Raw genomic sequence first — 57,214 nt, forward strand, 5'->3', positions numbered from 1 at the left:
GAAATATTTACAGATTCACCGATTGGTTTAGGTACTGATTTTTACTTTCCTTTTTTAGGATCTAAAGCCACAGCTTGGACAGTGGATGAAGACGAAGGTTATGAAAGTGCAGCATCTATGCGTTTTGATGTGCCTAATGCTAATGACCCAGATGGTAATTTTGCTGGAGCCATTTTTAGAGTAGACGGAGCTGGTAGAAATCTTACAGAATTTGATGCGCTTACGTTTTGGGCTAGGGCTTCTCAAGGAGTTACTATTGGCGAAATAGGATTTGGACAAGATTTTTTCGAGAATAAGTACCAAGTAACTAGAACTAACATAACTCTTGGAACGACTTGGACTAAATATATAATTCCTATTCCTGACCCTTCTAAATTAACAGAAGAACGTGGACTTTTATGGTATTCGGCAGGTTCGCAAGATACAGGAGGTTTTGCTTACACGTTTTGGTTAGACGAAGTAAAATTCGAAAAATTAGGAACAATAGCACAATCTAGACCGGCTATTTTAAACGGTGAAGATATCGAGCAAAGCGGTTTTCTAGGTATTCCTATTCAATTAACGGGTCTTACTCAAACATTTAGCGCCCCTTTTGGTGGGAATGTTACAGTTTTAACAACACCATCTTATTATGATTTTCAATCCTCTGATACTAGTGTAGCTACTGTAAATGAATTAGGAGTTGTGTCTGTTTCAAATGTAGGGAGAACTACTATTTCTGCTGGCATAAGTAATGTTGAAGCTTCAGGATCACTTACTATTGATGTTGCTGGAGGGTTCGATTTTGCACCAACACCTCCTGCTCGAGATATAAGTAACGTAATCTCTGTTTTTAGCGATGCGTATAATGATGTTCCTGTAGATTACTATAATGGATTCTTTGCACCATTTCAAACTACCCAAGGAGGGTCACCACCTTTAGATGTGGCTGGAGATGGTATTATTAACTATACAGATTTAAACTTTGTAGCTATTGGAACTTTTTTAGATGTTCCTCCTGTTAATGTTACAAATATGACACATCTTCACATAGATATAAAACCAAATGAAGCCATAGATTCTGGAGATTTTATTAATATTCAATTACTTAATGCTGTAGGTACAGCTAGTGAAGCTTCAGGAACTATTTCTTTCGATTCAAGTAATTTCGTTCAGGATGAATGGACAAGTTTAGATATCCCAATTGCAGATTTTGCACTTGGAGATGTGTCTCAAATGGGATTAATTTTCTTCATTACAGATGCAACCATTTCAGATATTTTCGTTGACAATGTATACTATTACAGGCAATAAAATTTTAAAAGAAAATGATGAAGAACAATTTAAAAAATAAGACTAAAATGAGAGTAACAAAATATTTATTGTTTCCTACTTTATTGGTAATTACTATGCTAATGATTAATAGTTGCGAAACCGACGAAACACAAACCGTTACAACGCTTACAAATCTTGTAATGGCTGATGAATTTGATACAGAAGGAGCACCAGATTCTTCTTTATGGACTTATGATATTGGTAGAGGCCCCAATGGAGATGGTTGGGGAAACCAAGAATTACAATTTTATACTGATAATTCAGAAAATGTAAGAATTGAAAATGGGTTTTTATTAATTACAGCTAAAGAAGAAACCATAGATGGTGCTTTGTATACATCTGCAAGATTAAAAACACAAGGTATATTCGAACAACAGTATGGTCGTTTTGAAGCGCGAATAAGGATGCCATACGGTAAAGGTTTGTGGCCTGCATTTTGGCTTTTAGGCAACGACTGTGATGTAAATGAATGGCCATTATGTGGTGAAATTGATATTATGGAATATTTAGGTGATCGGCCAACAACTATTTTTGGTAGTGTTCATGGACCAGGTTATTCTGCTGGTCAATCAGAAGGTAAGCCATATAGTTTAACAAATGGTAGGTTCGATACTGGGTTTCATGTTTTTGGTATAGAATGGGGTCCAAACTACATTAATTACTACGTAGATGGAGACTTATACAATCAAATTACCCCTGATGATGTTGAAGGAGAATGGGTTTTTGATCATCCTTTTTATATTATTATAAATATGGCTGTAGGTGGTCTTCTTCCAGGATCTCCAGATGAAGACACCGAGTTTCCACAAACTATGGTTGTAGACTATGTGCGTGTATATCAATAAAAGCAAAAATTAACTAAGAAGAAATTATGAAAAAATTCATTAAAATAAATAAAATAATATGGTTGTTTATTATAACACCCTTATTTTTTACGTGTGAAGATGACGACGATGCTGCTACAGAAAAAGCCGTAGCAGGTTTTGTACATACTATAAACCAAGATAATGGAATGGTTACTTTTTTAAACCTTTCAGAAAATGCTAATAGTTATAGTTGGGATTTTGGAGATGGAACGTCTTCCACTTTAATAAACCCAGTAAAAACATACGAAAATGGAACTTACACTATTGTACTAGAATCTAGTAATGCTTCTGGATCATCAGATACATTTCAGGATGAAATCACTATTTTAATTCCAGAAATAATTTCTGTTCCTATTACTTTTGATGGTGAAAATACAAATTATGATGCCGCGACATTTGGTGGTACATCGTTTGCTATTGTTGAGAATCCAGATCCTTCTGGATCAAACACCGACGTTAATAATGTTGGGGCAATAACCAATAATGGAGCAGCCTTTGAAGGTATAGCTTTTGAACTTGGAGCACCAATTGATTTATCATCAGAGAAAACTATTAAAATGGATTTCTGGTCAGATCAGGCACTAAACATTCTGTTAAAACTCGAGATTTCTGAAAGTGAATTTACTGAAGTTACAGTAAGTCATGGTGGAACAGGCTGGGAAGAATTGTCATTTAATTTTTTAGTTTCTGGTACATATCCAAAACTCGTAATTTTTGTTGACGGTCCAGGTACAGCAACAGGAACATTTTACTTTGACAATGTAGTTCAAGAAGAAACGCCTATACCACCGTGTGTGGATGAAACTGCTCAATCTTTAAGTGCGGCAGACTTTAATTTAACCTTTTTAGCTGAAGATTCGACATCTTCAATTTTAGATGACGGCTCCGTTTTAACAAGAATATCAAATCCTGATACTGATAATGATGTTAATGAGTCCTGTTTTGTGGGACAAGTTGTTAGAGATCCAGATTCACAATTTGCTAACAATCAAATAGAGTTTAATACTAAGCTTGATTTTAATGCGAACGCAGGGTTTAAATTAAAAGTATGGTCTTCAACAATAGGTACAAATGTTTTGCTAAAAATAGAAGATAAAGCGCTGGGTAATGCAGGACCATTTGCAGAAGTAGCAGCTGTAACCACAGTTGAAAATGCATGGGAAGAGTTAACTTTTGATTTTGATAGTGCAGAAAGCGACAAATTTGATAGAATTGTATTGTTCTTCGAGTTAGCACAGAATGTATCTGGAACCTATTTTATCGACGACTTTATGCTTTATGAGCGTGTTGGTGAACCATGTACTCCAGATGCTACACAATCACTAAGTTCTGCAAACTTTAATCTAACTTTTCAAGCAGATCCAAGTGCAAGTATTACTCCAGACGGTGGTGTTTTAACTGTTATAGATAACCCGGATTTTGATAATGATGTAAATAAATCATGTAAAGTAGGAGAGATAGTAAGAGATGCTAGTTTGGCATTTGCAAATACTCAAATTGAATTAGATACCAAATTGGACTTTAATAGTAATTCTGGATTTAAATTAAAAGTATGGTCTCCAACAGCGAATACTAATGTTGTAGTTAAGCTTGAAGATAAGGCACTTGGCAATTCTGGTCCATCTGTAGAAGTACCAGTAACTACCGGAGCAGCAAGTACTTGGCAAGAATTAACGTTTGACTTTGCACCAGAAGACAGTGATAAGTTTGATAGGATAGTTTTATTTTTTGAATTAGGTCAAAATGTTGCTGAAACTTACTTTATAGATGACTTTGCAATTTATGGCAGTGGATCTGGTGGTGGCGGAGGTTCTACTGGGTGTTCAGGTGATGCAGTTGCTGCAACTACTTTACCAGTAACTTTTGAAAGCTGTGAATCGTTTATTTCTGGATTTTCTAGTATTGGAGATGGTGGTGTAACTCCTAGTTTAGCCATGAACCCATCTGCATCAGGAATTAATGTTTCAGATAACGTTCTAAGAGTTGTAAGATCAAGTGGTATTAACCGTTGGGGAGGTGTTCAAAATTCTTTTCCTGCTGGAACAATAGATATCACTACAAAGGTATTTAAGATAAAAGTATATTCAAATTTAAATGATGTGACTTACAGATTTGAATTAGCACTTGACCCTCAAACCAATCCTGTAACCGGTAATCCTGCTCCTGTTTTCAGACAGGTTTCTGGAGGTGCGAATACATGGACAGAGATAGAGTTTACATTTATAAATTTACCTGCATCACCTTCAACTTATAACCAATTAGTTATAAAGCCAGATAACCCTGAAGGTTCAGATAATCAAACAACATCAGAAGAACAAATATTTTATTTTGACGATTTACGTCTAGAATAAAAATTTACGATTAGTAACATTCAAAAAGGCTAGCGCAGAGCTATTCAACTAGCTAGCCTTTTTTTCTAAAGCAAAATGAGTACAACATTTCTTAAAGACCGACCTAAAGTTTCAAACCAAATGAATACTGTAAAAGGAGAATTAGTAAATTTTGAAAACGAATCTTTCTACAAGATTTCGAATAGTGATAAAATGCGTCCATTTTTTATGAGCATTGTTAGTGATTCAAATCACTGGATGTTTATATCAAGTAATGGAGGTTTAACTGCAGGACGAAAAAATGCAGAATCCTCTTTGTTTCCCTATTATACAGATGATAAGATAACAGAGTCTGCCGATGTTACTGGAAGTAAAACCATATTTCAAGTTCATAGAAATGGCGAAGTCCTAATTTGGGAGCCTTTTTCTATTCGTCAAATGGGAGTTTATAATATTTCAAGAAATTTATACAAAAACAGCTATGGTAATAAAGTTATTTTTGAAGAAGTAAATAATGATTTAGGATTAACTTTTAGGTATCAATGGAATTCAAGTAATCAGTTTGGTTTCGTAAAAAAATCTACTATTATTAACAATTCTGATGCTAAAATCGGTCTTACTTTTGTAGATGGTCTTCAAAATATTTTACCAGCCGGTGTGACTTCAGATTTGCAAAATAGCAGAAGTAACTTAGTTGATGCATACAAGAAAAGTGAGTTACTTGCTGGAACAAGCGTAGGTATTTATGCTTTAAGTGCATTTATTGTTGACAAGGCTGAACCTAGTGAGGCTTTAAAATCTAACATAGTTTGGTCTGCAGGAATAGACAACCCTTTGTATTTATTATCATCACAACAATTGGATGATTTTAGAAGTAAAAATGCATTGAAGCAAGAGGTTGATGTTAAGGCTGAAAAAGGAGCCTATTTTATTTCTTCAGATTTAAGTTTAGAGCCAAATCAAATTGAAAATTGGATGTTTGCTGCCAATGTAAATCAATCTATTACTGGAGTTATTGAAGTTGCTGAGGTTATAAAAAATGAAAAAAATATAGTTGGTCTTGTAAATAAGAATATTGAAAAAGGCACTAAAAGATTAATTAAACTAACGGCCTCATCAGATGGATTACAACTTACTAATGACAATTTAATAAATACAAGGCATTTTTCTAACACCCTTTTCAATATCATGAGAGGTGGTATTTTTGATGATGGTTACAATATAGAAAAAGATGATTTTTTAAAATACCTATCAAAAGCTAATAAAGAGTTTTTCAGTAAAAAGGAAAGTCAGTTACAAAGCTTACCAGAATTGTTTTCTCTTAACTATTTAAAAAATCTTGCAGAACAAGATGTTGATGATGTTTTTAAACGCCTTTGTTTTGAGTATTTACCTTTAAAATTTAGTAGAAGGCATGGAGATCCAAGTAGACCTTGGAACAAGTTTTCAATTAATACCAGAAGTGAAATAGATGGGTCTAAAATTTTGGATTACGAAGGAAATTGGCGTGATATTTTCCAAAACTGGGAAGCTTTAGCAATTTCTTATCCAGAGTTTATAGAAAGTATGATTCATAAATTCTTAAACGCAACAACATTTGATGGTTATAACCCTTACAGAGTTACCAAAGATGGTTTCGATTGGGAAACTATAGAGGAAGACGATCCATGGTCATATATTGGATATTGGGGAGACCACCAAATTATATATCTCTTAAAGTTTTTAGAGTTTATTGAAGACCATTATCCATCTAAATTAGAAAAAAGATTTAACGAAAATATATTTGTTTATGCTAATGTTCCTTATAAAATAAAGAGTTACGAGGATACCTTAGTAAATCCAAAAGACACTATAGATTTCGATCATGATTTAGATCACAAAATAAGTGAGACTAAAGAAAAATTAGGAGCCGATGGCGCTTTATTAAGAGATAAAAATGATGCTATTTATAAAGTTAATTTAATCGAAAAATTATTAGCAACGGTACTAGCAAAAGTATCAAACTTTATCCCTGAAGCAGGTATTTGGTTAAATACACAACGCCCAGAATGGAATGATGCAAATAATGCTTTAGTAGGTAACGGCGTATCCATGGTAACATTATGCTACTTAAATCGCTTTTTAAATTTCTTTGAAAAAGTAGTTGCCAAATCTGAGACAGAAACAGTTCAAATTTCTGAAGAACTAACTGTGTTTTTTAATGAAGTAATTACAACACTTAAAAATAATGAGCACATTCTATCAGACAAAGTATCTGATAAAGACCGAAAAACAGTATTAGACGGACTAGGATTAGCGGGAAGCAAATACAGAATAACTATTTATGAAAACGGGTTTACAAGTGATAAATCTGAGGTTAATAAATCTATGCTTTTAGATTTTATAAAAACTACAAAAGCATATTTACAACATACCATTGAAGCAAATAAGCGTAAAGATAATATGTATCATGCTTACAATTTAATGACTGTTGAAAACGATGAAGAAGTTTCTGTTTCTTACTTATCTGAAATGCTTGAGGGGCAAGTAGCGGCCTTAAGTTCAGGGTATTTATCGCCTCAAGAAGCATTGTCATTACTTGACGGACTTAAAGAAAGTGCTTTATTTAGAGATGATCAGTACAGCTATATTCTTTATCCAGATAAAGAGTTACCAAGATTTGACAAAAAGAATAATATTCCTTCTGAAAAGGTTGAAAAATCAGAATTATTAAAGCAATTAGTAAAAGAAGGAAACGTTCAAATTATTGAAAAAGATGTTTTAGGAAATTATCATTTTAATGGTAGTTTTAACAATGCAGATAGTTTAAAAGAAGCCTTAAATAGCTTACCGGAAAATAATTACAAAGCATTAGTAGAAAATGACACTCAATACTTATTGGATGTTTTTGAAAGTATTTTTGATCATAAATCTTTTACAGGTCGTTCAGGAACATTCTTCGGGTATGAAGGTTTAGGATCTATTTATTGGCACATGGTGTCTAAATTGTTACTAGCGGTTCAAGAAAACTGTTTATTAGCAATAAATAGCAACGAAAGTGAAGTCGTTATTGGTAAACTTTTAGAGCATTATTACGAAATAAATGCAGGTATAGGTGTGCATAAATCTCCAGAATTATATGGAGCTTTCCCAACAGACCCTTATTCGCATACTCCTGCTACCAAAGGAGCACAACAACCAGGTATGACGGGTCAAGTTAAAGAAGATGCCATAAGTAGGTTTGGTGAATTAGGAGTTTATGTAAAAGAGGGAGCCATAGTTTTTAACCCACGTTTATTAAAATCTGACGAATTTTTAAGTACACCAAGTACGTTTAAATTTATAAATAGTAATACTGAAGAACAAGAAATTAAATTGGAGGAAAATTCATTGGCTTACACGTATTGCCAAGTTCCAGTTGTTTATAAAATATCAGATAAAGATAGTTTAGAGGTTGTTTTTAATGATGGAAAACAAACTCAATCTGAGAGTTTAGAAATAGACAAGGAAACATCAAAAACAATTTTTGAGAGAAACGGAGAAGTAGCCCAAATTAATGTCTTATTAAAAAGATAGATTGTTTAAAAAAAGATTAAAATTTGAATAAGGTAAAAGATATAACAGCAGCAGAAATATTAGGAAATCCAGATTATTTGGCGATTTCTTATGGAGGATACAGGCAAAAGTCTAGAGATATTCAGCCTACAATACCAGAATTAAAGGAGGACATGAAAATTTTAGCCGCCATGGGAGTTAAAATTTTAAGAACCTATAATGTACAACTCCAGCAAGCGCCAAATATATTAAAGGCTATAAGTGAGTTAAAAAAGGAAGATCCTAATTTTGAAATGTACGTTATGCTAGGCGCCTGGATTGATTGCCATAATGCATGGACAGGTTTAGAACCAAACCATGAAGTAGAAAGCAAATACAATGAGGCTGAGATTGAAAGAGCAGTTGTTCTAGCAAAAAAACATCCAGATATTGTAAAAATAATTGCAGTTGGTAATGAAGCTATGGTACGCTGGGCAACCAGTTATTTTGTACGTCCAAATGTCATCTTAAAATGGGTAAACCACTTACAAGAATTAAAAACATCTGGAGAGCTTTCAAAAGATTTATGGATTACTAGTTCTGATGATTTCTCTTCTTGGGGAGGAGATCGTAACTACCATAATGAAGATTTAAATAACTTGATTAGGGCTGTAGATTATATTTCAATGCATACCTACCCTATGCATAACTCGCATTATAATCCAGCTTTTTGGATGGTTCCGGAAGAAGAAGCAAATCTTTCTGATTTAGAAAAAATTGAAACCGCAATGCAACGTGCGTTATTATTTTGTCAAAATCAATTTGATAGTGTGGCCAATTACATGAGAAGCTTGGGTATAAACAAACCAGTTCATATTGGCGAAACAGGATGGGCAACTATATCAAATGAGCATTATGGTGCTGATGGCTCTAAAGCTGCAGATGAATATAAATCTGGAAGATACTACCAACTTGTTAGAGAGTGGACGAATAAAGAAAGAATCTCCTGTTTCTATTTTGAAGCGTTTGATGAGCAATGGAAAGATGCAGCTAATGCATTGGGATCTGAAAATCATTTCGGATTAATCAACCTCAAAGGAGAAGCAAAATATGCACTTTGGGATTTAGTTGATAAAGGTGCTTTTAAAGGTTTAACAAGAGATGGGAACTCAATATCTAAAACCTACAATGGTAAAGAACAAGAGTTGCTATCAGAGGTTCATGTACCACCTGAGAAAATAGGAATTTTATAAAGTATTAGTTATGAGAAATTATTTATCAGTCATAAGAAATGCTACACTACTTTTATTAATCGTTTGTGTTTGTTCTTGTGGAAAAGTTAAAAAGGAAAATGTGAAAGAAGTTTCAGCTCAAGATATTTTAGGTAATCCAGATTATTTAGCAATGTCTTACGGTGGTTACAGATATGCAGACCATAATATTGAACCAACTTTAGAAGAGCTTAGAGAGGATATGAAAATTTTATCGGCAATGGGCGTAAAAATTATACGCACCTATAAATTGCTTAAACCTCAAGCAGCTAACTTGGTAAAAGTCATCAGCGATATAAAAAAAGAGGATCCTGATTTTGAAATGTATGTGATGTTAGGTGCATGGGTTGATTGCAAAAATTCGTTTGGTTCTGGTGACGGAGAACCAGATCACAACGTAGAGAACGAAGAAAATCCTGCTGAGATAGATAGAGCTGTTGCATTAGCAAACAAGTATCCAGATATTATAAAAGTAATTGCTGTTGGTAATGAAGCTATGGTTAAATGGGCAGCAAGCTATTATGTAGAACCTTGGATAATTTTAAAATGGGTAAACCATTTACAAGATTTAAAGAAAGAAGGGAAATTACCCAAAGATTTATGGGTAACAAGCTCAGATAATTTCGCCTCTTGGGGAGGTGGTGGAGAAGAATACCACGTTGAAGATTTAAACAACTTAATTAAAGCAGTCGATTTTCTTTCTGTACATACCTACCCTATGCATGACACACATTATCAGCCAGAATTTTGGTTAGATCAAAAAGGGTTTGAAGGAAAAACAGACATGGAAAAAATTGAAATTTCTATGGTGAGAGCAAAAGAATATGCTATAATGCAATCTGGAAATGTAAAAAAATATATGGAAAGCCTTGGCGTAAATAAACCAATTCATATTGGTGAAACTGGTTGGGCAAGTTTTTCTTCTGGGCATTATGGTACTTCGGGATCAAAAGCATGCGATGAGTATAAGGAAGCACTCTATTACAAACACATGAGAGATTGGACTAATGAAGCAGGCATGTCATGTTTTTATTTTGAAGGATTTGATGAACCATGGAAAGGTGGTGATAATTCTGGAAATTCAGAAAAACATTTTGGATTATTAACTGTTGATGGAAAAGCAAAATATGCACTCTGGGAAGAAGTAGATAAAGGAACCTTTGATGGGTTAACAAGAAACGGCAATCCAATTACTAAAACATATGAAGGTAATAAAGAAGCAATGATGGAGGATGTTGAGGTACCTCCCACTTCAGAAGAGTGGCATGCGAGTCAACAGTAGAAAAATCGATGCACATGAAAACATTAAAAAACATAATATTTTTAATAGCAACCTTAATCATGATAAGTTGTAATAATGTAGATAAAACATTAGTAGTTGATGTTTTTGAAACTTCAGCTGCAGGAAATAAGCTTACTAAAATTACTGAATTTCAAAATTCAGGAGAGAAAGTATCAATCAAGCTAAATCCTGAACAAACATTCCAAACCATAACTGGTTTTGGTGGTGCATTTACAGAATCATCTGCTTTCTTGCTAAATAAGATGAGTAAAGAAAATCGAAAAAAGATTATTGATGCTTATTTCAGTAAAGAAGGTGCGCACTACTCTTTAACTAGATCGCACATGAATTCATGTGACTTCTCGTTAAGTAATTACTCTTACACACCAGTTGAGGGCGATAAAGAATTAGAACATTTTACAATTGAGGAAGATAAAGACGATTTGATTCCGTTTATAAAAGATGCTATGGCAGCCTCTACAGATGGGTTTAAAATTTTTGGATCACCATGGACCGCAGCACCTTGGATGAAAGATAATAACAATTGGGTAGGAGGTAAACTATTACCTGAATATTATGATACTTGGGCTTTGTTTTTCTCAAAATATGTAGATGCCTATAAAGCAGAAGGAATTGACATTTGGGGTTTTACCGTGGAAAACGAGCCTTTAGGTAATGGCAATAACTGGGAAAGCATGCACTATACGCCAGATGAAATGACCAACTTTGTTATGAATCATTTGGGACCAAAACTTGAAGCTGATGGCAAAGGTGATTTAAAGATTTTAGGTTACGACCAAAATAGAGAGCACTTAAAAGAATGGGTAGATTCTCAATACAAAAATGAAGAAACATCTAAATATTTTGATGGAACCGCCATTCATTGGTATGCAAGTACGTTTGAGGTATTTCCAGAAGAGCTACAATATGCACATAACAAATCACCAAACAAACTATTAATACAATCTGAAGCATGTGTAGATGCTGAAGTACCAGTCTGGAAAGATGATGCTTGGTATTGGAAAAAAGAAGCTACAGATTGGGGCTTTGAATGGGCACCAGAAAAAGATAGACATTTACACCCTAAGTATTCGCCAGTTAACCGTTACGCAAGAGATATTATTGGATGTTTGAACAATTGGGTAGACGGATGGGTAGATTGGAATATGGTATTAGACACTAAAGGAGGGCCAAACTGGTTCAAAAACTGGTGTATTGCACCGGTAATAGTTGATCCAGATAATGATGAAGTATATTTCACTCCATTGTATCAAACCATGGCTCATTTTAGCAAATATATCAGACCAGACGCTAAAGTTATTGGGTTAGATAACTCTGATGAAAAGTTAATGGCAACTGCGGCACAGAACCCTGATGGTTCTATTGCTATTGTTCTCTTTAATGAATTTGAAAACCCAAAAACTATAAGCCTATCGTTAAACGAAAAGAATATAGAATTTTCAATAGATGCGCAAGCTATTCAAACTATTGTAATTCCTAAATTATAAACCAACTAACCGACTAACTAAAAAATTAAGATTATGCCAAATGTAAAAACAGCCCCAACAAATAGAGTTCCACTTGGTCAAAAAGCAGCTTTTGGAGCTGGCCATTTGGTTCTAAATTTACTTCCTGGAGCATTAGGAGTATTCATGTTTTTCTTACTAACAGCCTTTGGGATGGATCCCGTTCAAGCAGGCTTATTAGGAGGCTTACCTCGTTTCTTTGATGCTATTACAGATCCAGTTATGGGCTTTATATCAGATAATACAAGCTCAAAATACGGGCGTAGGAGGCCTTATATTTTTATAGGTGCTATCCTAAGTGCGGTATTTTTTGTGCTTTTGTGGCAGATGGACGAAAACAACTCATCTACATTCAATTTTTGGTATTTCTTAATCATGTCTATGGTATTCTTAATTGGTAATACCATGTTTGCTACACCACTGGTAGGACTTGGTTTTGAAATGACTACAGATTATAATGAGCGTACTAGATTAATGGCCTTTTCCCAAACGGTGGGTCTATTGGCTTGGGTAATAGTGCCTTGGTTTTGGCCTCTAATACCAAATGCCGATTTTTTTAGTAGTCAGGCAGAAGGAGTAAGACAAATGGCTATATACGTTGGTATTGGCTGTTTATTATTGGGTGTTTTACCAGCTATATTTTGTAGAGGAATAGATGCTTCTCATATGGGAAACAGAAAAAAATTAACTTTCAAAACTGTTTTTAGTAATTTAAAAGATTTGATAAGTAGTATAAAAGAAGCAGTAAAGAACAAACCTTTCATGAAATTGTGTGGAGCTACATTCTTAGTATTTAATGGATATCAAATCGTAGCTTCTTTCAGTTTTTTCATTATTGTATTTTTCCTTTTCAATGGAGATTATGGTGCAACGGGGACTTGGCCAGCATGGTTTGGTTCAATAGGAGCATTAGTATCAGCATTCTTGGTAATACCAATTGTTTCGGCTATGGCTAATAAATGGGGAAAGAAAAATGCTTTTATCATTTCTACAGCTATCTCTATTGTTGGGTATATAATAAAATGGTGGACATTCACTCCCGACAATGTATTATTAATGTTTGTTCCAGTTCCTTTAATGTCATTTGGATTAGGAAGTTTGTTTACTTTGATGATGAGTATGACTGCTGATGTTTGTGATTTAGATGAACTAGTTAATGGAATGCCAAGGAAAGAAGGAACTTTTGGTGCATTATACTGGTGGGTTGTAAAATTAGGTCAAGGTATTGCTTTGGTAGCAAGTGGTTTAGTTTTAAAGCTAATTGGCTTTAAAGGTGATGCTGCTACGCAAACTGCCGAGACATTAATTAACTTAAGAATTGCAGATATTGTGGTGCCTGTGGTAACTGCAGCTTTAGCAATTTGGATTATGTGGAAATACAGTCTTTCTGAAGATAGAGCAAAAGATATTAAAGCGCAATTAGAAGAAAGAAGAGGTGTGTTGTAACAATATTATATTGTTAAGTAAATTTTGTAACTAAAAAAATAAAAAGATGTCAACCAAAATAATAATATTAATAATAGGAATTTTATTTATCCTAATTGCTCTACTGGCAAGTAAAAAAACTAGTTCTAATAAACTTGGAATACCTTTAGGAATTCTGGGAGTTTTGATGGTAATTTATGGAAGTTATTCATCAGATTTTGTAAACTATAACACCCAAATTGAACAAGTTTCAACAGGAAATAAGTTGAAGATTACTGGGCCAGTTAATGCTGTAAAAGTAGTGTCTCCAATCGATAAAGATTCTGTTGATTGCAGGATTTTAACAATGGGTGTTTACCCAGAGTCCAACGACAAAGATATTTGGGTTCTAATTCGTCCTACAGACGACCGTTATTATCCTCAATCTGATCATACTAACACCTCTTACAAAAGGGAAGGTGAATGGCAAGTAGTTACGCGTTTTGGAGGAGATAAAGGTGAAGCTTATGATTTGATTATTTATGAAGCAGATGCTTCAGCTTCAGCATTTTTTAGTGCTACCATTGAGAAATGGAAAGAAGAAGACAATTACCCTGGGTTAAAACTTGAAGAGATTCCAATTGGAGCAAAAGAAGCAGATAGAATAAAAATATACACCAGAGAAAACTGTAGAGGCGTGTTTTAATACACTTAATTTTCCGGAGTAAATTAAAAAAATTAGAGATTATAATAGAATTAAACAAATAAATTAAAAACAAAAATGTCTTATAGAGAAGAATCATACTACAGATCAAAGTATAACCAAATAGCTACTAAAGGAATTAACCTTTCAGATTATTCGATAGAAGAATTAAAAGCATTGTGGAATAAAACCATACAAGATGGGTTTCATGGTATTTGCTTTAGCATGTATAAAGACGGTCAATCGCCTGGAGACGACATAAGTATGGAACAGGTAGAACAACGTGTAGAAATATTAAAGCCTCATGTTGGAGCTATCCGATCGTTTTCATGTATTGAAGGCAATGAATTTGTACCAATAGCTGCAAAAAAACATGGACTTAAAACATTGGTTGGTGCATGGTTAAGTGATGATAAAGAAGATAACGAAAGAGAGATAGAAGGCTTAATAAAACTTGCTAAAGATGGTAATGTAGATGTTGCTGCTGTTGGTAATGAAGTATTATATAGGAACGATTTAACCTTGGATGAGTTGGTTGGTTACATTAATAGAGTTAAAGAAGCATTATCTGGTCTAGATATTCCTGTAGGATATGTAGATGCATATTACGAATTTTCAAGACACCCTATTTTAGTTGAAAGCACAGATGTTGTTTTAGCAAACTTATACCCCTACTGGGAAGGTTGTCCAATAGAATATGCTTTGGGTCATATGCAGGCTATGTTTGGCTCTGTAGTAGATGCAGCTCAAGGAAAACCTATTATTATTACTGAAACCGGATGGCCAAGTCAAGGCGGAGGTCTTGATGGTGCTATTGCTTCAGACGAAGCCGCCATGAAGTATTTTATAGATACTGTTAGATGGACTAAGGAGAATGAAATTCCTTTATTTTATTTTTCATCGTTTGATGAGTCATGGAAAACAGGAGATGAAGGAGACGTTGGTGCCTACTGGGGGCTTTGGGATAAGCATGAAAACTTAAAGTTTTAAAATTTAACATAAGAAGCCTGAGTTAAACCAACATGAATTAATGTCAATTATAAAAACCGCATCAAGAGATAAAGTTCCTTTGGGACAAAAAGTAGCTTTTGGGTTTGGTATGTTAGCCAACCAGATGTTTCCCGCTATACTAGGGATTTTTATGGTGGTATTAGTACAAGACCTTGGGTTTTCAGGATGGATGTGGTCGCTTATATATTTTTTTCCGAGAATATTTGATGCTATTACAGACCCTATAATGGGCTATATTTCAGATAACACAAAGTCAAAATGGGGACGTAGGAGACAATATGTTTTTCTAGGTGCAATAATGATGGGAGTATCCTATATATTCATGTGGCAACTTTTTAGGGAGAATACTTTACAGTTTAATTTCTGGTATTTTTTCTTATGGTCCATCGTTTTTTATTTGGGACTTACACTTTTTAGCGTACCATATGTAGCTATGGGTTATGAGATGAGCGATGATTTTCATGAGCGTACCAATATTATGGCTGTGGCTCAATGGATTGGGCAATGGGCTTGGGTAATAGCACCATTATTTTGGATAATTATGTACGACCCAGAGTGGTTTCCTTCTGCAGATGTAGCGGTTAGGCAATTGGCAGTTTGGGTAGCTATCCCTTGTGCTATATGCGCTATGGTTCCTGCAATATTCATTAAGAGTAAATCGACAGTAAATGAGGATTATGAACCTTTGAATTGGGCAAGTGTAGGCAATAGTTTAAAAAACATATTTTTCAGTTTTATTGAAGCATTCAAAATTAAGGAGTTTAGAAAATTATGCGCTGCTACGTTTTTAGTCTTTAATGCGTTTAATACAGTTGCAGCACTTACCTTTTTTGTTATTGTTTTTAAATTGTTTAATGGAGACGCAGCTGCTAGTGGTATTTGGGTATCCTTATTTGGGTGTTTGGGCGCTTTAGGCACAACATTTATAGTTATACCTTTGGTAACTTGGATGTCTAAGGTAATGGGAAAGAAAAATGCATTTTTATTATCACAAGGTATTTCAGTTATTGGATACATTATGCTTTGGTTTTTATTTGTTCCAGGTAAACCATGGATGTACATTATAGCACTACCATTTTTTTCCTTCGGAATAGGTAGCTTATTTACTATAATGATGTCAATGACTGCAGATGTAATAGATTTAGATGAATTAAAATCAGGAAAGCGTAGAGAAGGTATATTTGGTGCTATTTACTGGTGGATGGTAAAAGTGGGTTTTGCAATTGCAGGGGGGCTAAGCGGCGTTATTATTACTATAGTTGGCTTTAATCCAGATATTGCAACAACAGGCCAACAAGCTTCTGTAGATGGGCTGCATGCTTTCTTCTGTTTTTTTCCAATGGCAGGGACACTAATTGCAATGTATATAATGCGTAATTATGACGTTACCGAAAAACGAGCTAACGAAATTAGAATAGAATTAGAAAAAAGAAGAGGCGAGAATCATAACAAAGAAGTTATATAATATGTCGTATAGAGCAGATAAAATAATGTCTTTGTCAGGAGGAAATCTTGATAATAAAACAACAAAAGGATTACAAAATTACTTTAAAAGAGTTTTGAAAATGGGTATGCATGGTATTTGTTTTAGTCCCTATGAAGAGAAACAAGAACCTGGGCAACAAATTACAGAAAAGCAAATTCGAAGAAGAATGAAAATTATAAAGCCATATACAAAATGGATTCGTTCTTTTTCATGTACGGATGGTAATGAACATATACCCAGAATTGCCAAAGAGTATGGTATTAAAACTTTAGTAGGTGCTTGGTTAGGAAATGATGCTGAAATTAATAAAAAAGAAATTTCTGGACTTATAAAATTAGCAAACGAAGGTTATGTCGATATCGCAGCTGTAGGCAACGAGGTAATGTATAGACAAGATTTAACAGAAGACGAATTGTTAGTTTTTATGTACCAAGTAAAACAAGCAATTCCAGACACACCTGTTGGTTACGTTGATGCTTATTATGAGTTTTCACATAGGCCAAAAATTACAGAAGCATGTGATGTTATTTTAGCAAATTGCTACCCATATTGGGAAGGCTGTAGTTTAGAGTATTCTTTAATATACATGAAGGATATGTATAACCAAGCTAAGAATGCAGGAAACGGTAAAAAAGTAATTATTACAGAAACAGGATGGCCATCTTTTGGACAAGGACTTCAAGGCGCTAAACCATCCCAAATAAATGCCTTAAAGTATTTTATTAATTCTCAAGTATGGTCTGAAAAGGAAAATATCGACATGTTTTACTTTTCTTCTTTTGATGAATCATGGAAAGTAGGAGCAGAAGGAGATGTAGGTGCATATTGGGGTGTTTGGGATAAAGAAGAAAAGCTTAAACTATAAAATAAAAATGATATAGATTTTTTAAATTAGCATGTAAGATGTAAATCTTTTACGTGCTAATTTAGTTTCAAACACTAACGTTTTTTTTAAAAATCAATATAAAAACTTATAATACCAATCAAAATGAAGATAAGTCCCATTTACTATATTATCACATTAGCATTAATTATATCAGTTACGGCTTGCCAAAAGCCAACACGAAATCTTTACCCTGAAAACTTAGAAGGAGGGTTTGAATTGTTACCATCTGAAGTAACAGGTGTTGATTTCTCAAATAATATTACTGAGTCTAAATCATTCAATCACTATTATTACAGTCAAATATATGTAGGTTCTGGTGTTGCTATTGGAGACATTAATAATGATGGAATGCCTGATATATTTTTTGGTGGTAATCAAGTGTCAGATAGGCTTTATTTGAATAAAGGGGATTTTAAATTTGAAGATATAACAAAAAAATCCAAAGTTGCTGTAAATTCTGGATGGACATGGGGAGTAACTATGGCTGATGTTAATGCTGATGGATATCTTGATATTTATGTTAGTCGTAATGGAAATTCATTAGATATTAAAGATAGAAGAAATCAGTTATACATAAACAACCAAGATTTAACATTTACAGAATCAGCAATAGCCTATGGGTTAGCAGACGTTGGTTTTTCTACGCAAGCTATATTTTTTGATATGGATAATGATGGTGATTTGGATATGTACCAAGTAAATCAAATACCTGATAGAAAACTATTCTTGATTAATGAAATTCCAAAAAATGTTGAAACTTACAAACATTTTGTTGATAGATTATACCGAAATGAAAATGGCAGATTTAAGGATGTATCAAAAGAATCAGGTATCTCAAGAGATTTTAGTTATGGGTTAAGTGTTAATGCTACAGATTTTAATAATGATGGCTGGATAGATTTATACATTTCTAATGATTATGCAGAGCCAGATTTCATGTATTATAATAATGGTGACGGAACATTCAGAAATGTAATAAATGAAGAATTGAAGCACATTACACAATTGAGTATGGGTTCAGATGCTGGTGATGTTAACAATGATGGTTTAATAGATTTGATTACTACAGATATGACACCAGAAGACCATTATCGATCTAAAACAAACATGGCTTCTATGAGTACTGAGGCATTTAATACTATGGTTGAAGCTGGTGCTCATCATCAATATATGGCCAATGCACTTCAAATAAACACTGGTCTAGGAAGTTTTTCTGATGTTGCAAATATTGCGGGTATTTCATATACTGATTGGAGTTGGGCCAGTCTTCTAGTTGATTTAGATAATGATAGTTGGAAAGATGTAATAATCTCAAATGGCATAAAAAAAGATGTAGATAACAATGATTACTTGTCTGTTATAAAAGGTGTAGATGCAAAAACAATTACTGCAGATGAGTTGTTTGAGATAAGTAAGAATGCGCCATCTGAACCGATTCCAAACTACGTTTTTAGAAATAAAGGAGGTTTTGAGTTTGAAAAAGTTACTAAAGACTGGAATTTTGATACACCTAGTTTTTCTAGTGGAATGGCATATGGAGATTTAGATAATGATGGCGATTTAGATATTGTAACTAACAATATGGATCAGTCTGCATTCATTTATAAAAATAAGGCTACTGGTAATTTTTTAAAAATTAAACTAGAAGGTTCAAATAATAATAAATTTGGCTATGGTGCAAAAGCACTAATTCGTTATAATGGTAAACTACAAAAAGCAGAAAATATTACAACACGTGGTTTTATTTCCTCTGTAGAACCTGGTTTATTTTTTGGTCTAGGTAAAGATACTCAAGTTGATGAAGTAGAAGTTACTTGGCCAGATGGAAAGATTAGCCTTTTTAAAAATATAGGAGCTAATAGAACAATAACTGCTCAATATTCAAAAGCAATACAAAAAGTAAATAAGGAAGTAAAGCCTAAGGCTTTACTTACAAAAATTAGTTTGAATAAAATAGGCGTTAATTATTCACATAAAGAAAATGAGTTTGACGACTTTATCGAAGAAATTTTATTGCCACATAAGCTATCTACTAATGGGCCTTTTTCCAGTATTGCTGATGTTAATGATGATGGGTTACAAGATTTTTTCATTGGTGGAGCTGCAGAACAAGCAGGTATTTTATACTTACAAAAACCTGGAGGAAATTTCGAAGAAGCTGCTCAACAGCCATGGGATGCTGATAAGTTATCTGAAGATTTAGAAGCCTTATTTTTAGATATAGATGGAGATGGAGATCAGGATTTGTATGTAACAAGTGGAGGCAATGAGTTTAAAAAAGGGAATCCTCTGTTAAATGATAGGTTATATATTAACGATGGTAATGGCTTGTTTTCAAAAAAAAATAACGGATTACCTAAAATATATGAAAGTACACAATGTGTTAAACCTTCTGATATAGATGGTGACGGAGATTTAGATTTGTTTGTGGGAACACGTCTTATTTCTGGAAAATATCCATTTCCAGCAACAAGTTATTTCTTAATAAATGAAGGAGGTCTTTTTAAGAGAGCTAAAAATGAAATTGCACCCCAACTTGAAAGCATGGGTATGGTTACTGATGCTGTTTTTACTGATATTGATAATGATAATGATGATGATATTATTATTGTTGGAGAATGGATGAACATTACTGTTCTTGAAAACAATAAAGGTGTATTTCAAGATGTTTCTGAAGAGTACGGACTTAAAAATACTAGAGGTTTGTGGTGGTCAATAACATCGAGTGATTTAGATAATGATGGAGATGATGATTATATTATAGGAAACCTAGGGAGAAATAATAAATTTAAAGCAACCAAAGAACATCCCTTTAAGGTGTATGCTAACGATTTTGATAACAATGGAACTAATGATGTGGTTTTAGCAAAGTATTATAAAGATGATTATGTTCCAGTTAGAGGTAGAGAATGTACGAGTCAACAAATGCCCTATGTAGCAGAAAAATTTAAGGATTATCATAGTTTTGCTTCGTCAAAATTATTAGATATACTTCCTGAGGAAGAAGTAAAAAACGCAGTAATATATGAAATCACAAATTTTGAGAGTATTCTTTTAATTAATGAAAATGGTAAACTAAAATTACAAAAGTTGCCTATTGAAGCTCAAGTTAGCCCAATAAAAGACGCTTTAGTAGATGATATTAATTCAGATGGCTTCAAAGATATTATTATAGTTGGTAATCATTTTGGAGTAGAAGTAGAAACTGTGAGGTATGATGCTGGTTTTGGTCTTATTATGTTAGGCGACGGAAAAAATAATTTTAAACCATTATCTGCTATAAATAGTGGTCTCCATTTGCCTAGCGATAGTCGCTCTATAAAATCTGTTAAAATAAATAATGAAGATATGTTTATAATAACTAATAATAACGCTTCTCCAGTAGTATATAAAAGGCCATAAGCTTTAATAAGTAAAAAATAGGTAAATCAGCTACTGTACAAAGCCTTATTTTGCCACTACATTACCACAACATCCTCTTTAAGGGACACTTATAGTACTTTAGATTTGATATAATTTCTGAACCGTAAACCAGTTTAAAGGTATTTATCTTCGATGTACTGTTGTTATTTTGAGATTATCTCATAAAATCACTCTAATTATTGATGTGTATGTTTTTTGTTGAGGTCTTCTGTAAGTATTTCACAAAAATTAATAGGTATATTTATGAATAGTGAAATCTAGTGCAAGCAATTAGCCCTATATTTCTCTTATACAACTAATTTAAATATACATTTTATGAAAAAAATTACTTTTTTATTTATCCTTCTGGCTGTGTCATTTGGATATTCACAAACAGATGTTCTAGAAAATTTTGATGGAACAGCGCCTACGGTTACTTGGTTTGATGACAATGGCGGAGCAACTGCAAGTATAAGTAGTACTCAAGCAAATTCTGGTGCAAACTCGGTTGAACTAATTACAGCTGCTGGTGGAGATCCTTGGCAAGGAGCAAAACTTTTGTTACAAGACAATAAGATAGACATGAGAGATGCCACAACTGGTGTTGGTACGAACAAAACAGTTACATTTAGTTTATTCTCTAACAGCCCTAGACGTTTTTTAGTAAAACTGGCTGATGGTGATTTAGGATCGACTACAGCTCAAGAGTCTAAAACTGCGATTTCTCATACAGGAAGTGGTTGGGAGTCTGTTACAGCTGATTTTACTATCGGTGCAGACTTAGGTCAACCAGGTTACAACCCTCCAAATGACCAGTTTTCCAGTATTGTTTTTTTCCCGTTGTTTAATTTAGACACCGCTGTTGATGGTTGGTGTGCTGGATGTGGTGATAACTCAGCACTAGCCACAACAACATACATAGATGATGTTACTTCATTTGCTGGAGATGCAATAGGAACTGTTCCAGAATCTTGTAGTGACGGAATAATGAATCAAGATGAGACAGGTGTAGATTGTGGAGGTGTTTGTTCGGCATGCCCTACACCACCAGCTACAGCGGCACCAACTCCTCCTGCAAGAGCTGCAGGTGATGTTTTGTCAATATATAGTGATGCTTATACTGATATAACTATTGATGATTTTGATTTTGGTTTATGTGGTGGTACTCCTGGTCTAGCCGTTAACGAAGTAATGATTTCAGGTAATTTAACACAAAACTATCTAGGTATAGGCTGCCAAGGCATAGACATTCAAAATAATAGAATTGATGCATCAACATTTACTAATCTTCACTTTGATTTTTATACAGACGAAACAAATTTAGTTGGGAAGGTTTTTAATATAAAATTAGTTGATTGGGCAGGTAATCCTACAGAAGCTAGCTCTACAGGTTTAGAGGTTAATTTTAATGATGGTACTAGTCCGGCTATAATGACAGGCACTTGGGTTTCGGTAGATGTTGACATAACCGCAATAGGAGGACTGGTTGCAGGAAATCTAACAAGAAGCGATATTGCTCAAATCCACATTACGTCTAATTTAGCTAATGCTTGGTATGATAATCTTTATTTATACAAAGGAAGTCCTTTGAGTACGGATGATTTTGCTAAAAATTCATTCAAAACATACCCTAACCCAACACAAGATAATTGGACAATTGAGACGTCTCAAGGAACGAGAATATCTTCAATTACAGTGTTTGATATATTAGGAAAAAGTGTAATGTCTATAGAACCAAAAGATGACAGAGTTGTTATTGATGGTTCTGAATTAAGAACTGGTTTATACTTTGCTAAAGTTGAAACTGCTGAAGGAACTAGCAGTATCAAATTAGTTAAGAAATAAAACTTAGACTGTTTAATAATGTATTAAACAACTCTGTTGTTAAGTCAAATAAAAAGGTTAAGCATTTTGTTTAACCTTTTTTATTTTAAGTATTAAAGTACTGTTTTATTCTATAAATGCTAAACAAGCTAAAACAACTTCTTCAAGTTTTTTAGGTAATTCATTACTATTCCATGGATGTTTTGCATTAAAAACATGGTCTGCTTCTTTAATTATTACAAGATCACTTTTAGTATTCCATTTATTAAGATTGTTAGCTTCATCTATAAAAACGCTAGTGTCATTATCTCCGTGAATTATTAAATGTGGAATCTCTAAATGTGATACGGCTCGTTTAATAGTTAATCGTTGTTCATTATTTACAAAATCCTCATAAAACTGATAGTAGTGTGGCATTTGTTGTTTCGTACGCCCATTTAAAACATACTTAACACCATCTTTTTTCCATTTTTCTAAATCACCTGTAGTTGACGTTCTTTTACCAAAGCTACTTACTCCAGCCAAAGTAATTACTTTGTTAATTCTATTGTCTTCCTCAGATTTAATAGAAACAATACCGCCTGCTCTACTGTGCCCTATCAAAACTATATTATTAAAATTAATAGTAGATTCAAAATCATTATTTTCAAAAACCCAATTAATAACTGATTCTAAATCGTCTAATTCTTTGGTGTAATTGTTATTTCCAAAAGCCTCTAAATCTGGAAAATCTATAGGTTGAGTTATAGTGCCCCCATTATGTGAAAAATTAAATTTCACAAAGCAAATGTTATTTTTTGCAAAAGTATTGGCCATTAAATTCCAAGCTCCCCAGTCTTTAAAACCTTTATATCCATGACAAAATATAATAAGCGGTTGATTTTTATTTTCAGGATTAAAACTAACATCAATTAAGATGGGCTTTTCATGTTTACCATCAATTATATAGCCTTTTTTTATAATCATTTATACTTCTTTTTCTGTAAATGGAATATTTATATTACAAATTTCAAGAATTAACGTTTTTAATTCTTTAGCGAAATCATTAAGTGTTTCTTGAGTTATATAAGAGTCTTTTTTTGCACCTTTTCCAGATTTGTCCTTCTTAGAAAATTTTAAAAATCCTTCATTTAAATTTTTAAAGGAAATTATTCCAGCTTCAACAGGAAATACGATTTTTTTTGAGAGCATCATCATATAGGCATATGTTAGCACCTGAAAGCTTTTACTATACTTAGTATAATCGCTTGTAATATCTTCCCAAAGGGTTATCTCAACTTTATTTTGCTCTACTCTACCAGTTTTGTAATCTATAATACGGGTTGATCCGTTAAATTCATCAACCCTATCTACTTTACCTGTAAGCTTTACTGGAAAATCTAGTTCAGGAATATCCATTAAAACTGTTTCGTTTGCTTCAATTGCTATTATTTTTATTTTATTTCCTGCTTTCAAAGCTTTTAGTTCTAAATCTAAAAAATTAGATACATAGCGTTTAGCAATCTCAAAAATAATTAGATTTTTACCTTTAGCCATATCCCCTTCTTTGTATTCTTTTTTAAAATGGTATAAAACTTTGGAATCAATTAGAGATTTAAATTTTTTAATATCCTCTAGAATTAAAAATTTGCCAACATGGGCTTTATATAAATCTTCCAAAGTATTATGTACTACTGTACCCAAGGTATTTGCAGCAACAGTTTCTTCAACATCATTATGTTCTTTTATTTTTAAAACTTTTTGATAATAAAAATCAATCGGATTTCTAATATAGTTGGTAAGTGATGATGGCGAAAACCCTTTTTCTGCTAGATCAATTATGCTTACTAATAAGTCATCTGTTTTTTCAATAATATTTTCTGAAGGATAAATTACAGGTACTTCAGGAGCAATTATTTGATGATTTATATTATGATTATTTTCTAATTCTAATTGTGTTATAAATCTACTTTTTTCACCGCCAGTTAAAACATCTGCTTCTGTGTTATATAATATGTATATATGCTTAGCGCGTTGTAAAAGCCGGTAAAAGTGATAAGTGTAAACCGCATCTTTTTCTTTATAAGTAGGTAGTTTGTTTTCTAATTTTACATCAAAAGGAATAAATGAATTATTACTTTTTCCTGATGGTAAAATACCTTCATTTACAGATGAAATAATTACGGTTTCGAAGTCTAAAACCCGAGATTCTAACATACCCATAACCTGTAACCCTTTAAGTGGTTCTCCTTGAAAATCTAAAGTTTCGGTACTTAATAATTCTTTATAGACACCAAACAAGGTTGAAACATCCTTAATGTGTCCATAATCTGAATTTAAACGTTTTAATGCGTTGAATAATTCATTAAATCGGTATAGATACTCTAATGATAATAAGTTAGAGTCTTTATTTTTATCAAGGTTTTTTTTAATGTAAATTATTAAGTTAGAACAATTTTTTAAAGCATCCTCAATAGATTTGTTCCAATCTGAGAATAACAAATTAATTATTTCATTCGATTTATCAGCCAGTCGTTTTAGTCGTTCAATATTCAAATAAACTAAGTTATTAGAATCTATCGTCTCAACTATTTTTGAAGCATAATCTACTCCGTTGATTATAAAAAGTGGGCGTATGAACTGATGCGATATAATATTGATAACATCTTTAAAATAGAAGGATGAAGTTGATGTTTTATGAATATGGAAAAGCGAGTCAAATAAGGACGCTAAAGGAATTGATTTTAGAGGAAACCCCATAGTTATATTTAAATCTTCTATGGATGATGGTAGTGAGTTTAGCACTGGAATAAGTAAGTTTTCGTCTCCCAAAATAACTGCTGTATTTTCAAGAGATTCTTTTTTAGTTTTAATAGTTTTTAAAAGCGAACCTATATATTTTGCTTGACCAATATTTTTTGGAATCCCAAAAATTGAGATGTTTTTTTCTTTCGAATAATTATCAGTTACCCAATTAAATTCGTTTTGGTCATAGTAATTCCAATTATTTTTATGCTGTCTAGTAAATAAGGCAGCATCATGTTTAGAGTTATTGATAAAAACGGAATCTATATCCCAATAGGTCTTAGCTAGATTATTTTCAAGCAGACTTTGTATAATAATTTCCTCGGCGGTATTAAGCGCATTAAAACCTAAAAAAACGTGTTGTTTCTTTTTATTACTTTGAATATAATAGTCTAAATTTTCTGCTGCTTTTCTATAAATCAAACCTTGATAACCGATGTTTTTATTTACAAGTGTCTTTGTAAAATGGTTATAATAGCTATGTAGTTTTTTCCAAAAGGATAAATAGTTTTTTACAAACTCTGTTTGATTTTTTTCTACTGACCAGTGATTTAATTCTTGTATATCACTTAAATAATTAAAGATACTTTCTTGAGGAATAAGATACCTGTCTATTTCATTAAAATCCTGAAGTAGTACTTGTGCCCATTTAGAAAAGACTTCAAAGGAATCTCGGTTCTCTTTTTTTGTTTGCTCAGTATATGTATCATAAAAATGAAAAAGTAACTCTTTATTAGTTACTGATTTAAGTTTAGAAAGATCTTCAACAAATTCTTCAATACTAATTATAACAGGAGAAAAAACTGTTTGTTTTATTACCTCAGGTATTTGACGTTTTAAAAATAAGCCAGCTCTTTTACTAGGAAGTATAAAGGTTAATTCTGAAAAATTAACATTGTTACTTTTTAAATCTTTTAAAACATCAAAAATGAAAGTTGTCATATTATAAAAATAAAAAACGCTTCGGTTATCCGAAGCGTTTTTAGTAAACTTATTTATTTAAAATTACGTTAGCTTATTTTGCTAAGTTAATTTCTACACGTCTGTTGTTAGCTCTACCTGCTCTAGTTTTGTTAGAATCAATTGGTTTAGATTCTCCATAACCAAGTGCAGATAATCTGAATGCATCAATACCATTATTGATTAAGTACTCTTTAACAGAGTTAGCTCTAGAATCAGATAATCTTTGGTTTAATTTCTCACTACCTACGCTATCAGTATGACCCTCTACAGTAAATTTAGCTGTTGGGTATTCTTTAAGGATACCAATGATATCACCTAAAACTTCTTCAGATTGAGCTTTTATAGTTGATTTACCAGTATCAAATAAGATAGTTTTAGCATACTCGTTAAGTGTTTTCTGAATTTCTTCCGTAACTTCTGGACATCCGTTGTTGGCAACAGTTCCTTTAACATCAGGACATTTATCATCTTTATCTAAAACACCATCACCATCAGTATCTGGCCAAGGACAACCTTTGTTTGCAGCAGGACCAGCAGTGTTAACACAAGCATCATCAGCATCAGTTACACCATCGCCATCAGCATCAGGACAACCAGCTAAAGCTTTTAAACCAGCAACTGTAGGACAGTTGTCATCTTTATCAGCAACACCGTCACCATCAGAATCAGGACAACCATTCATTTCAGCTAAACCAGCTTCATTAGGACAATCATCTTTGCTATCTTCAATACCATCACCATCAGAATCAGGACAACCATTGAATGCAGCTAAACCAGCAACATCTGGACAAGCATCATCTTTGTCATATATACCATCACCATCAGTATCTGTTCCTCCAAATTTAATAGAGATACCAGCAGTGTGTTGGAAATGTGTTTGTAAATAATCTTCGAAAGCATGTTTATATGCTGATTGTAATGTAAATCCAATATTATCACTAAACCAGATATTAAGACCTAATGTACCGTTTAAAGTTCCAGCCCCTACTTCGTCAACCCAAGTGTATCCACCACCAATGCCTAAGTAAGGATCAATAGTTTTTCCTGGTAAGAAGTTATATTTAACGGTACCATCTATACCATAGTAAGATAAGTCACCAACTGAGATCGCATCTCCATTTGCATCTTCTCCCCAATTTTCAATTTTGTTCAACGAACCAGCTAAACCGAAAGAAAACCCGTCTCCAACGTATTTAGAAACTGAAATAGTTGATAAAGAAGGCAGTACATTCCAATTGTCAACATCAACAAATTTACTAAAAATGGTTTCGCTAAAAGGAGCACCATCTCCAGAAGGATAGGCATCAACTGCGTTAATACCAAGTGTAATTTGCCATGGGTTGTTTTCGTCTTGTGCATTTACGTTGCTATAACCAAGTACAAGCAACATAGCGAACAATAATCTGCTAAGATTTTTCATATTCAAAAGTTTAATTTTTAAGTGTTAATTGTAAACAAAAGTAAGTTGTTAAAATTTATTAACAAAGACAAATATATAAAAAAAATGAAGATACATGCGTTTCATCGGTTGTTCAGAACGATTTTAGATAATATTTAGGCTTTTACCTACCCTAATAAAGGCTGCAATTGCTTTATCTAAATGTTTTTTTGTGTGAGCAGCAGATAGTTGCACTCGTATTCTAGCTTTTTCTTTGGGTACCACTGGGAAAAAGAAACCAATAACATATATGCCTTCTTTTAGTAGCATGTTTGCCATGGTCTGAGAAAGTTTTGCATCATACAGCATAACAGGAACAATTGCAGAATCGCCATCAACAATATCAAAACCTGCAGTTTTCATACCTTTTTTAAAATAATTTGTATTCCATTCTAAAGTATCACGAAGTTCTGTATTATTTGAAAGCATTTCAAAGACTTTAATGGATGCACCAACAATGGATGGCGCTAACGAGTTTGAAAATAAATAAGGTCTAGAACGTTGACGGAGTATTTCTATAATCTCTTTTTTACCAGTAGTGTAACCACCCATAGCGCCGCCTAAGGCTTTGCCAAGTGTACCAGTTATTATATCAATTCTATTTAAAACGTTTTTTTCTTCAAGTGTACCACGACCAGTTTTTCCAATAAATCCAGCGGCATGACATTCATCAATCATTACCAAAGCATCATATTTATCTGCTAAATCACAAATTTCATCAAGAGGGGCAACTAAGCCATCCATAGAAAATACACCATCAGTAACAATAATTTTAAATCTTGCACCATTGGCGTTGGCTTCTATAAGTTGCTTTTCTAAGTCTGCCATATCATTGTTTTGATAACGATATCTTGCAGCTTTACATAAACGAACACCATCTATAATTGAGGCATGATTCAATGAATCTGAAATTATAGCATCTTCTTTTCCCAACAAAGGTTCAAAAACACCACCGTTAGCGTCAAAAGCAGCAGCATATAGTATGGTGTCTTCTGTTTGGTAGAAATCTGCGATTTTTTCTTCAAGGGTTTTGTGAATATCTTGGGTGCCACAAATAAATCGAACAGAGCTCATGCCAAAACCATGCGTGTCCATGATATCTTTTGCTGCTTGTACAACTTCTGGATGAGATGATAGCCCCAGATAGTTATTTGCGCAAAAATTCAAAACAGTTTCTCCTGTATTTAAAGTGATTTCTGCACCTTGAGCAGAAGTAATAATACGTTCCTCTTTATAAAGTCCATTGTTTTTTATGTCTTGAAGCTCTTCTTGAAGATGATTTTTCAGTTTTCCGTACATTTTATTGCGTTTTGTGCAAATTTAAATATCTTTTACTAAAATATCATCATTTATATAGATAAGTAGTTTCTTTTTCACAGGAATATTCATGTCCTCTAAAACATCTTGATAAAGTTGTAATTGTTGTTTATGCTCTTTGTCTTCCAATCCGGTTTTGTAATCAATAATTACTGCTTCTTTTTGGGAGCTTATATTTACTCTATCAGGCCTTAAAAACACACCGTTTTTACTAATAATATCGTGTTCATTATAAATGGTATCATTTGAATTGTAATAACCTTCAAGTTTTGAATGGTTTACAATTTGAAGTATAATTGATTTTAATTCAGTAGCTTGTTCTTGTGTGATTATAGAATTTCTAATAAAGTTTTCAATAACACCATCTACGTCAGATTTTGTATAAATTTCAGACATAATATTATGTATTAGATTTCCCTTTTCTATAGCGTCTTTTTGATTTGTATCCCAAAGAAATCCAGATTTTGTAACGACCTTGATATTATGTTCTTCTTTTGAAGTTGAAATAAATTGATGTTGAGTAACGGTTTCTTTTAATGGTATTTTAGATTGTATTGTTCTTTTTGAACTACCAAAACTGTACTTTAATTCTGTATTATTCCAAAGGCCTAAGTACTGTAAATAACTAATTAATAAACCAGAATATTTTTTGGAATTTACTTCCCCTTTTGCAGAAACATCTTTTTTAGAAAGAATATACAATTGTTCGACTGCACGTGTTAACGCCACATACAATAAGTTAATACTATCTAATTCTAACTCAGATTGGTGTTTGTTAAAAATGTTCAAACCTTCATCTCCAAAATATTCAAAATCTTTATTGTAGTTTAAAAGGGTATGGGAAAAGTTATTATATTTTTCAGAGTTTAATTCAAACCATTCTTTAGGCTCTATGTCTTCGTAAATATTTAAATCGGCATAAGGGAATATAACCACTGGAAACTCTAAGCCTTTAGATTTATGAATGGTCATGATTTGAATAGCATTTTGACCTTTAGGAGAAACAATACTCAAGCTTTCTTTTTTCTTTTCAAAGTATTCTAAAAAACCAGAAATATCTGAGCCCTTTTTTTGTGAAAAATCTAAAGCAATATCTAAATAGAATTGAATATAAGCGTTTGAATTTTCAACCAAATTGAAGCTTCTTACAATAGTTTCAGCTAAATCGTAAAGTGGAAGTTGGAGTAAATTTTCGCTTTTTATATAAATATTATAAGCTTCAAAACTTTTAAATAAATCGGGTAAGGATAAATCTAAATGTGCGCTAAAAAAAGCATGTTTATTATCAATTTTAAAAAGGGTGGTTAAAAAATTTAACACCAAAATTTTTATTTCGCTATTTTTTGGCTGTATTAAAAGCGCCAAAACATTATTTATAAATGCAACTTCTGAAGCATTATAAATTAATAAAGTCTCAGAAGATATAATAGGTATTCTGTGTTGACTTAAGTAGTTTGCAACCGCAATACCCTCTTTTTTCTTGCGCACTAAAACACATATATCCTCTAAGTGGTAACCTTTCTCTAAACAAATATTAATTGTGGTTAAAACCTGTTCTGAAAACAGCTCATCTCTATCATCATCTTTTTCTACATCTAAAAAAGACAATTCTACGTAACCCGAGTCGTTTTTTGTAATATTTTGAGTAGAGTTTTCATAAAGTGTTTTATAGTCTTCTTTATCAAAAACTTGATTTGCCAAAAATTTAAAAAAGCCATTATTAAAGTTTACAATTTCTTTAAAACTCCTATAATTTGATGGAAGGTTTTTAATATGCTGTAATATAAAAGGGAAAGGTTGATTTGTTTTGTTGAAGAGGTTTATAAATTGTTCTGCCTTTCCACCACGCCAACGATAAATGGCTTGTTTAGCGTCGCCAACTAACATGGCGCTTCCTGTTTCGGTTGAGAGCGAATTGCCTAGTAATGGAATTAAATTTCCCCATTGCATAACAGAGGTGTCTTGAAATTCATCAATAAAATAATGATTAAATTTTTCTCCAATACGCTCGTAAATAAAAGGTGTTGGTTGCGCAGCAATTTCTTTACTAATAATGGAATTAAACTCTGAAATTAGCATTTTATTTTGCTCTTCTTTTAAAGTGTTTAATTCTTTATTAATGGCGTTTAAAACCGAAAGTGGTGTTACATTATTATAAAAAGCGTTTAAAAATTTAAGATGAAAAACAAATTGCTTTGTGTTTTTAAATGCTTTAATTAATTGTGGTTGAATTTGATTAATTATTGAAGCCACATCATTGGAAACTTTTTTTGGGTAAAGCGAATTATTTTCTAATAAATCAGCTTGCCAAATCAAATCGAATTTAATATCAAACTTTTTATTTGCAAGATTTTGAAAGTGTTTTGGCAACGAACTTCTTGAAAAATCGTTGAATTCTAAACCGGCTTCTTCAATTAATGTTAAAATACTCTGCGCTTCTTCTATAATTTGTTTTTCAAATGAAATAATCTCGCTTTTCAAATGGTTTTTAAGTACTTTAAAATCGTCTAATGTTTTATCTTTTAATTTTTCAATAAAAGGAATGTCATTTTCTTTAACTAATAATTTTGCAATCTTATTAAAGTCAAAAGCAACGTCCCAACTTTTATCATCATCTGCCTTTTCAATAGCAAAATCTACTAAAACTTTTGTAAGTTCTTTATCAGTTCCCGCTTTATTAATTAAACTATCTACTGCTTCATTTAAAAGAGAATCTTGGTCAAGTTCTACCTCAAAATTTAAAGGCAATTTTAAATCGTGAGCAAATGTTCGTATTAATTTGTGTGTAAAACCATCAATAGTTGAAATATCAAAAGCAGCATAATTATGCACAATGGTGTTTAATAAATTTTTAGCTTTTTTATGTAGTGTTTCTGGTTCAATATCAAGGTCATTACAAATAGCCTTAAACATACTGCTTGGGTTTTCTATAGCAGCAGGTTCAGAAAACTCTTTTAGTGTATCAATAATTCTATCTTTCATTTCAGCAACCGCTTTATTTGTAAAGGTTATGGCTAAAATGTTTTTAAAAAGGTATTGATTATTAGATTTAAATAGAATTTTCAAATATTCTTTTACAAGCGTAAAGGTTTTTCCGCTTCCTGCAGAGGCATCGTAAATTGTAAAAGCATGAGTTTTCTGCATTGGTAAAATTTGCATACAAGATAAAAACTATCAATGGTTTCATAACAATTTATTATTTTTTATTGCCCTGTTTTATGCGTAAATTTGAAAGAAATTAAATATTAATAAATTAAAACAAAATAATTATGGCTTTCGAATTACCGAAATTAGGATACGCTTATGACGCCTTAGAACCTCATATAGATGCTCGCACAATGGAAATACACCATTCTAAGCATCATGCCGGATACACAAGTAAATTAAATGCTGCTATTGAAGGTACAGATTTAGATGGAAAATCTATTGAAGATATTTTAACAGGTTTAGACATGAATAATGGTGCTGTTAGAAACAATGGTGGTGGATTTTTTAATCATTCATTGTTTTGGGATGTTATGAATCCTGAGGATAAAGGATATTTATCTGGAGAATTAAAAGATGCTATTGAAGCAGCATACGGATCTAAAGATGAATTTATTACAGCCTTTAGTAATGCTGCAGCTACACGTTTTGGTTCTGGTTGGGCATGGTTATGTGTTCATAAAGGAGGAAAGGTAGAAATTTGCTCAACACCAAATCAAGATAACCCATTAATGCCAGGAGTTAGTTGTGGAGGAACACCAATTTTAGGATTAGATGTTTGGGAGCACGCTTATTACTTAAACTACCAAAACCGTCGTCCAGATTATATTAAAGCATTCTTTAGTGTAGTTAACTGGAATGAAGTTGAAAGACGTTACGCAGAAGCAAAGTAATTACTTTAAAGTAATACTAAATATTAAATCGTCTAGAATTTTATTCTAGACGATTTTTTTATTTGTTATATATGCATGTTAGCTACAGTTTCTATTTATTAAGAAAATCAAAGTCTACATAAATTTTGTCACTATCATTTTGATCAAAGTAAATTTTTGTTTCTTTTTTAATAGCAAAATGAATTTTAATGTTGTCTAGTCCTTTGTTCGTTTTAAATAAATATTTTAACTTTTGTCCGCCAAAAGGGAATTCAACTTTTACGTCATTCATATTTTTATTTTTATAAGAGTTTTTTTGATTTAATTGTCCAACTTTTGATTCATAAAAGTCAGGACTTTTTGAGTTGAAAGAGATTATTTTTACATCGTCGAGATTTAAGTGCGATTTTCTTGAATTATTTATGAATACATTATATTCTTTTTCCATAAAGATTTTTTGTCTTTTTTGATATCTATTTGAGGAGTAAAAAAAGTAAATAATATAAGGCAATAAAATTCCAACTCCGATTAAAGCCATTGGTAAATAAGAGTCAGATACTCTTTGGTATTTACCTCTATATCCTAATCCAACGAATAAAAGGACTATTCCCATGAAGAGAAGTCCTAAAAGAAAATTACTAAAAATTTTATTTAATATTGACCTTATTTTATCCATTCACTGCTAAAATTGTAGCTAACTCTTTATATAATAACTTCTTATTACTCATATCCCATAAATAAGTCAGGATAAAGTAAGTTTTTTTGTTAGTGTTATTCTGTAAAGATAATTTTTTAAGAGAAGAAATAATACAAAAAAAAATTCCCATTTCCATGAGAATTTATAAAATGAAAAAGGTGAACGAGAGTTCACCTTTTTGCCCCAAATCTACCATAAACTTAACCTACTTATGTTATGGTTCTCCAAATATATGTTGGTAGTATAGATTGTTAAAATTTTTTAGTTAAACGACTTATATATTGGCTTAAAGGATGTTGCGCAAAATAAACAAGACAAAAGGAAACTCTGATAAGTTTTTGTAAAAAGCGAAATGATATTGCATAAAAAAAGGCGAACAGATGTTCACCTTTTTTTGCCCCAAATCTACCATGAACTTAACCTACTTATGTTATGGTGAGACCAATTTATATTGATTTTGTCTAACGGTGTCATTTTTTAGATAAACGGCACTTTTATCAGATTAACTGTATTTTGTAAACTTTCAGTTTCAGATATCAAGAAAATCGGAATTAATAAGCACGTTCATTATTACCTTCATAAAAATTTATAAAAGCACGATTTACAACTCGGTTTCCTCCAACAGTTGGATAGTTTCCTGTAAAATACCAATCGCCTAAATGTTCTGGGCAAGCCTTGTGTAAATTTTCTACAGGCTGAAAAATAATTTTCACTTCAGCTTTTACAGATTCGTCACTTAATAATTCTGAAATCTTATCAGATATCTGCTCATCTGTAAACGGATCGTAAATTTCTTTTACAAAATTCTGAACCTGCTTATCAGCTAAATCGGTTTGCTCGATACATTTGTTGTAAACGGTTTTAACAATGTCGTATTTACCAGCTTCTTTTAATAATTCAAGAGCAGCCCTAAAAGCTACTAAAGTTTCAAGATTTGCCATATCAATGCCATAGCAATCTGGATAACGGATTTGAGGCGCCGAAGAGACTACCACAATTTTTTTAGGATTTAAACGATCAAGCATTTTTAAGATACTCTTTTTTAGAGTAGTACCTCTTACAATACTGTCGTCAATAATAACAAGGTTGTCATTTGGTTTAATAACACCATAGGTAATATCGTAAACATGGGCTACTAAATCATCTCGACTACTATCTTCAGTAATAAATGTTCTAAGTTTTACATCTTTTATGGCTATTTTTTCAACACGTGCGCGTTCAGATAAAATTTCTGTTACTTTCGCTGCTGATAAAGAGCGCTGACCATTTAAAATAGCTTTGGTTTTAGTTTTATTAATAAAAGCCTCAGCAGTTTCAATCATTCCAAAAAACGATGTTTCAGCAGTGTTTGGAATATATGAGAACACTGTGTTTTTAGTATCATTATTAATAGCTTCAAGAACTTTAGGCATTAATAACTTACCTAACATTTTACGTTCTTGATATATTTCTGCATCACTTCCTCTGGAAAAATATATACGCTCAAAAGAACATGATTTTCTTTCTAATGGATCCAATATTTTTTTAATGCCTACATGTCCAGATTTTTTAGTAATTATAGCATGCCCTGGTTCTAACTCTTTAACATCATCAAAATCTACATTAAAAACGGTTTGAATTACAGGACGTTCTGATGCCACAACAACAATTTCATCATCTTGATAATAATAGGCTGGACGAATACCTGCAGGGTCTCTTAATACAAATGAGTCGCCATGCCCAATAAGCCCTGCCATGGCATAACCGCCATCCCAGTTTTTTGCCGCACGTTTTAATATTTTACTCACTTTTAAACGCTCTGCAATTAGTGGAGATGCTTGTTGTTTGTTGTAACCTTCTTTTTTTAAATCTTTATAAATTTTGCTTACCGCATCGTCTAAGAAATGACCAATTTTTTCCATAATGGTAATGGTATCGGTATATTCTTTTGGGTGCTGTCCTAAATCAATAAGGTTGCTAAAAAGCTCTTTAACATTAGTCATGTTAAAGTTTCCTGCCATAATCAAGTTTCTGTGCATCCAATTGTTTTGTCTTAAAAAAGGATGTACACTTTCTACGCTATTTTTCCCAAAAGTGCCATAACGTACATGACCTAATAGAACTTCGCCAATATATGGGATATTCTTTTTTTGTGCTGTTACGTCTTCTTTGTATTCTGGATGAGCCTCAAATTCTTTGTTTATTCGGTCATTAATTTGTCCGAAAATATCTTGTATGGGTTGTTGAGCTACAGAACGCACTCTACTTATATAGCGTTGCCCGGGTTTTGTATCTAATTTAATACTTGCAAAACCAGCACCATCTTGACCACGGTTGTGCTGTTTCTCCATCATTAAATACATTTTATTTACACCATAAAAAGCGCTTCCGTATTTTTCTTTGTAAAACTCAAGCGGTTTTAAAAGCCTAATCATTGCTATTCCACATTCGTGTTTTAAGGCATCACTCATATTTGTAAATGTTTTCGCTTTCGCGGAATAATAGATTTTGTTTTAAATTAAAAACGCACTCTATTTTAGAGCGCGTTAGTTTATGTTAATTCTATATCAAATTGCGTTAGCTGCTTAAACTGCAGTAAGCGCTGATGTACTTCTGTACTCGATAAATTTTGCATACGTTCGGTACCAAATTTCTCTACACAAAATGAGGCTAAAGTAGATCCATAAATTACGGCATTCTTCATGTTTTCAAAAGAGGTGTCTCCTGTTTTTGCAATGTATCCGGCAAATCCTCCTGCAAATGTATCTCCTGCACCGGTTGGGTCAAAAACTTCCTCTAATGGTAATGCTGGTGCATAAAATACATGGTCGTTATGAAACAGTAAAGCACCGTGTTCTCCTTTTTTAATCACTACATATTTCGGACCCATTTCATGAATTTTTCGAGCTGCAACTACCAATGAATACTCTCCTGTTAGTTGTCTAGCTTCCTCATCATTTATAGTAATAACGTCTATGCGTTTAATAACATTTAGTAAATCATCTAAAGCACAATCCATCCAAAAATTCATGGTGTCTAAAATCGCTAATTTTGGTTTGGTTGTCATTTGGTCTAACACGCTAGATTGCACTATTGGGTGCAAATTTCCTAACATAACCACTTCAGCATCTTTGTAATTTTCTGGAACTACAGGGTTAAAATCAGCAAGGGTATTTAATTCTGTCACTAAAGTATCACGAGTATTCATATCGTTATGATAGCGGCCACTCCAGAAGAATGTCTTTCCATCTTTTACAATTTCTACTCCAGAAACATCAATGTTTTTATTTTCTAATAAATCTAAATAATCTTGAGGAAAATCGCCACCAACAACTGAAACTGCAGCAGCATCAATATTAAAATGTGAAGCAGCAAGACCAATAAAAGTAGCTGCGCCACCAAGGATTTTATCGGTTTTACCGAAAGGCGTTTCAATAGCATCAAAAGCTACTGTGCCAACAATTACTAATTTACTCATGAATGAGATGTGAAATTAAGGTGCAAATATAAGTCTTTTTATAGATTACTTCGACTATATTTTTTCAACATAAAAGCGGTTTTTAAACTTTTTTTGAAATATTTGTGACTTATTAAAGAATGATGTGTCTTAAACCTGAATGCTATTATCAATTTGAAAATAGAGGGATGTAATTTATTATGTTCCTCTTTTTTCTTTTTAAGAAGATTTATTCTTCAATTCTTGTAATACACTAAAGGTTTTATAAGGGCCTTTTACTAAAAGCTTATTAACAATAAAAGGTGGTAAGGTTCCTTCTGGGTTTAAGTAAAGTTGCTGTGTAACCATAGTTTTATTGTTTTCTTCTTCTAAAAGCCAATATCCCATTAAGTTTTTAATTCTAATAGTCTTGTTTTTTTCTGGAATTTCGTTTGGGGCACTTTCTAAATAGAGTTTTATTTTTTTGTCTGATAACTTCTCAACAGTTAGTAATGTTATAATATCTCTATCTTTTATAGGCCATGGAAATGTTTTGTGTACATAAAATAAATGTTGATTAGGGTTTATAGATTTTACCAAATAACTGATCTCAGAAGGACAATTCTCGTAATATTTAGGAGCTTCTAAAAGTTCTTTTAAAACTTCATCTATTGAAGTTTCTACGGTTGTTACAGCTTTGTATTCATCAAAAGGGATGTCTGCTAAAGGTCTGGTGTAAATTTTAATGGCTTTTGCATCTTTTTTTAACACCCACGGGTTTTGAGAAAAGCTATTGAAGCTGCTCAAGAAAATTAAAATTAAACCAAATACTATTCTATTAACCATCATAAATATATTTTTATGTTGGTTTTAGTTGTTTTGGTTAAAGATTCATTACACTAGATTGTTATTTTCTTCCAAAATCAGCAGGAATTTCTCCCCAAGCTTTAGTTTCCCATTTGACAATAACGGTATTGTAAGAGTTATTTTTTAACCAATCAGTAGCACGATTTACTAAATCAAAAACAGGTTTGTTTTTCTCATTAGGTTTTAGTTTTGTGTTGCAGTTTTTCTTTCTAACCCAACTCATAGCAGTTTTAGAGTCTGTGTAAATTATACGATTACTTTTATTCTTTTTTAATAGTGCTAAACCATGAACAATTGCTAAAAACTCACCTATATTATTCGTGCCCTCTTCAAAAGGGCCTTGAATAAATAGTTGCTTTTTGGTTTTGGTATCTACGCCACGATATTCCATTTTCCCTGGGTTACCACTAGATGCTGCATCAACCGAAATAGAATTATAATTAGGTTTTCCTATTTTTTTAAGTTGAGCCTCAGAAAGTTCGCTTGTAAATGTCTTGCTTTTTCCAATATAATCTTTGTAATTACCTTTTAGCGCTTTTTTAGCAGCATCAAAAGTTGAAAACGATTTGTATTGGGCGCCTTGAAAATCTTTTATTTGAGCTTTACAATCATCCCATGATTCAAAAACACCAGTATGGTGTCCTTTCCAAACGGTATAATATTTTTTTTTCTTTTTACTCATTTAAAAGTTTGTCAACCACTTTTGGAAAATGTTCCATCTCTAATTCATGAATTTTACGAGCCACATCTTCTGCAGAATCATTACTATCAACATTACATTTCGCCTGAAAAATAATGGCGCCTTCATCATAATGCTCATTTACGTAATGTATTGTAATACCGGTCTCTGTTTCTTTATTTTGTACAACGGCTTCATGAACATGCATACCATACATGCCTTTACCACCAAACTTTGGCAGTAAAGCAGGATGAACATTAATAACTTTATTAGGAAAAGCGTTTAAAATATGTTCAGGAAATTTCCATAAAAAACCTGCTAAAACAATTAAGTCTGGTTTAGAGGTATTTAAAATATTTAGAACATCATTAGTTTTTGAAAATGCTATTCTGTTGAATGACAACGCACTAACTTTAAGTTTTTTTGCACGTTCTAAAACTTTGGCATGAGGATTGTTAGATAGTATTTGAATAACAGACGCATTATCGCTGTTGTGAAAAAACTTTATCAAATTTTCAGCATTACTTCCGCTCCCGGACGCAAAAATTACAATACGTTTCATTTTACAGACTATAGTGTTAATATTATTCGAACAAAAAAAAGAATAATTATTAACAATTAGAAGGGAAAAACTAATTACTTAGAAGTAATTTTAGTAAATTACCAACACATTTTTATCGTAAAAGTGTATTATAAAATAAAGTTTTTTATTTTTGCCAACTAATTAAAACATTAAAATTAAAAGATTATGTCAGACATTGCATCAAGAGTAAAAGCGATTATCGTGGACAAATTAGGAGTAGATGAAAACGAAGTTGTTACTGAAGCTAGCTTCACAAACGATTTAGGAGCCGACTCTTTAGACACTGTGGAATTAATTATGGAGTTCGAAAAAGAATTCGATATTCAAATACCAGACGACCAAGCTGAAAATATTGCAACAGTTGGTCAAGCTATTTCTTATATAGAAGAAGCAAAATAAGAAAAACAATCTAAAATACTTTATGGAATTAAAGCGAGTTGTAGTCACAGGATTGGGCGCTTTAACCCCAATTGGCAATACCAAAGATGAATATTGGGAAGGCTTAATTAGTGGTAAAAGTGGAGCTGCGCCTATAACATATTATGATACCGAGAAGTTTAAAACAAAGTTCGCTTGCGAATTAAAAAACTTTAACGTTACCGACTTTCTAGACAGAAAAGAGGCTCGTAAAATGGATAAGTTTGCACAATATGCTATGGTAGCAGCAGACGAAGCCATTGAAGATGCTAAATTAAATCTAGATGAAGTCAATAAATTACGTGTTGGTGTTATATGGGGAGCAGGTATTGGCGGGTTAGAAACCTTTCAGCAAGAAGTTTTAAATTTTGCTGCTGGTGATGGTACCCCAAGATTCAATCCATTCTTTATTCCAAAAATGATTGCTGATATTGCGCCAGGAAACATCTCTATAAAACATGGTTTTATGGGGCCAAACTATACAACAGTTTCTGCATGCGCATCCTCTGCTAACGCTATGTTTGATGCTTTAAACTCGATTCGTTTAGGACACACAGATGTTGTTGTTACAGGAGGTAGTGAAGCAGCGGTAACTATTGCAGGTATGGGTGGTTTTAACGCAATGCATGCCCTATCAACTAGAAATGAAAGTCCAGAAACGGCTTCCAGACCTTTTGACGCTACCAGAGATGGTTTTGTTTTAGGAGAAGGAGCAGGAGCACTAGTTCTAGAAGAATACGAACATGCAAAAGCTAGAGGAGCAAAAATATATGCAGAATGTATTGGAGGAGGTTTATCTTCTGATGCGCATCATATGACGGCACCTCACCCAGATGGCATTGGTGTTATAGCAGTAATGAAAAATTGTTTAGAAAATGCAGGCTTAAAGCCAGAAGATGTTGACCATATAAACACACATGGTACATCTACACCCTTAGGCGATGTTGCAGAACTAAAAGCAATTACAGAAGTATTTGGAAGTCACGCAAAAAATATAAATATTAATTCAACTAAATCAATGACAGGTCACCTTTTAGGTGCCGCTGGAGCTATTGAAGCTATTTCGGTCATATTGGCTATGGAAAACGGTATTGTACCACCAACCATAAACCATACAACTGTTGATGAAAACATTGATCCTGAACTAAATTTAACCTTAAATAAGGCACAAAAGCGCGACGTAAAAGTAGCAATGAGTAATACATTTGGATTTGGCGGTCACAACGCTTGTGTAATATTCAAAAAAATAGATTAAATCCCGAATGGATAGCATTCGTAACTTACTAAATTCCCGTTTCAAACGCAACGGGAATTTTTTTATGGAGTTATCTAAAATACTTGGTTTTAAACCGAAAAAAATAAAATACTACAAAAAAGCCTTTACCCATCGTTCTATGAATATTAGAGATAGTAAGGGTAACCCATTTAATTACGAACGTTTAGAATTTCTTGGTGACGCGATGCTCAGCTCCGTAATTGCATCACATTTATATTTAGAAGTACCAAGTGGCGATGAAGGTTACTTAACAAAAATGCGCTCGAAAGTTGTAAGCAGAGAACATTTAAATGAGTTAGGTAAAGACTTGAAACTAATAGATTTAGTGGAAAGTAAAATACCATCAGGTCAATTTGGAGATAACATTCATGGCAATCTGTTTGAAGCTTTAGTAGGGGCTATATTTTTAGATAAAGGTTATAAATACTGTGAAAAATTCATTTTCAAACGCGTTATAATTCCTTATGTAGATATTGAAACTTTAGAAGGAAAAGTGATTAGTTATAAGAGTTTGCTTATTGAATGGTGCCAGAAAGAAAAAAAGACATTTGGATACAATGTTTATGAAGATACAGGTAATGACGATGTTAGGCATTTTTCTGTAAAACTATCTATTGACGAAAAAGTAATTGCAAAAGCCAGAGCTACATCAAAGAAAAAGGCAGAAGAAAAAGCTTCAAAACGAGCCTTTTTTGCATTTCAAAGTAAAATGTCTAAAATGATATAACAGGTATTTAGTAAAAGAATTAACTATAACGTTTTAGTAGTTTTTATTCTTAAGATTGTGTAAAACTTATACATAGTAAATTTTTTAAAGCCTATATTTACACTGTTTAAAAATGAGTTATGCCTGTTCACAAACTTATTCTTGATGATGTTTTTGAAGAAGTACGATACTCTTTAATTGCTTTGCATTGCACAATTGAAGACTATAGGTTAGCCTACCTTCTAAATAAAAACTTGGGTATTACATTATCTCGAAAATCATCAGACTTAGACCATAATAATGGGAAATCCACATACTCAATTTTTGAATGGGAAGATGAAAAACAATTAACAACTTGGAGTTTGGTTTCTAATGTTTGTAAAATAGAAACCTATCAACAAATAGATTATCAATCTTTGTTCGATAACCAGGAAACAATAATAAAAAAGACTAATTTAATACCAGAGTATAAGCGCGTTAATTATTTTTTGAAAATAGATAACCAGTTAAATTTTAGTAGAGAAAAGTATATTTTAAATAACGTTTTAAAAATACCTCAAATTGCAACCGCTTATAGTATTGACAGTAATAAATTAAAATCTAAAGACAACTTAATTTTTAGCTAATGCCATTAAGAAAAAAAACCAAAATAGTAGCAACTCTAGGACCCGCTACAAGTACTAAAGAAGTTTTAAAAGGAATGCTTGAAGAAGGCGTTAATGTATTTAGAATTAACTTTTCTCATGCAGATTACAGTGATGTTAAAGAACGTATTCAAATGATACGAGATTTAAATGAGGAATTTGGTCATACAGCAGCTATTTTAGGAGATTTACAAGGTCCTAAATTACGTGTAGGTGTGATGAAAGAAGAAGTTGTTGTAAACCCAGGCGATGAAATTATTTTTGCAACTGGCGAGCGTTTTGAAGGTACAAAAGAGCGTGTTTACATGACCTATGATAGATTCCCACAAGATGCTAAACCAGGAGAGCGTATTCTTTTGGATGATGGAAAACTTATATTTGAAGTTGTATCAACAGATAAAAAATCAGAAGTAAAAGCCAAAGTTATTCAAGGTGGTCCCTTAAAATCTAAAAAAGGTGTAAATCTTCCTAATACCAATATTTCTCAACCAGCACTTACTGAAAAAGACATTAAAGATGCAGAGTTTGCTATAAAACAAGATGTAGATTGGATAGCCTTATCTTTTGTTCGTCATGCTGAAGATTTAATGCAGTTAAGAGATTTAATAAATAAGCACAGCGACCATAAAATACCAATTATTGCAAAAATTGAGAAACCAGAAGCTGTTGAGAACATAGATAAAATTGTGACGCATTGTGATGGAATTATGGTAGCTCGTGGCGATTTAGGTGTTGAAGTTCCTGCAGAGGAGGTGCCTTTAATTCAAAAGCAACTCGTGCTTCGTGCAAAAAAAGCTAGAATTCCAGTTATTATAGCAACGCAAATGATGGAAACCATGATTTCCAGCTTAACACCCACAAGAGCAGAGGTTAACGATGTTGCAAATTCTGTAATGGATGGCGCTGATGCTGTAATGCTTTCAGGTGAAACGTCAGTTGGTAAATACCCAATAGAGGTTATAAAACAAATGAGCGATATTTTAAAAAGCGTAGAAGACTCTAAACTTATTAAAGTACCTCAATTGCCACCACATATTCGTACTAACCGTTACATCACAAAATCAATTTGTTATCACGCTGCTAATATGGCAAACGAAATTAATGCTCAAGCCATTTCTACGTTAACAAATAGTGGTTATACGGCATTTCAAATTTCAGCTTGGAGACCGTCATGTCATATTTTAGTATTTACATCAAACAAACGTATTTTAACGCGTTTAAGTTTACTTTGGGGCGTTCGTGCGTTCTATTATGACAAGTTTGTAAGTACCGATGAAACTATAGAAGATGTTAATGCCATAGCTTGTAAAATGGGGTATTTAGATGAAGGTGATATGCTTATAAGTTTGGCTGCAATGCCTATACAAGATAAAGGTATGGTTAATACATTAAGAGTTACAGAGATAACGACTTGTAATTTTTAATTACCAAAGGTTTAAAATATTAGGGCGTTACCACAAGGGTCGCTCTTTACATTATATCTTTTAAATAGAAAAAACTGAGTAAAAGCAGTTTTTTCTATTTAAGATGATTCTCTATATTCTGATTTATTTTCTCAATTATTAATTTGTGTTCTTTCTTCATTTAATTAAGCTGATTATAATTGTATCTCTCTAATTTTTCCTTTGATGTACGATTTAAGAGTTTAAAAAGTCTAATTTATTTTTGTATAAAGCTATCTTAATTAGTAACCCAATAAGTGGTAGATAAAATATAAGGTTTAAAATTCCTGCATAAAGGCCTAATTCAAATGGCTCAATCTTTAAATTTCCAATGAAATATTCCACAATCTTATCTTGGAATACAGCAAGTACTATTTTTATTAACCAAAATATTATTAAAGTATAGATGAAGTATTTCGTTTTCATAGATTGAATATTGGTGGGTTTAAATTGTAGCCAACGACTTGATATGAAATCGTTTTAATGTTTTATATCTGATGTTAAACGAAGGTAGCTGAAAATTTTTACAAAGTCAAGTAAGTACTTTTACCTTACAAAACTCAAACTTCAACTGCAAACTCACACTTTTTGTACAGGATTTTTCTTTGCAGAGTCAAGATATTCATGTGCTTTTATTATCTCTGATTATTTTCACAATTCGGTTTATTACGATTTCTGATAAATTCCATTCGTAGCCATTAAAATCAGTTGTATTTATAAATTGAACAACAACTGTGTCAATGTCTTCATGGTATTCTGCCAGACTCTGATAACCTATTACTAGACCTCCATGTTCGTATTCATAAGGATAAATTTCCTGTTCTCCTTCATTAAATACTGAACCATCGTTTAATGCTCGCAAAAATATTCCAACATCCTCTGCTGTGGCTAACATGCCGTATTCATTGGCCTTAAAATCTTTTTCAATACCAACATAATAACCACTCATAACGTCGTCTAAATTAATATCATTGATTGAAAAAAACGTATTGTTGAGCTCGAGAGGCACCAGAATTCTTTCTTTTATATACTGCTGGTGGCTATAGCCCAAAACCTCATCAATAATCTCGCACAGTAAATAATAATTGGTATTTGAATATTCATAGCCTTTATCTGGTTCAAAACTAGCTGGTAAATTGAATACAAATTCAAGAGGCTTTTTTCCATTCTCTTGTTCATTTTCCCAATAAGCTGGATTATCTGTAAAATTTGGAATACCAGACCGATGTTGAACCATCATTTTTAAGGTGATTTCTTCTGCATTTTCAATTTTGCCTACAAGTTCGGGAAAGTAATCAGCGAGGGTTTTATCAAAAGATAACCGTTTTTCTTTAACTAGTTTAGTGACGGATACAGCAACATATAACTTGCTGATACTGGCAATTTTGAATAAAGATTTTGGATTAGCAGGTATTTTATTTTCTCTGTTATTCCAACCGCCTGCATAAAACGCTGGAGGTTTTCCTGCTTCATCTACATAAATAATCATACCATCAAAACCATGACCAATAGCTTCATTTACTTGTTCTTGAACCGTATCAGGTAATGGTAATATCCAAGCTTTTACCAAAATCCATGGTACAAAATACAATGAGCCTATACTTGCCATTATAAATACGATTCGTAGTATTCTTTTTGTTTGTGTTTTCATATTAATATCGTGTGTTTAGTGCTGCAGCTTATTTTACTATTTCAATTACAACATTTCCTCTTTTGCGACCAGAGTCAACGTACTCATGTGCTTTTACAAGGTTATTTAGTGTAAAGGTTTTATCAATAAAAGGTTTTATTTTTCCTTGTTCTACAAGACTTTTCACTTCTTTAAGATATTCAACCTTTTCTTTTGTAAGCATAGTAACAGAGACATAAACACCACCGCTATTTAATACTTTTTTTGCCTCAGATTTTGTTGTTTTACCAACGGCATCAAAAACAATATCAAATTTTTTATTACTCTCGGTATAGTCATTTTTCTTGTAGTTAATAACATGGTCTGCACCCAACGATTTAACCATCTCCAGATTAGAATCGCTACAAACTCCAGTTACTTCTGCACCTTCTTTATTAGCCAGTTGTACAGCATAACTTCCAACACTACCAGATGCTCCATATACTAAAACACGCTGTCCCTTCTTTAGATTTGCTTTGTTGAGAAGATACATAGCTGTCATAGACCCAACAGGTAACGCAGCAGCTTCTTTGAAGTTAAGGTTTTTTGGTTTAATGGCAACAACACCATGTTTCCATTGTTGAGGTAAGCAAATGTACTCTGCGTACGATCCTGTTTTTAGCATTGTAGTTGTTCCAAAAACTTCGTCTCCAACGTTAAATTTTGTAACACTCTTTCCAATTTTTTCAATAGTACCAGCTAACTCATGACCTAAAATGGATTTCTTTGGTTTTAATAGACCAAAAATTAATCTAGCTGGGAGCCAGAATAAAGGAGGGAAATCTGAACTACGTAGTCTTACATCTCCAGATGTAACAGTAGCTGCGTGTATTTTAACCAGAATTTCATTGTCCTTTGGTTGAGGTTTCTTTATATCTATTAATTTAAGGACTTCTGGAGCACCATATTTTTTATAAACTACAGCTTTCATTTTTTTCTTTTTTTAATATATTCTTATAAGGTTTCGGCTTTTTTGGTAACCTGATTACTTCTCAATTTATTAGTATTTCTATAATTCCATTTCAGTCCAAATAAAGGTTTCAAAATATTTATTCGTCTTAACATAAATTCATAAATAATAAAACAAACTACAAATGTAAAAACCGTTATAGCTATAAATTGTAACCAAGGGTTAATGTGTAATGGTAAAATAAATAGCGCCCCTAAATACAATACAAACATATGTAATATGTAAACTGGATAAACCGCTTTACTAAGGTAACTTAAAAGGTTACTTGGTTTGTTAAGGTAATGATAACCAAGACCAAAAACCCCAAATATCCAACAATTAGACTCAATTGACATTAGATACATATTTGATATAGACTCTAACCCAGTAAATCGTATTATGAATAATATAGTAGCTATACCTATGTACAACCATTTCCATTTTTTCACTGTTTGCCAAAAACTTTTACCACTGTAAACAAACAGAAAACCAAATAAAAATGCAAGAAATCCAATAAAAAATCCGTGCCAAGTTTTGGCATATATTTCAAATATTTGTGGTTTAACAAGGCCTACTTCTAACATAAAAAACACAGAAATAAATAATGGACCTATTGCATAAGACATCACTTTTGAAAGCGCTTTTCTAAATTTTCCATTATCATGTTTTTTCAAATAGAAAAAAAGGGGTGACAGCAAAAGGACATACACAAAAATATTGCCCAAAAACCATAAATGCCCACTATCAGGATAGTAATTTAATGGCATGTTATAATACTTTTGAAAAACAAACATATGCAATGTTGTAATTGCAAAAAAACCAAAAACAAAAGGCAGAAGAATTCTCTTAGATCGTTCTAGGAGTAAAGCTTTCCAGTTTCTTTTTTTCATTGCAAAAAACAAACCCATTCCAGATACATAGAATAAAAGTGGAATTCGCCAAACATTTAACATCGTCATGGGTTGCCACAAAAGTTCTAATGTTTCATTACTTCTTATAAAACCAATAAACATGGCCCAAGGTTGAAAAATGATTGCAATGTGGTATATAAGTAATAACCCAATGGCAATTACTCTTAACCAATCTATATCGTATCTTCTATCTGTTGTCATTTTAGTTGTTGTTAAAGGTCAAATATTACTGTAGCATCATGGCAATTACAGGACGCGCTTTTTTTAGCTCTTCCATATCAAGTGTAAATCCCATTGGTTCTAATTGCTGTACAAGCATTTCATAAAATGGTTTTACTTCTTCAAAATTTGCCATTACAGTTTCTCTTGGAGTAGCTCCAAAATTGTTGCGTAAGCTTTTATCAGCTTTAGCATCAATAAGCATTTGTACAATTTCTATTCGCCCAAAAAATGCTGCGGTATGTAAAACGTTAGACCCATCATTGTTTTTTACAGATAAATCTGCGTCAGAATCTATAAGTAATTTTGCTATTTGTGGTTTGTTAAATGTAGTTGCAGACATTAAAGGTGTTGAACCACTCATAGCTTCTTTTTGGTTAATATTAGTTCCTGCTTTAATATGTTGTTTTACAGCTTCTATATTCCCAGATATAACTGCTGTATGAATATCAATACTTGGTTTAGTTACTGTTTTTTCAACTCCAACATTATTATTTACAGTTGATTTTTTATCGGATTGCGCACATGCGCTTGCAAATAAAACAGTAAGAAATAGCATTTTAATTTTCATTTTAAAAGTGTTAATGTTTAATGTTTTCATGATTTAATTTTTTAATGATTTATATTCTGATTTTTGTTACAACAAAGATCTGGCAAGAGGTTAAAAGCCTGTTAATGCTTATGAAGCCTTATATATAAAGTTTATTGAAGATTTGAAAGTTATGACGCAGAAGTATAAATTATGACGCAAATGCTCTTTTTCTAAACAGAATTCTGGAGAAAAACTCGTTATGCATATCAATTAAATTTTCTACTTTCGTAAGAGTACAAAATCACATGTCTGACATTTCATTTCAAGAAAAATTTATTGAACAAGCCAAAGCAATTGTTTTGGAGAATATCTCTAATGAACAATTTGGCGTTTCAGAGTTAGCATATTTAATGAATATGAGTCGTTCTAATTTGTTGAGAAAAATAAAAAGGCAAACTAAACTTAGTGCAAGTCAATTTATTCGTCAAGTACGTCTTGAAAAAGGGATGGAACTTTTAAAACAAACAGAGCTTACAGCATCTGAGATTTCTTATCAGGTTGGTTTTGGAAACAACTCTTATTTTACAAAATGCTTTAGAGAACATTATGGATTTTCACCAGGAGAAGCCAGAAAAAGAACTAGTGAAGAAGGGATTCAGAAAAAAGAAGATGTAACAACTAGTTTTTTTAAACAGTACCGCTTGCAAATAATTATAGGAATATCCTTGGTTTTACTTGTATGTGCATTTTTTATTTTTAATAAAGCCATTACGCCATCTAAAATAGAAAATGACGATATAAAAAAATCTATAGCAGTACTGCCTTTTAAGAATATGAGTAGTGATTCTACTAATCTATATTTTGTAAATGGACTTATGGAATCGTCTCTTAATAATTTGCAAAAAATTGAAGATTTACGTGTTATAAGTAGAACATCTGTTGAAAAATATAGAAATGAAAACAAAACGATATCAGAAATAGCAGAAGAATTAAACGTTAGTTACTTAGTTGAAGGTAGCGGGCAACGTATAGGAGATCAGGTTTTATTAAACATTCAACTAATCCAGGCATCAAATGATACGCCAATCTGGGCAGAACAATATAACTACGAAGTAGTAGATGTTTTCTCTCTACAAAATGCTGTTGCCAAAAAAATTGCAGAAGCTATAAAGGCTAAAGTTACACCTTCTGAATTGGAGTTAATTGATAAAAAGCCTACGGATAATGTAGTAGCTTATGATTTTTATCTAAAGGGGCAAGAATTTCTTCAAACTGAAACTAAAGAAGGACTAGAGGAAGCTATACCTTTATTTGAAAAAGCTATTGAACATGACCCTGAATTTGCTCTAGCTTATTCTAAAATTGCACTAGCGTATTTTTACCTTGATCTTTATCAAGCTGAAAAACAATACACAGATATTATTAATAATAACGCAGACAAAGCCTTACTTTATGATTCTAAATCTGATTTAAGCCTTATTGCAAAGGCACTTTACTATATAAATAATCAAGAATATAGATATGCTGTTCCACATTTAGAAAAAGCCTTAGAGTACAATCCTAATTCAGCATCTGTGGTAAATATGCTTGGAGATTTATATTCTCGTGTTATCCCTAATACGGCAAAATATTTAAAATATGCATTAAAAGGTATAGAGCTCGATATTGCTGCTAACGATTCAATTGGTAAAAGCTTCATCTATTTAAACCTTAGTAATGCTTTTATTCAAACTGGTTTTACAGATGAGGCACTTAAGTTCATAAATTTATCTTTAGATTCGAATTCAAAGAATGCCTATGCTCCTTATTTAAAAATATTTATTCAGTATGCGGAACATCGAAACATGGATAAAATCACAAATTCACTAGTTAAGGAGTGGGAAAAAGATACGACGCGTTTAGATATTATGCAGGAAGTAGGAAAGCTTTACTATTTCCAAAAGAAGTATGATAGCGCCTACCGTTATTATAATAAATATATAACCATTAAAGAGAAAAATGGATTAAATCTTTACCCACAAGAGAATCTTAAAATTGGTATTGTTTTTGAAAAAATGGGCTTAAATAAAAAAGCTGCCGATTTATATAGTGCGTACTCGCAATATTGTGAAAATGATGAATCGATATATAAGCCTGCAAGTTTAGCTTCTAAATATGTTCATGAAGGAAAATTTGATCTTGCAATAGAAAATCTGCAAAAATTCGCAACAAAAAATAATTTTCAATACTGGATTTTGCTCTTTACAGATAAAGATCCTTTGATGGACCAATTGAAGAATCACCCTGAATATAAATCCACAATCAAAAAAATTGAAAATAGATTTTGGGAAAATCATAACCAATTGAAACAATCACTAAAGGATTCTAAACTTATTTGATTCTTTAGCTTAAAAAACTTAAAACTCAAACTTCAATTGCACGCTAACACTCTTTTTTTGTTCAGGCTTTTTCTTTTTAGTTTCTGTATTTAAATTAGATAAAGAAATACCCAATAATCGTACAGAATTATTTAGTTTTTCTTGATATAATAAATCTTTAGCTGTTTCTAAAATCACGCTTTTGTCACTAATATAATAAGGCAATGTTTTACTACGAGTTTGCAATGTAAAGTCGCTGTATTTTATTTTTAGAGTTACTGTTTTTCCTGCTACTTTATTTTTGCTTAAACGTCTGGAAACTTCTTCAGCAATATGCTCTAATTTTTCAAGCATAAATATTTCACTAGATAAGTTTTCTCTAAAAGTGCGTTCTGCAGCTAAACTTTTTCGAATTCTATTGGGCTTTACTTCACTGTTTTGGATGCCTCTTACAATGTAATAATAATACCTTCCAGATTTTCCAAAATTTTCATCTAGATATTCTAATGATTTTTGTTTTAAATCTAATCCAGTAAAAATTCCTTTTTGGTACATTTTTTCTGCAGTAACTTTACCAACACCGTAAAATTTCCTGATATCTAAATCTTCTAAAAAAGCAATAACTTCCTCAGGGTTTACTGTTTTTTGTCCGTTAGGTTTATTATAATCGCTTGCTACTTTAGCAATAAATTTATTGATAGAAATACCTGCTGAAGCTGTTAATCCAACTTCATTAAAAATACGGTCTCTAATATCTTTTGCAATTAATGAAGCACTTGGGTTTCCTTTTTTGTTGTTGGTAACATCTAAATAAGCTTCATCAAGAGAAAGCGGCTCAACTAAATCTGTGTAATCAAAAAATATGCTTCTAATTTTTTTCGATATTTCTATATATCTATCAAAATTTGTTTTTACAAAAATAAGTTCAGGGCAAAGTTTAATGGCCAACGTTCCACTCATAGCACTTTTAACTCCAAATTTTCTAGCCTCATAACTTGCAGCACTAATTACACCACGTTTACCGGCACCACCAACAGCAATAGGTTTGCCTTTTAAATCTGGATTATCCATTTGCTCAACAGATGCATAAAACGCATCCATATCTACATGTATAATTTTTCTAATTGGTAAATTGCCAGACATACTGTAAATTTAGGCATTAAATACCTTATAATTATCGAATTTTTAATAGTGTATAAAAATAGTTAATGATAGAAATAGAGCGTAAATTTTTGGTTAATTCTGATGTGTATAAAAATGAAGCATTCAAAAAAACTAGAATTAGTCAAGGGTTTTTAAACACGCATAAAGAACGAACCGTTAGAGTTAGAATTAAGGATAAAGAAAGCTTTATAACCGTGAAAGGAAAATCATCTAAAGATGGTTTGAAACGTTTTGAATGGGAAAAAGAAATACCATTAAATGAAGCCCAAGAACTTTTAAACATTTGCGAACATTCTATTATTGATAAAACGCGCTATGAAGTTAAAATAGGAAACCATATTTTTGAAGTAGATGAATTCTATGGAGAAAACAACGGCTTGGTAATTGCCGAAATAGAATTGAATTTTGAGGAAGAAGTTTTTGAAACTCCAAATTGGTTAGGAAAAGAAGTTACAGGAGATATTAAATACTACAACTCACAACTAAGTATACAACCATATAAAACCTGGAAATAATGAAAAAAATACTAACACTTTGCCTAATTGCTTATGCACTAATAGCTTGTAAAGATGAATCGAAAGCGACGCCTAACGATATTGAAATAGATTCAGAAATTATAGAAGAAGTAAAAGATTCTGTTGCAACTATCGCCGTAGAAGAACCCATAAAAAAAACTACCAAACAGATTAAGGAAGAACTTACAGCAAAAGGGTTTACGACGTTTGATTATGTTGATGAAAAAACAAAAGACACCATTTTAATGCAACAATACTTTATGGCGTTTTTAAAAAAAGGACCTATTCGCGGACAAAATGAAGAAGAATCGGCAGAACTTCAAGAACTACATTTAGCGCATTTAAAAAAAATGTATGAGATGGGTTATGCTGATATTTCTGGACCCTTTGGCGACGATGGTGATATTCGAGGAATTACCATTTATAACGTACCAACACTTAAAATGGCAGATAGTTTAGCCAACTCAGACCCTATGGTTAAAGCAGGACGATTGGAAATTGAAATACATCCTTGGTGGGCTGGTAAAGGGTTTCCTTTGAGGTGATTTATTAATTAGAAATCTCAAATTTTCGTTTTGCCTCATTTCCAAATTCATCTAAAACAGTAATCATATGTTTTCCAGATTTTGGTTTTATTCCTAATTCATGAATATCTTTTGTGCTTGCAACAAAGGTTTCATCAACATACCAAAATACAGTGCTCTCAGGTTTAGAATGTGCTATTTTTAAAATGAGTTCGTTAGTTTCACCATCAAAATCTTTAGGTAGAAAAATAGTGTTACTGGCTTTTGGGTAAATAAACTCAATAGAAACTGAGTTTTCACTTAAGCAATCTGCTCTAAATTTAGGTAAAGGTTTATAAAATGGGTTTTTAGTTTTGTAATAATATGCCATTAACGGAGGAAGAACAAACCACGATTTATGCTTAATATTTGATACATCTTCACAAGAAGAATTCACTTGGAAATTTTCATTTTTATCAACATGAATTAAAACATGATATGGGCATGGTTTAGTTTTTAAGCCGCTAATTTGAATATATTTTTCTTCAATATCATTACAATGTTGCGATGCTCTATGTCCACTTTGTTTACAAATAGAAACCTGTTGCATTTCATCAAAAGGTTTACTAAACCATTCACTGCTAGGTAATAGATCAAACACATCAAACAATATTGGTGCTGCGGTTTGTACACCAACAAGTCCTGGGCGTCCTTCGCCATCTGCATTTCCAACCCAAACACCAACTACGTAGTCTTTAGTAGTTCCAATAGCCCAAGCATCTCTAAACCCAAAACTGGTTCCTGTTTTCCAAGCAATTTGTTTGGAGCCATCAAAAAACTCCCAACTTTCATCACTTTCAGGTCTATTTACTTCTTTTAAACTCTCGTAGGTTAAATATATAGAGGCTGCATCAAAAAGTGTTTTTTCGGTAGTTTTTTTACCAAAATCAATAGTTTCAGAAGCTAAAAAAGTAGGTTCGCAAAATTCATTTGAAAAGTATTCGCTCGAATTTTCAGAGAAGTGATTTAAAGTTGATGATAACGCTGCGTAGCTTTTACATAAATCCCAAAGATTACTTTCGGCTCCACCTAAAACTAATGATAAACCATAATGATTTGCATTGTACTTTAAATCTTTAAGCTTTAATTGTTTTAGATAATGGTAAAACCTATCCAACCCAAATTCTTGCAATAGTCGTACAGAAGGAACATTTAAAGAGCGGGATAATGCACGACTTGCAGGAACAGCACCATCATAAGTTTTATCATAATTTTCTGGAGTATAATTTCCAAATTGTGTGGGCACATCGGTAACTAAAGTATTTGGTAATAAATCACCAGAATCTAGCATTGATGCGTATAAAAAAGGTTTTAAAATACTACCGGTACTTCTGGGTTTATTAATAATATCTACATGGTTTTCGTGTAATTTATCTGTTGGGGTATTTCCAACATAAGCTAGAACTTGCCTTGTATTTACATTTAAAATTAAAACAGCCGCATTATGAATTTCATTTTGTTTTAATTGATTGTAATGACTTTTTACAATATAATTAACCTGTTTTTGTAAGTTGTTATCAATTGTAGTTTGTATGCGAGTTCCTTTATAGTATTTACTTATTCTTTGTAGTAAATGTGGTGCAATTTGTGGTAAAGGATAAGGCTTTTTGGGTAGGTTTTCAGCTATTGAGAGTTCAAAAGTGAGTGTATCAATAATTGAGTTTTTTAATAATTTTAATAAGAGTCGATTTCTTTTTTTTAATAAGCGCTCTTGATTTTTCCCTGGATATATTAAACTTGGAGCATTTGGTAAAACTGCTAATGTGGCACTTTCCGCCCAGGATAATTCGTTTGCGTTTCTGTTAAAATAACGCCACGAAGCAGCATCAAGACCAACCACATTACCGCCAAAAGGCGCATTACTGGAATAATGTGCTAGAATAGTTTCTTTAGAATCTCTAAGCTCTAATCGAGTTGCTAAAACAAGTTCTTTTATTTTCTCAAAATAGGTGCGTTTTTGTCCTTTTCTAGACAACCGAATAACTTGTTGTGTTAAGGTGCTTCCGCCACGTTTTACACTACCAGATTTAAGATTAGCACTTAAAGCTTTAAAAATTGAAATTGGATTAAAACCCGGATGGTTATAAAAATACTCATCTTCAAATTGAATAATACACGTTTTAAACTTCTCTGGAATACTATCATTATGCGGAAAACGCCATTGGCCATCTTCGGCAATTTTAGCTCCCAGAAGTTCATGATTTGAACTTGTAATAACAGTAGCTGTTGGCTCTTTAAATAATTGTTTAGGTAGGCAAAAAATATAAAAAGCTAAAATTACTACAAAAACTGTAGTTTTTATTTTATGCTTCTTTATGTAATTTTTTAATTTCAACACTTACTATTATTTACTCTATTACTCTTAAATTAGATGTTTTTTAAGATAAATTTATGTAAAAATAGACTTTAAGAGTACTTATAAAATACGCACATTACATATCTTAATATTACTTTTTAGCTTGTGTAGCATCTTCCCACGTATCTGTTCTAAATGATGATGCAGGAAGAAGATTCGTGTCAAAAAGCGTTCCTACTACCCAGTTGCTCCAGGCATATCTTACTGCCACGGGATTTGGTACTGATGCACTTTTTACAAATACATCCTTTCGGTTTAAAATTTTGGCATCAGCTGGATAAAATACTTTATCGGCTCCTGCTATCTCAAAACCTTCTAATACATCATGTGTATATAAGCCTGTTTCAGCATTTTTAAATTTTATAACCATACCACTGTCTTTTAAAACAGACGATTCGTAAATAGGTGCTGCATAATCTACTGTTTTAAAGTTATAGGTTTGGTTTAATGCATTGTATAATAACCTGTCTGCAACTTCTTTTTTCTTAGGCGGATGTATAAAATATTCTTCACCAATATCCATAGTAATAGCAATTCCTGAATTTGGAATTAAATCTAAACATTCTAACTGAGCCTCACGGATAAAGGCAGAATTGCGAGGTGAATTATATTCTTTATTACCATTATAAATAAAAGGAGCAATTTGTACGTAATAAAATGGAAAATCTCCTATACCCCAACGAGAGCGCCAATCTTTTACCATAGCAGGGAAAAGCTTTTTGTAACTCTCTGGGTTGTTACGATTTGATTCACCTTGATACCATAACATCCCTTTTATTTTGAAGGGAACTAGAGGATTAATCATAGAATTAAACAAAGTTGTTGGTATACGATTTGATTTTTTAGAAATATCAACGCCATCAAGATTAATATTTTGGTAAGCACTTAAAGCCTCTTTACTCATCCAAGCTTCAATTAAACTACCTCCCCAAGACGTGTGAATCATTCCTACAGGACAACCTAGCGTTTCTTGAAGCTGTTGACCAAAGAAATAAGCAATGGCACTAAAATTTAAAATACTCTCTGGAGATGCTTCTTGCCAAGGCGTATACTTCTCAATATTTTTTAGTGGTATTTTAGAGCCAACCCTATCTACTGAAAACAATCTTAAATTTGGGTTTCTAGACTTTGCTATTGTCATATTAGGAGTAAATGTAGGCTGCCCATCGTAGCCTTTAATGGGTTGATACATGTTTGATTGTCCAGAACACAACCAAACTTCACCAAATAAAATATTTTCCAATACTATGTTTGATGCTTTACTTTTTATTTTAATAGTTTGAGGGTTTTTACTATTGGATGTTTTTACATCAATGCGCCAGTTACCATCATTATCGGCTTTAATATTTATGGGTTCTTTCAGGCATGAAACCTCAATAGATATCTCTTCTTTAGCATCAGACCAACCCCAAAGTACAACAGTAGTATTGCGTTGCAAAACCATATTTGATGATACTATGGCAGGAAGTACAACCTCTGCTTTTATAGATTGTGGAAATAATATATTTAATGTTGCAACGAGTATAATTAAGGTTGTTTTTCTCATAATTTCCATTGTATTTTTAAACCAATATTCTTTTGTAATTAGTAAAGTAAGTAATTGTTAATGTAACATAAAGTTTCGTTTCAATATGCTTTATAGGTTTTAAACCAGGTTTGTAGTTCGTTCTCGTAAATTTAAGGAAAAAATAAATTTCCAAAATCACCATTAATTAGGTACGCTTAAATATAAATTTTGTTTAAATGGTTTATGTTTTGGGCGTTACCCAAAAGGGTCGGGCTTTTTCGCTATATCTTTTTTTCGTGCCTCAAAAAAGGATGCCGCTTCAATCCCTAACGCGGGCATGTTAGGCGACTTATGGGTTTAAACCTAATAGTGTTTTATTTATGGAAAGGTTCGTTTAACGGCTTCGTATAACCGTCAGTTGCGGGTTAAGTTAGTTATATTTTTCTTTTATTCACTAGCGTTAGCAATTCCGAGTGGATTCGGACGTAGTCGAATCCGCCGTAATTGCGGTTATACATCTTAACTTAGCAATTCACTAAATTTCATATATAATCATAAAGAACCAAAGA

At 32.4% G+C, this 57,214-nt stretch carries 41 protein-coding genes (1 of these 41 running past the window's edge); 23 read left to right on the forward strand and 18 right to left on the reverse strand.

Annotation, left to right across the window (positions count from 1 at the left end):
* The 14 genes from ABD939_RS08910 to ABD939_RS08975 form a co-directional block, all read left to right on the forward strand.
* Positions 1-1,293 carry the 3' portion of a carbohydrate-binding protein gene (locus ABD939_RS08910; protein ID WP_345167208.1) on the forward strand. It extends 126 nt beyond the left edge of the window, so only the last 1,293 of its 1,419 coding nucleotides appear in the window; the start codon falls outside the window, past its left edge; it ends in the stop codon at positions 1,291-1,293.
* 47 nt (positions 1,294-1,340) lie between these two features.
* Complete coding sequence (locus ABD939_RS08915) at positions 1,341-2,159, forward strand: glycoside hydrolase family 16 protein (protein ID WP_345167211.1); 819 nt, start codon at positions 1,341-1,343, stop codon at positions 2,157-2,159.
* 26 nt (positions 2,160-2,185) lie between these two features.
* Positions 2,186-4,531 carry a PKD domain-containing protein gene (locus tag ABD939_RS08920; protein WP_345167214.1) on the forward strand — a complete coding sequence of 782 codons (2,346 nt, stop codon included), beginning with the start codon at positions 2,186-2,188 and terminating at the stop codon, positions 4,529-4,531.
* 75 nt (positions 4,532-4,606) lie between these two features.
* Positions 4,607-8,065, forward strand: coding sequence for a hypothetical protein (locus ABD939_RS08925; RefSeq protein WP_425550282.1), 3,459 nt, complete (start codon positions 4,607-4,609; stop codon positions 8,063-8,065).
* Between the two features lie 23 nt (positions 8,066-8,088).
* Positions 8,089-9,276: a glycoside hydrolase family 17 protein gene (locus ABD939_RS08930; RefSeq protein WP_345167217.1), complete on the forward strand. Its 1,188-nt coding sequence runs from the start codon at positions 8,089-8,091 to the stop codon at positions 9,274-9,276.
* Positions 9,277-9,286: 10 nt separating this feature from the next.
* On the forward strand, positions 9,287-10,576 hold the full coding sequence (locus tag ABD939_RS08935) for a glycosyl hydrolase family 17 protein (RefSeq protein WP_345167220.1): 1,290 nt from the start codon (positions 9,287-9,289) through the stop codon (positions 10,574-10,576).
* Between the two features lie 14 nt (positions 10,577-10,590).
* Positions 10,591-12,084 carry a glycoside hydrolase family 30 protein gene (locus ABD939_RS08940; RefSeq protein WP_345167223.1) on the forward strand — a complete coding sequence of 498 codons (1,494 nt, stop codon included), beginning with the start codon at positions 10,591-10,593 and terminating at the stop codon, positions 12,082-12,084.
* Between the two features lie 33 nt (positions 12,085-12,117).
* Positions 12,118-13,548 (forward strand): MFS transporter, encoded by a 1,431-nt coding sequence (locus ABD939_RS08945; RefSeq protein WP_345167226.1) that lies wholly within the window; start codon positions 12,118-12,120, stop codon positions 13,546-13,548.
* A 46-nt stretch (positions 13,549-13,594) separates the two neighbouring features.
* Positions 13,595-14,212, forward strand: coding sequence for a hypothetical protein (locus tag ABD939_RS08950; RefSeq protein ID WP_345167229.1), 618 nt, complete (start codon positions 13,595-13,597; stop codon positions 14,210-14,212).
* 75 nt (positions 14,213-14,287) lie between these two features.
* Entirely contained in the window at positions 14,288-15,199 is a 912-nt protein-coding gene (locus ABD939_RS08955; RefSeq protein WP_345167232.1) for a glycoside hydrolase family 17 protein, read from the forward strand.
* 40 nt (positions 15,200-15,239) lie between these two features.
* Entirely contained in the window at positions 15,240-16,685 is a 1,446-nt protein-coding gene (locus tag ABD939_RS08960; RefSeq protein ID WP_345167234.1) for an MFS transporter, read from the forward strand.
* A gap of 1 nt (position 16,686) precedes the next feature.
* Positions 16,687-17,571 (forward strand): glycoside hydrolase family 17 protein, encoded by an 885-nt coding sequence (locus ABD939_RS08965; protein ID WP_345167237.1) that lies wholly within the window; start codon positions 16,687-16,689, stop codon positions 17,569-17,571.
* A gap of 123 nt (positions 17,572-17,694) precedes the next feature.
* The gene (locus ABD939_RS08970) at positions 17,695-20,994 is read left to right on the forward strand and encodes a VCBS repeat-containing protein (RefSeq protein ID WP_345167239.1); all 3,300 of its coding nucleotides are present in this window, start codon (positions 17,695-17,697) and stop codon (positions 20,992-20,994) included.
* Between the two features lie 336 nt (positions 20,995-21,330).
* Complete coding sequence (locus tag ABD939_RS08975) at positions 21,331-22,839, forward strand: T9SS type A sorting domain-containing protein (RefSeq protein ID WP_345167241.1); 1,509 nt, start codon at positions 21,331-21,333, stop codon at positions 22,837-22,839.
* Between the two features lie 105 nt (positions 22,840-22,944).
* Here the strand turns inward: ABD939_RS08975 and ABD939_RS08980 are convergent, their stop codons facing one another.
* The 5 genes from ABD939_RS08980 to ABD939_RS09000 form a co-directional block, all read right to left on the reverse strand.
* Complete coding sequence (locus tag ABD939_RS08980) at positions 22,945-23,784, reverse strand: alpha/beta hydrolase family protein (RefSeq protein ID WP_345167244.1); 840 nt, start codon at positions 23,782-23,784, stop codon at positions 22,945-22,947.
* Entirely contained in the window at positions 23,785-26,544 is a 2,760-nt protein-coding gene (locus tag ABD939_RS08985) for a PD-(D/E)XK nuclease family protein (RefSeq protein WP_345167247.1), read from the reverse strand.
* 73 nt (positions 26,545-26,617) lie between these two features.
* Positions 26,618-27,985: an OmpA family protein gene (locus ABD939_RS08990; protein WP_345167250.1), complete on the reverse strand. Its 1,368-nt coding sequence runs from the start codon at positions 27,983-27,985 to the stop codon at positions 26,618-26,620.
* A gap of 123 nt (positions 27,986-28,108) precedes the next feature.
* The gene (gene kbl, locus ABD939_RS08995) at positions 28,109-29,302 is read right to left on the reverse strand and encodes a glycine C-acetyltransferase (RefSeq protein ID WP_345167253.1); all 1,194 of its coding nucleotides are present in this window, start codon (positions 29,300-29,302) and stop codon (positions 28,109-28,111) included.
* A 21-nt stretch (positions 29,303-29,323) separates the two neighbouring features.
* Positions 29,324-32,464 carry a UvrD-helicase domain-containing protein gene (locus ABD939_RS09000; protein WP_345167256.1) on the reverse strand — a complete coding sequence of 1,047 codons (3,141 nt, stop codon included), beginning with the start codon at positions 32,462-32,464 and terminating at the stop codon, positions 29,324-29,326.
* A gap of 125 nt (positions 32,465-32,589) precedes the next feature.
* Between ABD939_RS09000 and ABD939_RS09005 the strand changes: the two genes are divergently transcribed.
* A complete protein-coding gene (locus ABD939_RS09005; RefSeq protein WP_345167259.1) occupies positions 32,590-33,198 on the forward strand; it encodes a superoxide dismutase in 609 nt (202 codons plus the stop codon).
* A 91-nt stretch (positions 33,199-33,289) separates the two neighbouring features.
* Here the strand turns inward: ABD939_RS09005 and ABD939_RS09010 are convergent, their stop codons facing one another.
* From ABD939_RS09010 to purN, 6 genes are all read right to left on the reverse strand, one after another.
* On the reverse strand, positions 33,290-33,790 hold the full coding sequence (locus ABD939_RS09010) for a hypothetical protein (RefSeq protein WP_345167262.1): 501 nt from the start codon (positions 33,788-33,790) through the stop codon (positions 33,290-33,292).
* 635 nt (positions 33,791-34,425) lie between these two features.
* Positions 34,426-36,324, reverse strand: coding sequence for an amidophosphoribosyltransferase (locus ABD939_RS09015; RefSeq protein ID WP_345167264.1), 1,899 nt, complete (start codon positions 36,322-36,324; stop codon positions 34,426-34,428).
* An 80-nt stretch (positions 36,325-36,404) separates the two neighbouring features.
* Positions 36,405-37,331, reverse strand: a complete 927-nt coding sequence (locus ABD939_RS09020) for a PfkB family carbohydrate kinase (protein WP_345167267.1) — start codon at positions 37,329-37,331, stop codon at positions 36,405-36,407.
* A gap of 198 nt (positions 37,332-37,529) precedes the next feature.
* Complete coding sequence (locus ABD939_RS09025) at positions 37,530-38,138, reverse strand: START domain-containing protein (protein ID WP_345167270.1); 609 nt, start codon at positions 38,136-38,138, stop codon at positions 37,530-37,532.
* Between the two features lie 58 nt (positions 38,139-38,196).
* On the reverse strand, positions 38,197-38,838 hold the full coding sequence (locus ABD939_RS09030; protein WP_345167272.1) for a ribonuclease H1 domain-containing protein: 642 nt from the start codon (positions 38,836-38,838) through the stop codon (positions 38,197-38,199).
* Complete coding sequence (gene purN, locus ABD939_RS09035; RefSeq protein WP_345167274.1) at positions 38,831-39,397, reverse strand: phosphoribosylglycinamide formyltransferase; 567 nt, start codon at positions 39,395-39,397, stop codon at positions 38,831-38,833. The genes ABD939_RS09030 and purN overlap by 8 nt, the downstream gene beginning before the upstream one ends.
* A 186-nt stretch (positions 39,398-39,583) precedes the next feature.
* Here purN and ABD939_RS09040 point away from each other — a divergent pair, with 186 nt between their 5' ends.
* The 5 genes from ABD939_RS09040 (at position 39,584) to pyk (ending at position 43,885) form a co-directional block, all read left to right on the forward strand.
* Positions 39,584-39,817, forward strand: coding sequence for an acyl carrier protein (locus ABD939_RS09040; protein WP_008269813.1), 234 nt, complete (start codon positions 39,584-39,586; stop codon positions 39,815-39,817).
* Between the two features lie 22 nt (positions 39,818-39,839).
* Positions 39,840-41,090 (forward strand): beta-ketoacyl-ACP synthase II, encoded by a 1,251-nt coding sequence (gene fabF, locus ABD939_RS09045; protein ID WP_345167276.1) that lies wholly within the window; start codon positions 39,840-39,842, stop codon positions 41,088-41,090.
* 7 nt (positions 41,091-41,097) lie between these two features.
* Complete coding sequence (gene rnc, locus ABD939_RS09050; protein WP_345167278.1) at positions 41,098-41,838, forward strand: ribonuclease III; 741 nt, start codon at positions 41,098-41,100, stop codon at positions 41,836-41,838.
* Positions 41,839-41,957: 119 nt separating this feature from the next.
* On the forward strand, positions 41,958-42,443 hold the full coding sequence (locus tag ABD939_RS09055; RefSeq protein WP_345167280.1) for an IPExxxVDY family protein: 486 nt from the start codon (positions 41,958-41,960) through the stop codon (positions 42,441-42,443).
* On the forward strand, positions 42,443-43,885 hold the full coding sequence (pyk, locus tag ABD939_RS09060; RefSeq protein ID WP_345167283.1) for a pyruvate kinase: 1,443 nt from the start codon (positions 42,443-42,445) through the stop codon (positions 43,883-43,885). The genes ABD939_RS09055 and pyk overlap by 1 nt, the downstream gene beginning before the upstream one ends.
* 640 nt (positions 43,886-44,525) lie before the next feature.
* On the opposite strand, the gene ABD939_RS09065 is transcribed toward pyk, so the two are convergent.
* Genes ABD939_RS09065 through ABD939_RS09080 form a run of 4 tightly spaced genes read right to left on the reverse strand, consistent with a single transcriptional unit; the run spans position 44,526 to position 48,252 of the window.
* Positions 44,526-45,554, reverse strand: a complete 1,029-nt coding sequence (locus ABD939_RS09065) for a serine hydrolase domain-containing protein (RefSeq protein WP_345167286.1) — start codon at positions 45,552-45,554, stop codon at positions 44,526-44,528.
* A 28-nt stretch (positions 45,555-45,582) separates the two neighbouring features.
* The gene (locus ABD939_RS09070) at positions 45,583-46,503 is read right to left on the reverse strand and encodes an NAD(P)-dependent alcohol dehydrogenase (RefSeq protein WP_345167289.1); all 921 of its coding nucleotides are present in this window, start codon (positions 46,501-46,503) and stop codon (positions 45,583-45,585) included.
* A gap of 23 nt (positions 46,504-46,526) precedes the next feature.
* Complete coding sequence (locus tag ABD939_RS09075) at positions 46,527-47,633, reverse strand: acyltransferase family protein (protein WP_345167292.1); 1,107 nt, start codon at positions 47,631-47,633, stop codon at positions 46,527-46,529.
* Positions 47,634-47,658: 25 nt separating this feature from the next.
* A complete protein-coding gene (locus tag ABD939_RS09080; RefSeq protein ID WP_345167294.1) occupies positions 47,659-48,252 on the reverse strand; it encodes an ankyrin repeat domain-containing protein in 594 nt (197 codons plus the stop codon).
* A gap of 236 nt (positions 48,253-48,488) precedes the next feature.
* On the opposite strand from ABD939_RS09080, the gene ABD939_RS09085 reads away from it, so the two are divergent.
* Positions 48,489-50,561: a helix-turn-helix domain-containing protein gene (locus ABD939_RS09085; RefSeq protein WP_345167296.1), complete on the forward strand. Its 2,073-nt coding sequence runs from the start codon at positions 48,489-48,491 to the stop codon at positions 50,559-50,561.
* 18 nt (positions 50,562-50,579) lie between these two features.
* Here the strand turns inward: ABD939_RS09085 and dinB are convergent, their stop codons facing one another.
* Positions 50,580-51,683, reverse strand: coding sequence for a DNA polymerase IV (dinB, locus tag ABD939_RS09090; RefSeq protein ID WP_345167300.1), 1,104 nt, complete (start codon positions 51,681-51,683; stop codon positions 50,580-50,582).
* 65 nt (positions 51,684-51,748) lie between these two features.
* On the opposite strand from dinB, the gene ABD939_RS09095 reads away from it, so the two are divergent.
* Positions 51,749-52,219 carry a CYTH domain-containing protein gene (locus ABD939_RS09095; RefSeq protein ID WP_345167303.1) on the forward strand — a complete coding sequence of 157 codons (471 nt, stop codon included), beginning with the start codon at positions 51,749-51,751 and terminating at the stop codon, positions 52,217-52,219.
* Positions 52,219-52,764 carry a YciI family protein gene (locus ABD939_RS09100; protein ID WP_345167306.1) on the forward strand — a complete coding sequence of 182 codons (546 nt, stop codon included), beginning with the start codon at positions 52,219-52,221 and terminating at the stop codon, positions 52,762-52,764. Before ABD939_RS09095 ends, ABD939_RS09100 begins: the two co-directional genes overlap by 1 nt.
* Positions 52,765-52,768: 4 nt before the next feature.
* Here the strand turns inward: ABD939_RS09100 and pbpC are convergent, their stop codons facing one another.
* Positions 52,769-55,120 (reverse strand): penicillin-binding protein 1C, encoded by a 2,352-nt coding sequence (pbpC, locus tag ABD939_RS09105; RefSeq protein ID WP_345167308.1) that lies wholly within the window; start codon positions 55,118-55,120, stop codon positions 52,769-52,771.
* A gap of 109 nt (positions 55,121-55,229) precedes the next feature.
* Positions 55,230-56,684, reverse strand: coding sequence for a sialate O-acetylesterase (locus ABD939_RS09110; protein ID WP_345167311.1), 1,455 nt, complete (start codon positions 56,682-56,684; stop codon positions 55,230-55,232).
* Positions 56,685-57,214 lie beyond the last annotated feature (530 nt).

This window comes from Algibacter aquimarinus, assembly GCF_039543265.1.
In the GTDB taxonomy this organism is placed as follows: Bacteria; Bacteroidota; Bacteroidia; order Flavobacteriales; family Flavobacteriaceae; genus Algibacter_B; species Algibacter_B aquimarinus.

Coding starts and splice junctions, on each gene's coding strand:
- ABD939_RS08915 (WP_345167211.1), top strand. CDS start 1,341: ATGAGAGTAACAAAATATTTATTGTTTCCTACTTTATTGGTAATTACT.
- ABD939_RS08920 (WP_345167214.1), top strand. CDS start 2,186: ATGAAAAAATTCATTAAAATAAATAAAATAATATGGTTGTTTATTATA.
- ABD939_RS08925 (WP_425550282.1), top strand. CDS start 4,607: ATGAGTACAACATTTCTTAAAGACCGACCTAAAGTTTCAAACCAAATG.
- ABD939_RS08935 (WP_345167220.1), top strand. CDS start 9,287: ATGAGAAATTATTTATCAGTCATAAGAAATGCTACACTACTTTTATTA.
- ABD939_RS08940 (WP_345167223.1), top strand. CDS start 10,591: ATGAAAACATTAAAAAACATAATATTTTTAATAGCAACCTTAATCATG.
- ABD939_RS08945 (WP_345167226.1), top strand. CDS start 12,118: ATGCCAAATGTAAAAACAGCCCCAACAAATAGAGTTCCACTTGGTCAA.
- ABD939_RS08950 (WP_345167229.1), top strand. CDS start 13,595: ATGTCAACCAAAATAATAATATTAATAATAGGAATTTTATTTATCCTA.
- ABD939_RS08955 (WP_345167232.1), top strand. CDS start 14,288: ATGTCTTATAGAGAAGAATCATACTACAGATCAAAGTATAACCAAATA.
- ABD939_RS08960 (WP_345167234.1), top strand. CDS start 15,240: ATGTCAATTATAAAAACCGCATCAAGAGATAAAGTTCCTTTGGGACAA.
- ABD939_RS08965 (WP_345167237.1), top strand. CDS start 16,687: ATGTCGTATAGAGCAGATAAAATAATGTCTTTGTCAGGAGGAAATCTT.
- ABD939_RS08970 (WP_345167239.1), top strand. CDS start 17,695: ATGAAGATAAGTCCCATTTACTATATTATCACATTAGCATTAATTATA.
- ABD939_RS08975 (WP_345167241.1), top strand. CDS start 21,331: ATGAAAAAAATTACTTTTTTATTTATCCTTCTGGCTGTGTCATTTGGA.
- ABD939_RS08980 (WP_345167244.1), bottom strand. CDS start 23,784: ATGATTATAAAAAAAGGCTATATAATTGATGGTAAACATGAAAAGCCC.
- ABD939_RS08985 (WP_345167247.1), bottom strand. CDS start 26,544: ATGACAACTTTCATTTTTGATGTTTTAAAAGATTTAAAAAGTAACAAT.
- ABD939_RS08990 (WP_345167250.1), bottom strand. CDS start 27,985: ATGAAAAATCTTAGCAGATTATTGTTCGCTATGTTGCTTGTACTTGGT.
- kbl (WP_345167253.1), bottom strand. CDS start 29,302: ATGTACGGAAAACTGAAAAATCATCTTCAAGAAGAGCTTCAAGACATA.
- ABD939_RS09000 (WP_345167256.1), bottom strand. CDS start 32,464: ATGCAGAAAACTCATGCTTTTACAATTTACGATGCCTCTGCAGGAAGC.
- ABD939_RS09005 (WP_345167259.1), top strand. CDS start 32,590: ATGGCTTTCGAATTACCGAAATTAGGATACGCTTATGACGCCTTAGAA.
- ABD939_RS09010 (WP_345167262.1), bottom strand. CDS start 33,790: ATGGGAATAGTCCTTTTATTCGTTGGATTAGGATATAGAGGTAAATAC.
- ABD939_RS09015 (WP_345167264.1), bottom strand. CDS start 36,324: ATGAGTGATGCCTTAAAACACGAATGTGGAATAGCAATGATTAGGCTT.
- ABD939_RS09020 (WP_345167267.1), bottom strand. CDS start 37,331: ATGAGTAAATTAGTAATTGTTGGCACAGTAGCTTTTGATGCTATTGAA.
- ABD939_RS09025 (WP_345167270.1), bottom strand. CDS start 38,138: ATGATGGTTAATAGAATAGTATTTGGTTTAATTTTAATTTTCTTGAGC.
- ABD939_RS09030 (WP_345167272.1), bottom strand. CDS start 38,838: ATGAGTAAAAAGAAAAAAAAATATTATACCGTTTGGAAAGGACACCAT.
- purN (WP_345167274.1), bottom strand. CDS start 39,397: ATGAAACGTATTGTAATTTTTGCGTCCGGGAGCGGAAGTAATGCTGAA.
- ABD939_RS09040 (WP_008269813.1), top strand. CDS start 39,584: ATGTCAGACATTGCATCAAGAGTAAAAGCGATTATCGTGGACAAATTA.
- fabF (WP_345167276.1), top strand. CDS start 39,840: ATGGAATTAAAGCGAGTTGTAGTCACAGGATTGGGCGCTTTAACCCCA.
- rnc (WP_345167278.1), top strand. CDS start 41,098: ATGGATAGCATTCGTAACTTACTAAATTCCCGTTTCAAACGCAACGGG.
- ABD939_RS09055 (WP_345167280.1), top strand. CDS start 41,958: ATGCCTGTTCACAAACTTATTCTTGATGATGTTTTTGAAGAAGTACGA.
- pyk (WP_345167283.1), top strand. CDS start 42,443: ATGCCATTAAGAAAAAAAACCAAAATAGTAGCAACTCTAGGACCCGCT.
- ABD939_RS09065 (WP_345167286.1), bottom strand. CDS start 45,554: ATGAAAACACAAACAAAAAGAATACTACGAATCGTATTTATAATGGCA.
- ABD939_RS09070 (WP_345167289.1), bottom strand. CDS start 46,503: ATGAAAGCTGTAGTTTATAAAAAATATGGTGCTCCAGAAGTCCTTAAA.
- ABD939_RS09075 (WP_345167292.1), bottom strand. CDS start 47,633: ATGACAACAGATAGAAGATACGATATAGATTGGTTAAGAGTAATTGCC.
- ABD939_RS09080 (WP_345167294.1), bottom strand. CDS start 48,252: ATGAAAACATTAAACATTAACACTTTTAAAATGAAAATTAAAATGCTA.
- ABD939_RS09085 (WP_345167296.1), top strand. CDS start 48,489: ATGTCTGACATTTCATTTCAAGAAAAATTTATTGAACAAGCCAAAGCA.
- dinB (WP_345167300.1), bottom strand. CDS start 51,683: ATGTCTGGCAATTTACCAATTAGAAAAATTATACATGTAGATATGGAT.
- ABD939_RS09095 (WP_345167303.1), top strand. CDS start 51,749: ATGATAGAAATAGAGCGTAAATTTTTGGTTAATTCTGATGTGTATAAA.
- ABD939_RS09100 (WP_345167306.1), top strand. CDS start 52,219: ATGAAAAAAATACTAACACTTTGCCTAATTGCTTATGCACTAATAGCT.
- ABD939_RS09110 (WP_345167311.1), bottom strand. CDS start 56,684: ATGAGAAAAACAACCTTAATTATACTCGTTGCAACATTAAATATATTA.